This is a genomic window from Spongiivirga sp. MCCC 1A20706, from assembly GCF_046524175.1.
Lineage (GTDB): Bacteria > Bacteroidota > Bacteroidia > Flavobacteriales > Flavobacteriaceae > Spongiivirga.
On the sequence record NZ_JBEFZF010000004.1, the window covers coordinates 288,357 to 346,027 of the forward strand.

General features: G+C 36.2%; 61 protein-coding genes and 1 tRNA gene (2 of these 62 cut by a window edge). 36 read left to right on the forward strand and 26 right to left on the reverse strand.

The features are described from left to right. Nucleotides 1–41, forward strand: the 3' end of a protein-coding gene (locus ABN763_RS11585; protein ID WP_410485631.1) for a prolyl oligopeptidase family serine peptidase. 2,413 nt of this gene lie to the left of the window's left edge; the window shows 41 of its 2,454 coding nt (coding positions 2,414–2,454); the start codon falls outside the window, past its left edge; the stop codon is at nt 39–41. Nucleotides 42–195: 154 nt separating this feature from the next. Here the strand turns inward: ABN763_RS11585 and ABN763_RS11590 are convergent, their stop codons facing one another. Continuing rightward, nucleotides 196–1,533: an ABC1 kinase family protein gene (locus ABN763_RS11590; RefSeq protein WP_410485632.1), complete on the reverse strand. Its 1,338-nt coding sequence runs from the start codon at nt 1,531–1,533 to the stop codon at nt 196–198. 9 nt (nt 1,534–1,542) lie between these two features. Beyond that, nucleotides 1,543–2,202, reverse strand: a complete 660-nt coding sequence (locus ABN763_RS11595; RefSeq protein ID WP_410485633.1) for a TetR family transcriptional regulator C-terminal domain-containing protein — start codon at nt 2,200–2,202, stop codon at nt 1,543–1,545. 237 nt (nt 2,203–2,439) lie between these two features. On the opposite strand from ABN763_RS11595, the gene htpG reads away from it, so the two are divergent. The 3 genes from htpG (at nt 2,440) to ABN763_RS11610 (ending at nt 6,505) form a co-directional block, all read left to right on the forward strand. After that, nucleotides 2,440–4,326, forward strand: coding sequence for a molecular chaperone HtpG (gene htpG, locus ABN763_RS11600; protein WP_410485634.1), 1,887 nt, complete (start codon nt 2,440–2,442; stop codon nt 4,324–4,326). A 122-nt stretch (nt 4,327–4,448) separates the two neighbouring features. After that, nucleotides 4,449–5,837 (forward strand): hypothetical protein, encoded by a 1,389-nt coding sequence (locus ABN763_RS11605; protein WP_410485635.1) that lies wholly within the window; start codon nt 4,449–4,451, stop codon nt 5,835–5,837. Between the two features lie 38 nt (nt 5,838–5,875). Continuing rightward, nucleotides 5,876–6,505, forward strand: a complete 630-nt coding sequence (locus ABN763_RS11610) for an MOSC domain-containing protein (protein ID WP_410485636.1) — start codon at nt 5,876–5,878, stop codon at nt 6,503–6,505. Nucleotides 6,506–6,558: 53 nt separating this feature from the next. Here the strand turns inward: ABN763_RS11610 and ABN763_RS11615 are convergent, their stop codons facing one another. Then, nucleotides 6,559–8,178, reverse strand: a complete 1,620-nt coding sequence (locus ABN763_RS11615; protein WP_410485637.1) for an aminopeptidase P N-terminal domain-containing protein — start codon at nt 8,176–8,178, stop codon at nt 6,559–6,561. Between the two features lie 161 nt (nt 8,179–8,339). Between ABN763_RS11615 and gcvT the strand changes: the two genes are divergently transcribed. The 5 genes from gcvT to ABN763_RS11640 all read left to right on the forward strand — a co-directional run bounded on the left by gcvT (nt 8,340) and on the right by ABN763_RS11640 (nt 12,380). Next, nucleotides 8,340–9,422 carry a glycine cleavage system aminomethyltransferase GcvT gene (gene gcvT / locus ABN763_RS11620; RefSeq protein ID WP_410485638.1) on the forward strand — a complete coding sequence of 361 codons (1,083 nt, stop codon included), beginning with the start codon at nt 8,340–8,342 and terminating at the stop codon, nt 9,420–9,422. A 3-nt stretch (nt 9,423–9,425) separates the two neighbouring features. Further along, nucleotides 9,426–10,271 (forward strand): sugar nucleotide-binding protein, encoded by an 846-nt coding sequence (locus ABN763_RS11625; RefSeq protein ID WP_410485639.1) that lies wholly within the window; start codon nt 9,426–9,428, stop codon nt 10,269–10,271. A 75-nt stretch (nt 10,272–10,346) separates the two neighbouring features. Continuing rightward, a complete protein-coding gene (locus ABN763_RS11630) occupies nt 10,347–10,637 on the forward strand; it encodes a 4a-hydroxytetrahydrobiopterin dehydratase (RefSeq protein ID WP_410485640.1) in 291 nt (96 codons plus the stop codon). A gap of 335 nt (nt 10,638–10,972) precedes the next feature. Then, nucleotides 10,973–11,983 (forward strand): 3-oxoacyl-ACP synthase III family protein, encoded by a 1,011-nt coding sequence (locus ABN763_RS11635; protein ID WP_410485641.1) that lies wholly within the window; start codon nt 10,973–10,975, stop codon nt 11,981–11,983. Between the two features lie 37 nt (nt 11,984–12,020). After that, nucleotides 12,021–12,380, forward strand: coding sequence for a CoA-binding protein (locus ABN763_RS11640; RefSeq protein ID WP_410485642.1), 360 nt, complete (start codon nt 12,021–12,023; stop codon nt 12,378–12,380). Here ABN763_RS11640 and ABN763_RS11645 read toward each other — a convergent pair. Then, complete coding sequence (locus ABN763_RS11645; protein WP_410485643.1) at nt 12,357–13,814, reverse strand: sodium:solute symporter; 1,458 nt, start codon at nt 13,812–13,814, stop codon at nt 12,357–12,359. The two genes, ABN763_RS11640 and ABN763_RS11645, sit on opposite strands and share 24 nt — an antisense overlap. A 128-nt stretch (nt 13,815–13,942) precedes the next feature. Here ABN763_RS11645 and recR point away from each other — a divergent pair, with 128 nt between their 5' ends. From recR to ABN763_RS11660, 3 genes are all read left to right on the forward strand, one after another. After that, the gene (gene recR / locus ABN763_RS11650; protein ID WP_410485644.1) at nt 13,943–14,563 is read left to right on the forward strand and encodes a recombination mediator RecR; all 621 of its coding nucleotides are present in this window, start codon (nt 13,943–13,945) and stop codon (nt 14,561–14,563) included. A 149-nt stretch (nt 14,564–14,712) separates the two neighbouring features. Further along, nucleotides 14,713–16,044 carry a dihydrolipoamide acetyltransferase family protein gene (locus tag ABN763_RS11655; protein WP_410485645.1) on the forward strand — a complete coding sequence of 444 codons (1,332 nt, stop codon included), beginning with the start codon at nt 14,713–14,715 and terminating at the stop codon, nt 16,042–16,044. 117 nt (nt 16,045–16,161) lie between these two features. Beyond that, nucleotides 16,162–16,941 (forward strand): alpha/beta hydrolase-fold protein, encoded by a 780-nt coding sequence (locus tag ABN763_RS11660; protein WP_410485646.1) that lies wholly within the window; start codon nt 16,162–16,164, stop codon nt 16,939–16,941. A 58-nt stretch (nt 16,942–16,999) separates the two neighbouring features. Here the strand turns inward: ABN763_RS11660 and ABN763_RS11665 are convergent, their stop codons facing one another. Further along, nucleotides 17,000–17,623 (reverse strand): hypothetical protein, encoded by a 624-nt coding sequence (locus ABN763_RS11665; RefSeq protein ID WP_410485647.1) that lies wholly within the window; start codon nt 17,621–17,623, stop codon nt 17,000–17,002. Next, a complete protein-coding gene (locus tag ABN763_RS11670; protein ID WP_410485648.1) occupies nt 17,607–18,707 on the reverse strand; it encodes an effector binding domain-containing protein in 1,101 nt (366 codons plus the stop codon). The genes ABN763_RS11665 and ABN763_RS11670 overlap by 17 nt, the downstream gene beginning before the upstream one ends. Before the next feature lie 278 nt (nt 18,708–18,985). Between ABN763_RS11670 and ABN763_RS11675 the strand changes: the two genes are divergently transcribed. The 8 genes from ABN763_RS11675 (at nt 18,986) to ftsY (ending at nt 23,934) form a co-directional block, all read left to right on the forward strand. Then, nucleotides 18,986–19,762, forward strand: a complete 777-nt coding sequence (locus ABN763_RS11675) for an exonuclease domain-containing protein (RefSeq protein ID WP_410485828.1) — start codon at nt 18,986–18,988, stop codon at nt 19,760–19,762. Between the two features lie 84 nt (nt 19,763–19,846). Continuing rightward, on the forward strand, nt 19,847–20,458 hold the full coding sequence (locus ABN763_RS11680) for a fumarylacetoacetate hydrolase family protein (protein ID WP_410485649.1): 612 nt from the start codon (nt 19,847–19,849) through the stop codon (nt 20,456–20,458). A gap of 2 nt (nt 20,459–20,460) precedes the next feature. Beyond that, on the forward strand, nt 20,461–20,805 hold the full coding sequence (locus ABN763_RS11685; protein WP_410485650.1) for an Hpt domain-containing protein: 345 nt from the start codon (nt 20,461–20,463) through the stop codon (nt 20,803–20,805). Between the two features lie 6 nt (nt 20,806–20,811). Further along, nucleotides 20,812–22,059 (forward strand): competence/damage-inducible protein A, encoded by a 1,248-nt coding sequence (locus ABN763_RS11690; RefSeq protein WP_410485651.1) that lies wholly within the window; start codon nt 20,812–20,814, stop codon nt 22,057–22,059. A 79-nt stretch (nt 22,060–22,138) separates the two neighbouring features. Further along, nucleotides 22,139–22,375: a 50S ribosomal protein L28 gene (rpmB, locus tag ABN763_RS11695; protein WP_410485652.1), complete on the forward strand. Its 237-nt coding sequence runs from the start codon at nt 22,139–22,141 to the stop codon at nt 22,373–22,375. A 15-nt stretch (nt 22,376–22,390) separates the two neighbouring features. Continuing rightward, the gene (gene rpmG, locus ABN763_RS11700; RefSeq protein ID WP_410485653.1) at nt 22,391–22,573 is read left to right on the forward strand and encodes a 50S ribosomal protein L33; all 183 of its coding nucleotides are present in this window, start codon (nt 22,391–22,393) and stop codon (nt 22,571–22,573) included. A 40-nt stretch (nt 22,574–22,613) separates the two neighbouring features. Further along, entirely contained in the window at nt 22,614–22,763 is a 150-nt protein-coding gene (locus ABN763_RS11705) for a DUF4295 domain-containing protein (protein ID WP_410485654.1), read from the forward strand. 217 nt (nt 22,764–22,980) lie between these two features. Beyond that, nucleotides 22,981–23,934, forward strand: coding sequence for a signal recognition particle-docking protein FtsY (ftsY, locus tag ABN763_RS11710; RefSeq protein WP_410485655.1), 954 nt, complete (start codon nt 22,981–22,983; stop codon nt 23,932–23,934). Nucleotides 23,935–24,006: 72 nt separating this feature from the next. On the opposite strand, the gene ABN763_RS11715 is transcribed toward ftsY, so the two are convergent. Further along, nucleotides 24,007–24,648, reverse strand: a complete 642-nt coding sequence (locus tag ABN763_RS11715) for a peroxiredoxin (RefSeq protein ID WP_410485656.1) — start codon at nt 24,646–24,648, stop codon at nt 24,007–24,009. A 148-nt stretch (nt 24,649–24,796) separates the two neighbouring features. Between ABN763_RS11715 and ABN763_RS11720 the strand changes: the two genes are divergently transcribed. Continuing rightward, a complete protein-coding gene (locus ABN763_RS11720; protein WP_410485657.1) occupies nt 24,797–25,342 on the forward strand; it encodes a YfiT family bacillithiol transferase in 546 nt (181 codons plus the stop codon). A 45-nt stretch (nt 25,343–25,387) separates the two neighbouring features. Here ABN763_RS11720 and ABN763_RS11725 read toward each other — a convergent pair whose 3' ends face one another. Beyond that, a complete protein-coding gene (locus ABN763_RS11725) occupies nt 25,388–25,879 on the reverse strand; it encodes a metallophosphoesterase family protein (RefSeq protein ID WP_410485658.1) in 492 nt (163 codons plus the stop codon). 104 nt (nt 25,880–25,983) lie between these two features. Here ABN763_RS11725 and truA point away from each other — a divergent pair, with 104 nt between their 5' ends. Then, nucleotides 25,984–26,730, forward strand: coding sequence for a tRNA pseudouridine(38-40) synthase TruA (truA, locus tag ABN763_RS11730; protein WP_410485659.1), 747 nt, complete (start codon nt 25,984–25,986; stop codon nt 26,728–26,730). A 5-nt stretch (nt 26,731–26,735) separates the two neighbouring features. Continuing rightward, entirely contained in the window at nt 26,736–28,502 is a 1,767-nt protein-coding gene (locus tag ABN763_RS11735; RefSeq protein WP_410485660.1) for an ABC transporter ATP-binding protein, read from the forward strand. Between the two features lie 9 nt (nt 28,503–28,511). Here ABN763_RS11735 and ABN763_RS11740 read toward each other — a convergent pair whose 3' ends face one another. From ABN763_RS11740 to folP, 4 genes are all read right to left on the reverse strand, one after another. After that, nucleotides 28,512–29,315 carry a DUF3667 domain-containing protein gene (locus ABN763_RS11740; RefSeq protein ID WP_410485661.1) on the reverse strand — a complete coding sequence of 268 codons (804 nt, stop codon included), beginning with the start codon at nt 29,313–29,315 and terminating at the stop codon, nt 28,512–28,514. Between the two features lie 8 nt (nt 29,316–29,323). Further along, nucleotides 29,324–30,142 (reverse strand): DUF3667 domain-containing protein, encoded by an 819-nt coding sequence (locus ABN763_RS11745; protein ID WP_410485662.1) that lies wholly within the window; start codon nt 30,140–30,142, stop codon nt 29,324–29,326. Further along, complete coding sequence (gene cdaA, locus ABN763_RS11750; protein WP_410485663.1) at nt 30,142–30,930, reverse strand: diadenylate cyclase CdaA; 789 nt, start codon at nt 30,928–30,930, stop codon at nt 30,142–30,144. The genes ABN763_RS11745 and cdaA overlap by 1 nt, the downstream gene beginning before the upstream one ends. A gap of 214 nt (nt 30,931–31,144) precedes the next feature. Continuing rightward, nucleotides 31,145–31,972 (reverse strand): dihydropteroate synthase, encoded by an 828-nt coding sequence (gene folP / locus ABN763_RS11755; protein WP_410485664.1) that lies wholly within the window; start codon nt 31,970–31,972, stop codon nt 31,145–31,147. Nucleotides 31,973–32,040: 68 nt separating this feature from the next. Here folP and ABN763_RS11760 point away from each other — a divergent pair, with 68 nt between their 5' ends. The 7 genes from ABN763_RS11760 to ABN763_RS11790 all read left to right on the forward strand — a co-directional run bounded on the left by ABN763_RS11760 (nt 32,041) and on the right by ABN763_RS11790 (nt 38,024). Further along, complete coding sequence (locus ABN763_RS11760; RefSeq protein ID WP_410485665.1) at nt 32,041–32,580, forward strand: DUF1599 domain-containing protein; 540 nt, start codon at nt 32,041–32,043, stop codon at nt 32,578–32,580. A gap of 10 nt (nt 32,581–32,590) precedes the next feature. After that, nucleotides 32,591–34,327 (forward strand): BT_3928 family protein, encoded by a 1,737-nt coding sequence (locus ABN763_RS11765; protein ID WP_410485666.1) that lies wholly within the window; start codon nt 32,591–32,593, stop codon nt 34,325–34,327. Nucleotides 34,328–34,338: 11 nt separating this feature from the next. Then, a complete protein-coding gene (locus ABN763_RS11770; RefSeq protein WP_410485667.1) occupies nt 34,339–35,412 on the forward strand; it encodes an ABC transporter permease in 1,074 nt (357 codons plus the stop codon). Nucleotides 35,413–35,438: 26 nt separating this feature from the next. After that, the gene (gene tpiA / locus ABN763_RS11775; protein ID WP_410485668.1) at nt 35,439–36,200 is read left to right on the forward strand and encodes a triose-phosphate isomerase; all 762 of its coding nucleotides are present in this window, start codon (nt 35,439–35,441) and stop codon (nt 36,198–36,200) included. Nucleotides 36,201–36,300: 100 nt separating this feature from the next. Then, complete coding sequence (gene prmA / locus ABN763_RS11780; protein ID WP_410485669.1) at nt 36,301–37,137, forward strand: 50S ribosomal protein L11 methyltransferase; 837 nt, start codon at nt 36,301–36,303, stop codon at nt 37,135–37,137. Between the two features lie 49 nt (nt 37,138–37,186). After that, nucleotides 37,187–37,462: an ATP-dependent Clp protease adaptor ClpS gene (locus ABN763_RS11785; RefSeq protein WP_410485829.1), complete on the forward strand. Its 276-nt coding sequence runs from the start codon at nt 37,187–37,189 to the stop codon at nt 37,460–37,462. Nucleotides 37,463–37,505: 43 nt separating this feature from the next. After that, nucleotides 37,506–38,024, forward strand: a complete 519-nt coding sequence (locus ABN763_RS11790) for a hypothetical protein (RefSeq protein ID WP_410485670.1) — start codon at nt 37,506–37,508, stop codon at nt 38,022–38,024. 25 nt (nt 38,025–38,049) lie between these two features. Here ABN763_RS11790 and ABN763_RS11795 read toward each other — a convergent pair whose 3' ends face one another. From ABN763_RS11795 to ABN763_RS11815, 5 genes are all read right to left on the reverse strand, one after another. Further along, a complete protein-coding gene (locus ABN763_RS11795) occupies nt 38,050–39,456 on the reverse strand; it encodes an MBL fold metallo-hydrolase (RefSeq protein WP_410485671.1) in 1,407 nt (468 codons plus the stop codon). A 66-nt stretch (nt 39,457–39,522) separates the two neighbouring features. Further along, complete coding sequence (locus ABN763_RS11800; protein ID WP_410485672.1) at nt 39,523–40,311, reverse strand: sulfite exporter TauE/SafE family protein; 789 nt, start codon at nt 40,309–40,311, stop codon at nt 39,523–39,525. After that, a complete protein-coding gene (locus tag ABN763_RS11805) occupies nt 40,311–40,724 on the reverse strand; it encodes a DUF6691 family protein (protein WP_410485673.1) in 414 nt (137 codons plus the stop codon). Before ABN763_RS11805 ends, ABN763_RS11800 begins: the two co-directional genes overlap by 1 nt. A gap of 11 nt (nt 40,725–40,735) precedes the next feature. Beyond that, a complete protein-coding gene (locus tag ABN763_RS11810) occupies nt 40,736–41,293 on the reverse strand; it encodes a YeeE/YedE family protein (RefSeq protein ID WP_410485674.1) in 558 nt (185 codons plus the stop codon). 57 nt (nt 41,294–41,350) lie between these two features. After that, on the reverse strand, nt 41,351–41,986 hold the full coding sequence (locus tag ABN763_RS11815; protein WP_410485675.1) for a Crp/Fnr family transcriptional regulator: 636 nt from the start codon (nt 41,984–41,986) through the stop codon (nt 41,351–41,353). A 184-nt stretch (nt 41,987–42,170) separates the two neighbouring features. Here ABN763_RS11815 and ABN763_RS11820 point away from each other — a divergent pair. From ABN763_RS11820 to ABN763_RS11840, 5 genes are all read left to right on the forward strand, one after another. Continuing rightward, nucleotides 42,171–42,244: transfer RNA gene (locus tag ABN763_RS11820), tRNA-Arg, on the forward strand. Nucleotides 42,245–42,839: 595 nt separating this feature from the next. Then, nucleotides 42,840–43,772 carry an alpha/beta hydrolase gene (locus ABN763_RS11825; RefSeq protein WP_410485676.1) on the forward strand — a complete coding sequence of 311 codons (933 nt, stop codon included), beginning with the start codon at nt 42,840–42,842 and terminating at the stop codon, nt 43,770–43,772. Between the two features lie 51 nt (nt 43,773–43,823). Next, nucleotides 43,824–44,489, forward strand: a complete 666-nt coding sequence (locus ABN763_RS11830) for an NAD-dependent epimerase/dehydratase family protein (RefSeq protein ID WP_410485677.1) — start codon at nt 43,824–43,826, stop codon at nt 44,487–44,489. A 102-nt stretch (nt 44,490–44,591) separates the two neighbouring features. Continuing rightward, nucleotides 44,592–45,626, forward strand: a complete 1,035-nt coding sequence (locus ABN763_RS11835) for a bestrophin family protein (protein ID WP_410485678.1) — start codon at nt 44,592–44,594, stop codon at nt 45,624–45,626. Nucleotides 45,627–45,637: 11 nt separating this feature from the next. Then, the gene (locus ABN763_RS11840) at nt 45,638–46,564 is read left to right on the forward strand and encodes a helix-turn-helix domain-containing protein (RefSeq protein WP_410485679.1); all 927 of its coding nucleotides are present in this window, start codon (nt 45,638–45,640) and stop codon (nt 46,562–46,564) included. A gap of 83 nt (nt 46,565–46,647) precedes the next feature. Here the strand turns inward: ABN763_RS11840 and ABN763_RS11845 are convergent, their stop codons facing one another. From ABN763_RS11845 to ABN763_RS11880, 8 genes are all read right to left on the reverse strand, one after another. Next, on the reverse strand, nt 46,648–48,345 hold the full coding sequence (locus tag ABN763_RS11845; RefSeq protein ID WP_410485680.1) for a hypothetical protein: 1,698 nt from the start codon (nt 48,343–48,345) through the stop codon (nt 46,648–46,650). Nucleotides 48,346–48,372: 27 nt separating this feature from the next. Next, nucleotides 48,373–49,404, reverse strand: coding sequence for a S41 family peptidase (locus tag ABN763_RS11850; RefSeq protein ID WP_410485681.1), 1,032 nt, complete (start codon nt 49,402–49,404; stop codon nt 48,373–48,375). A 2-nt stretch (nt 49,405–49,406) separates the two neighbouring features. Further along, on the reverse strand, nt 49,407–50,168 hold the full coding sequence (locus tag ABN763_RS11855; RefSeq protein ID WP_410485682.1) for a hypothetical protein: 762 nt from the start codon (nt 50,166–50,168) through the stop codon (nt 49,407–49,409). A 134-nt stretch (nt 50,169–50,302) separates the two neighbouring features. After that, entirely contained in the window at nt 50,303–51,139 is an 837-nt protein-coding gene (locus ABN763_RS11860) for a hypothetical protein (RefSeq protein WP_410485683.1), read from the reverse strand. Nucleotides 51,140–51,246: 107 nt separating this feature from the next. Beyond that, a complete protein-coding gene (locus tag ABN763_RS11865) occupies nt 51,247–51,900 on the reverse strand; it encodes a helix-turn-helix domain-containing protein (RefSeq protein ID WP_410485684.1) in 654 nt (217 codons plus the stop codon). A 327-nt stretch (nt 51,901–52,227) separates the two neighbouring features. Further along, entirely contained in the window at nt 52,228–53,088 is an 861-nt protein-coding gene (locus ABN763_RS11870; protein WP_410485685.1) for an AraC family transcriptional regulator, read from the reverse strand. Continuing rightward, on the reverse strand, nt 53,085–54,251 hold the full coding sequence (locus tag ABN763_RS11875; RefSeq protein ID WP_410485686.1) for a glycosidase: 1,167 nt from the start codon (nt 54,249–54,251) through the stop codon (nt 53,085–53,087). Before ABN763_RS11875 ends, ABN763_RS11870 begins: the two co-directional genes overlap by 4 nt. Then, complete coding sequence (locus ABN763_RS11880; RefSeq protein ID WP_410485687.1) at nt 54,248–55,648, reverse strand: MFS transporter; 1,401 nt, start codon at nt 55,646–55,648, stop codon at nt 54,248–54,250. The genes ABN763_RS11875 and ABN763_RS11880 overlap by 4 nt, the downstream gene beginning before the upstream one ends. A 169-nt stretch (nt 55,649–55,817) precedes the next feature. Here ABN763_RS11880 and ABN763_RS11885 point away from each other — a divergent pair, with 169 nt between their 5' ends. Further along, nucleotides 55,818–56,579: a phytanoyl-CoA dioxygenase family protein gene (locus ABN763_RS11885; protein ID WP_410485688.1), complete on the forward strand. Its 762-nt coding sequence runs from the start codon at nt 55,818–55,820 to the stop codon at nt 56,577–56,579. Nucleotides 56,580–56,614: 35 nt separating this feature from the next. Here the strand turns inward: ABN763_RS11885 and ABN763_RS11890 are convergent, their stop codons facing one another. Next, a protein-coding gene (locus ABN763_RS11890; protein WP_410485689.1) for a sodium:solute symporter crosses the window boundary here: on the reverse strand, nt 56,615–57,671 show its 3' portion. 611 nt of this gene lie beyond the right edge of the window; 1,057 of the gene's 1,668 nt are visible here — the last part of the coding sequence; its start codon lies beyond the right edge, outside the window; the stop codon is at nt 56,615–56,617.

Below are 57,671 nucleotides of genomic sequence, written 5' to 3' on the forward strand. Positions count from 1 at the left end.
CCAAGAAGGAACTTGAGATGAAACCGACTAAAGAAAAGTAGGTTGTAAAGGATATAATTATAAGGAGCCATTTTCTGAATAAGAAGATGGCTTTTTTATGTCTTAATATTTTTAGAAAGAAAGAGAGCGCACCAACCACGATGCGCTCTCACAACCTAACCAATAAATAAACAAACCAATTAAGGTACTCTTCACTTATGCCACTTTACTTGGCATAGCATTATGCTTTATATATTTTTTAAAATCGTTAACTCGGACCACAGCCTTTAAGTCGTGTAATAAATTATACAAGCCAAAAAATGTCCTGTTCATATATAGAAAGTGCCTTGAACCACGTCCTGCATCCATTTTTCTAACCTCAGGGTCGTTTTGAAACTTATCACTTAAATCGGCTATTTGTTTCCAGAAAACCGGATCACCAAAATCAAATGTATCATGAGCAAATGGTGATGTGAATAGACCTATCATTTCATTGAAAATCTCCGAAAAGAAAGCTAATTCTGCGGGAGTGTCTTCTTTCCGGAGGATCTCCAACTTGAACATGTTTTTTTCAAACAGTTTTTTGTTATTGAGATTTTCAGGTCTAGACAATTCAAAATAAGGACCATAAAAATCGTCAGGTATATGTTTGATACAACCAAAGTCTATTGCTATAAGCTCGTTGTTAGTGTTTACTAAAAAGTTGCCAGGGTGCGGATCGGCATTTACGGCTTTCAGAATGTGCATTTGAAACATATAATAATCCCAAAGCGTTTGCCCAAGCTTGTTCGCAACTTCAGTATTGGTATTAGCTTTGGCGAATTCCGACAGGTGGGCACCATCCATCCAGTCCATGGTTAAAATGCGATGATTGCTTAAATCAGGATAATATGAGGGAAACTTAAGATTCGGTATATGTGAACAATCTAAAGCTATTTGTTGACTTTGTTTTAATTCTAAAACGTAATCGGTTTCTTCTAGTAATTTTTGCTCGACCTCCGTAAAGTACTTTTCTGATTCTTTTCCTTTAATGTTAAACATTTTTTTTGCTACAGGTTTTACCATTGCAAGATCAGAACTGATACTTTGTGCCACCCCAGGATATTGAATTTTCACAGCAAGTTTTTTCCCATCCTTAAATGCTTGATGCACCTGACCGATGCTAGCCGCATTAATGGATTGGGTGGCAAAAGTATCGTATAGGTTTTCCGGATAGTCACCAAAATACGTTTTAAAGGTCTTTCGTACCAAGGGAGCAGACAGCGGGGGAACAGAAAACTGTGAAAGTGAAAAACGCTCTACATAGGCTTCGGGAAGCATGTTTTTTTCCATGCTCAACATCTGCGCTACTTTAAGAGCACTTCCTTTAAGACTTTTAAGTCCATTATAAATGTCTTCAGCATTGTCTTGATTAAGCCGCTCTTTGTCTAAAGAAGGGTTAACTACTTTATTACCGTAGTACTTTAAATAATTACCGCCCACTTTTATGCCGGTCTTCACTAGCTCAGTAGTGCGCCCAATTTTTGTGGTAGGTATTTTATCTATCGTTTTCATGCAGTGATATTAAATCATTCTCTCTTTCCATAAAAATTTTCCCAAGTCTATGGCAGATTCAATGGTACTACTGTCAAAAAAATCGAAGACTGTTTTTACTGATTTTTCGATGGCAGCATCTGTTTTTTCAAATCCAGGAGAATCATCATTTCTCCAGAATTGTATTAAACACAGCAATTGTATCCATGCACCTTCAGAAAACAAACCAACAGGTTGCTTAGTAATACGAAGTTGCTTTTGATCATTTGATGTTTCAATTAAATCAGCAGCGAAATCTTTAACTTTTCTTCGCAGGCCAGAAAGCTGATTAGAATTTTTAAGAACTCCATTTGCAGGCTGCAATTCATATATCACATAGCTACGATTTGCAGTCAGCATTTCAAAAAATGTATAATAAAATGTGAGCATTTTATTCTTGTTGCTCATCGTTTCAAAATTCGGATCTTTTTGAGCAACTTCCATAGTCACTTCATAGAAACGCTGCCATAATATTTTTTGAAGCGATTCAAAAGAACCAAAGAACTTGTAAAAATCCGCTTCTTTGATTTTATGTTCCTTACAAAATTTATAGACTGATTTGGGAGCATGTTCATTTGCAAGAACGTACTCCATATACATCGAGATAATGCCATCTTGTGTAATTGCTTTTTTTGCTTTCGCTGTCGCCATAGTATCACGTTTCTATCAAAGTTAGCTAATTGTTTAAGTTTTTTTAATTTTGTTTAAACAAAAAATATGTTAAAGTTTAAATCACGATTGTCGTGGCTTGAAAACCCTTTGTTGGCAGTGTTTGACACGCTTTTACTAAAATTGAACAAAAGGTGACAAAGTGACATCTTAAACAGAATGGTACTTTTTTTGTCTAACAAGAGGCATAAAACATGTTAAAACAAGAAAATTATATCCATGGCAACAGGAAATATTAATGTGGCGGTTGAAAATATTTTTCCGCTTATTAAGAAGTTTTTATACAGTGATCACGAGATATTTTTGCGTGAATTAATATCAAATGCTACCGATGCAACTTTAAAATTGAAGCACCTTACCAACATGGGTGAGGCAAAGGTTGAATATGGTCATCCACAAATCGAAATTAAGGTTGATAAGGATGGTAAAAAGCTTCATATTATCGATCAGGGAATCGGTATGACTGGAGATGAAGTACAAAAATACATTAACGAAGTCGCTTTTTCTGGAGCTGAGGAGTTTTTAGACAAGTACAAAGATAAAGTTGAAGATGCTGGTATTATTGGGCATTTTGGGCTAGGATTCTATTCAGCTTTTATGGTAGCCGAAAAGGTTGAGATTATAACCAAATCATATAAAGATGAACCAGCCGCTCACTGGACATGTGACGGTTCGCCTCAATACACACTGGAAACGGCTGATAAAACGGATAGAGGTACCGAAATCATTTTGCATATTGCAGAGGATTCTACTGAGTTTTTAGAAGATGCTCGTATTACTACCTTGTTGAATAAGTACAACAAATTTATGCCAATTCCGATTAAGTTTGGCACAAAGACTGAAACCTTACCGAAACCTGAGGATGCTAAAGAAGAAGATCCTGCCCCTACACAAGAGGTAGATAACATTATCAATAACCCTAATCCGGCCTGGACAAAACAACCAACGGACTTAAAGGATGAGGATTACAAATCATTCTACCGAGAGTTGTATCCCATGCAATTTGAGGAGCCATTGTTTAACATTCACTTAAATGTTGATTATCCATTTAATCTAACGGGTATCCTATATTTTCCGAAGTTGGGTAACGATATGAATATTCAAAAAGATCGTATTCAATTATATCAAAATCAGGTTTTTGTAACGGATAATGTGGAGGGCATTGTTCCTGAGTTTCTAACAATGTTACGCGGTGTGATTGACTCACCTGATATTCCGTTAAACGTTTCAAGATCATATTTACAAGCTGATGGGGCAGTAAAGAAGATTTCTAGTTATATTACACGTAAAGTAGCTGATAAGCTGAACTCTTTATTTAAAAATAGCCGTGAAGATTTCGAGAAAAAGTGGAATGATATCAAAGTGGTTATCGAATACGGAATGTTGTCAGAAGAGAAGTTCTTCGAAAAAGCTGACAAGTTTGCATTATATCCTACAGTAGATGACAAGTACTTCACTTTTGAAGAATTACAAGACAACATTAAAGATGCTCAAACTGATAAGGATGATAAATTAGTCATCTTATATGCATCTAATAAAGATGAGCAGCATTCTTATATCGAAGCTGCGAAAGCGAAAGGATATGAAGTACTATTGCTGGATTCTCCCATAGTAAGTCATTTGCTTCAAAAATTGGAAACGAGTAAGGAAAAAATCTCTTTTGCTCGCGTAGATGCTGACCATATTGATAATTTAATTAAGAAAGACGACAATACGATTTCCAAGCTTTCTGATGAAGAAAAAGAAAAAGTAAAAGGTCTTGTTGAGGAAGTGGTAGCCAAAGAAACCTATACCGTTCAGGTAGAGGCGATGGATAGTGAAGCAGCACCATTTATTATTACTCAACCCGAGTTTATGCGTCGTATGAAAGAGATGCAACAAACCGGCGGCGGTGGCATGTTTGGTATGGGTAATATGCCTGAAATGTACAACTTGGTTGTCAATAGTAATCACGAATTAGTAGGCGAAATACTCAATACCAAAACCAAGAAAAAGCAAGAACGTTTAGTAAAGCAATCACTTGATCTTGCCAGATTATCTCAGGGCTTGTTAAAGGGTGAAGAGCTAACGCAATTTATCAAACGAAGTTATGATATGATTAAATAGGCTTTTGCTCATTGTCTTCATTAAGAAGAAAATGAAAGCCACTTCAAAGTATTTTTGAAGTGGCTTTTTTGTAACAACATTATAAACAGCAATACTTATATTGCAACTCTTTAAGACTAACTATGACATCGCCAAAAGAATCCTCTAGCAATTCGTTTAAAAAATGGCTTGATCTTTTACAACAAGAAAGCTGGCAATTAGAATTAATTATCTCGGGTTTCTCGATTTTTGGACTTTTTCAACTTATAGATCCAGTTCTGGAAAAAGTTGCGTTGGCGCAAAGTGAGGATAAAATATTTCTTTCGGTCTTACTCGGAGGGGTTTTATTATCTGTTTTCTTATGTATTATTAACCTGTGCATTCATGTTATTTTAAGAGGTCTTTGGGTAGGCGCTTTAGGTTTACGATATGTATCGGGTGAAATAGATTTTGAAGAATTACGATATCACAGATGGTTTGATAATTTTTTGAGAAAGCGCATCAAGTCATTTGATCATTTTATTGGTAGATTAGAAAATTACTGTAGCATTATGTTTGCAGTAGCCTTTTTATCCATATTCTTTATCCTTTCGTTGTTTTTTGTGATGGGGTTAATGGCATTAGTTGTTACTTCAATTAATAGCAACGATTTGCCCAGTTGGGCTGAGAATTTGGGAGGTGTAATTGTCCTGATCATTGGGTTTTCAATGCTTTTTACCTTTCTTGACTTCCTTACTTTAGGGTTCTTTAAAAGAAAGAAATGGATCGCAGTATGGTATTACCCAATCTACAGATTTTACAGCGTTATTTCATTTTCATTTCTGTATAGACCATTGGTATATAACTTTTTAGATAGTAAATTTAGTAGAAGAATATTTGTGCTGTTGTTTCCTATTTATGTTCTTCTAATGTTTGTTACCTCTATCGATTATCAAGGTTCAAGCTACTTTAGTACGGTTAGTGATGCTATTAATAGAAGCTATCGATCTGAGTATTTTGCTTCCAACAGTAATTATGATGATCAGCTTACCGAAGATTCCCAGCTAGTTCTTAACGTATCGATTCCTTCTAAAAAGATAGACGAAAACGCGATGCCATTATTTTTGTTGTTCAAAGAAGCTGTTGAAGAAGATCTTATCAAAGTATATCCGGAATTAAAAGTTAAAAATGATATTCGTGGTATTGCTGTGCAAGGTATGATTTCGTTTGGTCAGACCATAGATAGTACGACCCGAAATAAAATTCCATTATATCTTGATAAGCTAAGTGAGTTTTATCAGGTGGAGATTGATACCATTAATCACACTCCGGAATTCATTATTTCCAAGAATAGAAAAGGACAGCTAGGTTTTGAAACGGTTTTAGATTTGAAAGATTTATCAAGAGGAAAACACGTGGTCCATATTTCAAGAAAATCAGTTCAGGTTATTCCAATTCCTAAGAGTCAACGGAAAGATCCGGATATCAAAAGCCGAGATAGTATTGTGGATAAAAAGATAGTCTCCATCCCATTCTGGTACTACCCTAATTAATTAAGAGTTAAGAGTTGGGTATTTCGTATTTTTAGAATATGAAAGTTATTTCAACCAATATTGCGAAACCTACTCTGATTTCTTGGAGGGGGAAACAGGAAAAAACAGGGATTTATAAAAAGTCTGCACCTTCCATTTATCTTGAAAAAGAAGGGGTGAAAGGGGATGAGGTGAGTAATCTAAAAGTACACGGTGGTGTCTTTAAAGCCTGCTATTTATTTTCATCTGATCACTACGACTATTGGCAAAAACGCTATCCCGATTTGCAATGGGAATGGGGTATGTTTGGTGAAAACCTGACTGTAGAAGATCTAAATGAAAATGAAATTCAAATTGGGGCGATTTATAAAATTGGTGGCGCGCTTGTTCAAATAACACAACCGAGGGAGCCCTGTTATAAATTCGGAATTAAGTTTGGTGATCAAAAAGTGCTTCAAGAGTTTGTAGAGCACGGACATCCCGGCACCTATGTGCGAGTATTAGAAGAGGGAAATGTGTCACCAGGGGATGAGATGCTACTAACAACACCTTCAGAACACCCTATTACTACAAAGCAGTTTTTCGGTTTACTTTTTAAGCCATCAAAAGACAAAGATTTGATCAAAATTGCCATTGAAAATGAGTCGCTACCGAAGTATAAACGAGAACGTTTGCATAAATTTTTATAGTACCTTATCGAAACGCTAAAGTCTTATTTGTCTGCGCGAATCTAGATGTAAGTTTAATCTAGTTTTGGTAATTCTAGTTTACTTAAAACACTTTTCTGCTTCATTAGTTTCTCTATTTCATCTGACTTTCTAGGCGCCATTGCCGATAAGTTAACAGGTCCGTTATCCGTAATTAAAATATCATCCTCAATTCTTACGGCGATTCCCCACCATTTTTTATCACAGGGGCTACCGTCAGGAATATAAATTCCCGGTTCAACAGTAATAACCGTATTGGCCTTAAATGGTTGATACGTACCCGGATCGTGTACATCGAGACCTAAATAATGTGAGGTGCCATGCGGGAAATAATTATGTCTTGCGGTGGCCGATTCAATAATACCAAGTTTCGCTAGTCCCTCATTAATGACGTCTCTCGCGATTTGTCCAGGGGCCCTAAACGAACCACCTACAACACTTGCCTTAATTCCAGCTTCTTGAGCTTCGTACACCAAGTCATAAATGGCCTTTTGTTCTTTAGTAAATTTTCCGTTTGCTGGGATTGTCCTAGTAACATCAGCAGTATAACCATGATATTCTGCACCTAGATCCATTAACACAAGGTCTTGTCCTACTTCGGTTTTGTTGTTTTCTATATAATGTAAAATGCAACCATTATTTCCGCCCCCAACAATAGAGGGATATCCTTCATATTCTGCACCGTACTTTTTGTAAATAAATTCGTGTACACCTTGTATTTCGGTTTCACTCATATCAGGATGCATCGCTTTCATAATTTCTATTTGCCCTACTGCTGAAATTTCGATTGCTTTTTTCAACAACACCATTTCTTCCGGAGTTTTTACCTCGCGAAGTTGGCCGGTAATGCTACTAAAAGTATCGGTATCAAACTTATCAGAAGCCAATTGCAATTTCATTTTCTGTTTTAGTTCCTTTCTTGCAGCGTCATCTTTTGCGTTAGTAAAATCAACTAATAACTGGTCCGATTTCAGTTCATCCATTTGCTCAAGGGCCTGCTTTAATCTAGGGACCAAGTTAGAACTGTTTTCAATTGGTGTAGCATCAATAGCGCTATAAATGCGTTTCGTCATCGAACTCATTTGATTAGCGGTCGAATAGCCTGATTGGTCCTTAAACTGAGCAACTAAATCATATAGGTCAGCACTTCCTCGAGCATCGCGAATATCATTTTGCAGTGTGGGCATTAAAATTTTATTGAACTTAGTAAGATCAATAGCTAGATTTTTAAATGCACTTCCGGTTGCAACATTTTCAAAACCTAACTGATTCTTAACACCATCAACCCCCAATCTTCGACCGTCCCATAACTCTCTTTGAGCGTTTCGTTCTTGAGCAAAGATCATCTCATTTACAGTTCCGTTTTCAGTTTGCTGCTCTTCAGAAAAAATTAATAGTACCGAATTGGGTTCTTTATAGCCAGTTAAGTAGTAAAAATTAGGATCTTGATGATACACATAATCGACATCGTTTGACCTATTTCTAACTGGGTTTGCAAACACCACAGCAACACTGTTTTTTGGCATTAATTGTCTAAATGCTTCACGGCGTTCTTTATGAAAATCAGCTTTTAAATAATCGGTTGGAAGTTTGTCTTGGGCGAAGCCAACTTTAGCGGCAAAAATGAAACTTACTATCGTTAGAAGGATACGCATAAACATTGATTTATTTGGTTTGTTTGTAATCAAAAATACTATTTTAACAGTAGTTAGTTAAAGGCTTAACATTTAATTGTAAAAATCTAGCTGCAAGTGAAAACAAGACGCCTGAAATTTCAATATTTTTGCGCTTATTCTTAAACACACAATCAAACAAGATGAAAAACATTGCATTAAACGATACACATATTGCTCTAGGAGCCAAAATGGTTCCTTTTGCAGGATATAATATGCCGGTTTCTTATGAAGGAGTAAATATTGAACATGAAACGGTTCGCAATGACGTAGGTGTTTTCGATGTTTCTCATATGGGCGAGTTTTTAATTGAAGGACCACAAGCATTGAACTTAATTCAAAAAGTGACTACAAATGACGCTTCTAAGCTTACTGTAGGAAAAGCACAATATAGTTGCTTGCCGAATGATACTGGGGGAATCGTTGATGATTTGATTGTTTATCGGGTAAAAGATGAAACGTATTTATTGGTTGTTAATGCATCTAACATTGAAAAGGATTGGAATTGGATTTCGAAACATAACACCATGGGAGCCGAAATGAAAGATCTATCTGAGGCTTATTCATTGTTAGCAATACAGGGTCCTAAGGCGGTTGAAGCAATGCAGTCGTTGACCTCTGTTGACCTTTCGACCATTAAATTCTACTCATTTGAAGTTGCCGATTTTGCAGGAATAGATCATGTGATTATTTCAGCCACCGGATATACGGGCAGTGGTGGTTTCGAAATTTATTGTAAAAATAACGAGGTACAACAAGTATGGGATAAAGTACTGGAGGCCGGAGCTGATTTTGGAATTAAACCTATAGGTCTTGCGGCACGAGATACCTTGCGACTAGAAATGGGTTATTGTTTATATGGGAATGATATTGATGATACCACTTCACCTATAGAAGCTGGTTTAGGATGGATTACCAAATCGACCAAATCATTTATTAATGACGAAGCCATATTAAAACAAAAAGAAAGAGGAACGGATAGAAAGCTAATTGCTTTTGAGTTAAATGACCGAGGTATACCACGTCAAGGATACGATATTGTTGATAGTCAGGGCAAGAAAATTGGTAATGTCACCTCTGGTACGATGAGCCCTTCTATGGGGGTAGGTATTGGTTTGGGTTATGTTCCTGCCGTTTTTAGTGATGTAGGATCCCAAATTCATATTCAAATAAGAAAGAACGCAGTTCCTGCATCGGTTGTTAAACTTCCATTTTATAAAAAATAGTGTTTGGCAACAAAAAGAAAGCAATCCATACAAAAAAAGAAAATCCTTATTCTTGGAGGAAGTGGTTTTTTAGGTAATGCTATCTATAAGGAGCTTTGCAACTATTTTGACACCTATGCTACTTATTTTTCAACTAAAAAAAGCTTTGAAAACAATAAGCAGTTTTTTCATTACGATTTAGCTGAAGATGATGTTATTGAAATTGCTGCTCAAGTAAAACCAGATGTTATCATTTCTTGTTTGAGAGGTGGTTTTGCAGCCCAAGTGACCGCACATATGCATTTGGTAGATTATGTCATGCAGCATCGCTGTAAACTCATTTTTTTGTCATCGGCTAATGTTTTTGATGCATATAGTCAGTACCCTTCTTATGAGTATGACAAAACACTTTCAGAAAGTATTTATGGCCGTTTAAAGATCAAAATCGAAAATATGCTGTTGAGAATGCCCAAAAATAAAATGGCAATTCTTAGAGTGCCAATGGTTTTTGGAAGTCAATCACCAAGGATTAAAACCATTAAGAGGCAGCTTCACGCTAAAGAGCCTATTGAGGTTTTTCCTAACTTGGTTTTGAACACTACCACGGATGACAAGTTAACACAGCAAGTTCATTACATTATTAACAGAAATAAATCAGGAATTTTTCACCTTGGTAGTACCGATTTGATGCATCATGATGAACTTATAGCTGAAATTATTAAGAAGCTTGGGAATCATCATCCTATATATAAAAGGGTATATACTACAAATAATGAACGGTATCTTGCAGTACTGCCTAAGGATAACTTATTGCCAAAAAATTTACAAATTGACAATCAGCAAGTAATTGATGCTATTTTAGTTAAGTAGCTGAAAATGTTGATTTTAAGGATATCACACTACATCTTTATTTTTTGTACTTTTAAGTAACTAAAATCACTGACCATGAAAAAGCTTAGCTATGATGCTATTGAAAAACAACTACTAGGATACCCTGATTGGGAATATAGGGACGATTGCTTAACCACCCTATTTGAATTTGAGAATTTTAAAGATGCTTTTGGCGCAATGACCCGAATTGCCTTTGAATGTGAAGCACATAACCATCATCCAGATTGGTCAAATTCATACAATAAACTTTCCATTACATTAACTACCCATGATGCCGGTGGTGTTACCCAAAAAGACATTGATCTAATGGTAGCCATCGAACAGATCGTTGAGGAAGAAGATTAGTCCTCAGTCCTCAGTCCTCAGTCTTCAGTCGGCAGTAGCAGTATGCGGTATTACTCTATGGTAATGTAAAATTCCCATTCTGAAATGCAGCGAAAAGTAATTGGAATTTGGGACTTATTTTCTTAGAATTTTACTAAAAAGCTGAATTTACCATGGCTAGAAGTGCTAGGTGAGGGACAAAAAGATTTAAGGTAATATAGATGCCAAAGACTGCGAACTGACAACTGCGAACTGCCAACTAAATTACTATGCATGCATATAATATAAGTGGCATTTATTTTATCGGAAAAGCCAGAATACCTAAATTGCTCGTCACACAAAAACTGATCTAGTATATGTACAATTCGAAAATTGCAGGTCTGGGATATTATGTACCTGAAAATGTGGTAACAAACGATGATCTTTCTAAAATAATGGATACCAGTGACGAATGGATCCAGGAAAGAACAGGTATTCAAGAAAGAAGGCATGTCGCCAAAGATGGAACTGATACCACATCAAGTATGGGTGTAAAAGCGGCAAAAATTGCAATAGAACGTGCGGGTATTGATAAAGATGAAGTCGACTTTCTAATTTTCGCAACGTTAAGTCCGGATTATTACTTCCCTGGCCCCGGTGTTTTAGTACAGCGTGATCTTGGATTACCGACTATTGGTGCGTTAGATATCAGAAATCAATGTTCTGGTTTTGTATATGCTATTTCTATTGCAGATCAGTACGTGAAAACCGGTATGTATAAAAATGTACTGGTCATAGGTTCAGAAGTTCATTCCCGAGGATTGGATATGACAACGCGTGGTCGTGGTGTGTCTGTAATATTTGGCGATGGTGCGGGGGCCGCAATTATTAGTAGAGAAGAAGATACTTCAAAAGGAATTTTATCAACGCATATGCATAGTGAGGGGCAGCATGCTGAAGAACTTTCAGTAATTGCTCCAGGTATGGGTAAGCGTTGGGTAACCGATATATTAGAAGATGATAATGCTGAAGACACTTCATATTTTCCATATATGAATGGTCAATTTGTTTTCAAAAATGCAGTAGTGCGATTTAGTGAAGTGATCATGGAGGGATTAAAAACCAACAATCTTTCTCCCGATGATATCGATATGCTAATTCCGCATCAGGCGAATCTTCGTATCTCACAATTTGTTCAGAAAAAATTTGGTCTAAGTAACGATCAAGTGTATAATAACATCATGAAATACGGGAATACTACTGCAGCATCAATTCCTATAGCCCTAACCGAAGCTTGGGAAAATGGGAAAATAAAAGAAGGTGATACTGTTGTACTGGCGGCTTTTGGTAGCGGCTTTACCTGGGGAAGTGCTATTATCAAATGGTAAAGTCGTAAGATTTTCTAATAAAGACGACTACGCCCCTATGAAAAAAACCTTGGTATTCGGGGCTTCTTTAAAACCCGAAAGATACTCAAACATTGCGATCAATAGGCTAGTGGATGCCAAATACTCTGTAGTTGCTTATGGTTTACGGAAGGGAACTGTGGTTGGTGTTGAAATTGATACAGAATTACAGAAGTATAAGGATTTAGATACCGTTACGTTGTATCTGAATCCCAAAAGGCAAAAGGAATATTATGATTACTTTATTTCGCTAAATCCCCATCGCATTATCTTCAATCCCGGAACTGAGAATCCGGAATTATATCAACTTCTTAACGAAAATAATATTGATTTTGAAGTTGCGTGTACCCTTGTACTACTTTCTACGAATCAGTATTAAACCTATAAAGGTAAACAGTCCATTTACTAGCAGCAGTTCGTAACCAAATACATAACCTCCCAATGTTGAGCTAGGTAATCCGCCAATTATAAAGGTTAAAGCTACAGATATTAAAGCAACCAAGGCTACCCACTTATCTCTTACTTGGTACTTGGTAAATATTCCAAAAGCAAACAAGCCCAATAATGGGCCATAGGTATACCCAGCAGCTTTTAAAAGGCCATCGATTACGTTGGTGTCTAAAAGATATTTAAATGCAATAATAACTATCACTAAAAAGGCGCTCATCGCTATATGAACTTTTTTTCGAATTGATTTTTGCTTCGCAGGTTCACGCTTTTCAATATTTAAAAAATCAACAGAAAATGAAGTGGTTAATGAGGTTAAGGCGCTATCAGCACTGGAATATGCCGCAGCGATAAGACCTAACATAAAGAAAATTGCAATTGGAAGTCCGAGACCAGTATTGAGAGCAATTTCCGGAAACAACAAATCCGTTCTCGCCTTTCCATCCATTGTTGGAGTAGCAATACCGAATCGATCAGCATAAATGAACAATAACGCCCCCAACAACAAGAAAATAAAGTTAATTACTATCAGCACCAGGCTAAAAGACACCATATTCTTTTGGGCTTCTTTGGTGTTTTTACAGGTAAGGTTTTTTTGCATCATATCCTGATCGAGCCCTGTCATACAGATGGTGACAAACATTCCGCCAATAAATGACTTTACAAAATGAGTTTTGTCTAGAATACTGTCAGTAAATATCATTTTATTATACTCGGCTAATTCAGCGGAAGCAAGAAATTCACTAAAACTCCATCCTAGCTTATCATTAATGTAATAAATTGCCATTCCAACGGCTATCAACATAAAGAGCGTTTGCAGGGTATCGGTCCAAACAATTGTTTTTATCCCGCCTCTAAACGTATATATCCATATTAGTAGTATAGAGAGCGTAACCGTAACAGCAAAGGGAACATTCCAAGCATCGAAAACAAATTTTTGCAGTACGATGGCAACCAAAAACAATCGGAAAGAAGCGCCTAAGACTCGAGATATAAAGAAGAAAAAGGCCCCTGTTTTATAACTTACTATGCCAAAACGATCTTCTAAGTATTGATAGATAGAAGTGACATTCATTCTGTAATATATAGGCATTAAAACGTAAGCAATAACTAGGTATCCCGCTAGATAACCGAATACCACTTGCATATAACTAAACTGCGAGGCATCCACCCAACCAGGCACTGAGATAAAAGTAACGCCACTTAAGGAAGCCCCAATCATCCCGAAGGCTACGACAAACCAAGGGGATTGTTTTCCTGCTTTAAAAAAGTCTGTATTACTATCGTTTTTACCCGTTAAATATGAAATGAATAATAAAATGCCAAAGTAAATGGCTATGAGTGCGATAATATAGCTAGGCTGCATATGGTAAAAGAGGTTGGGGTTGTTTCCGACCTAGTCAAATATAACAAAAAGCCATTTTAAGAATAAAAGCGATATATCTTCTCGTTAAAAAGGAATAGATCGAGCTCGTTAATTTGTAATTTTACAGCATGGAGTTTTCATCAAAGCTATTAGAGAATGCAGTAAATGAGGTGTCAATGCTACCTGGAATAGGAAAACGCACTGCGCTAAGGTTAGTGCTGCATTTGTTAAGGCAGCCTGAATCGCAAACAGCGCAGTTAACGGATGCTTTGACGAAGTTTAGAAATGAAATAAAACTATGTCAAAGCTGCCATAATATATCTGACATTTCAGTATGCGAAATTTGCTCGAACCCTAATCGTGATAAAGCGACCATTTGTGTTGTTGAAGATGTAAGAGATGTGATGGCTATCGAGAATACTGCACAATTTAGAGGTCTTTATCATGTATTGGGTGGTAAGATATCACCAATGGACGGTATCGGCCCTCATGACCTTACCATTGAAAGTCTTGTAAGAAAAGTTAAGGAAGGAGAAGTTAGCGAATTAATTTTTGCGCTAAGTTCTACAATTGAAGGCGATACAACCAATTTTTATATTTACAAACAATTAGAAGGTACCGCAGTAAAGACTTCCACCATTGCAAGAGGAATTGCCGTTGGTGATGAATTGGAATATGCAGATGAGGTCACTTTGGGAAGAAGTATTATTAACCGGGTTCCCTTTGAAAACTCACTGAAGACTTCTTAATTGTTGTAATATTCTTACTAATAATCACTTTTTGATATTGAATTCTTAATTATTGGTCAAAATTTCATTTTCAAATATGATTATATCAATAAAAAGGCATTTTATTTATTATTTTTGCAATACCAAAATCATAAAATACAATCAACGAAATGGGTAAATTCGAACTGAAACTTCCAAAAATGGGCGAAAGTGTTGCAGAAGCGACAATCACCGCATGGTTAAAGGATGTTGGAGATACCATTGAAATGGATGAAGCCATTGTTGAAATTGCTACTGATAAAGTAGATTCTGAAGTGCCTAGTGAAGTTGATGGTGTTTTAGTAGAGAAATTTTTTGAGGTTGACGATGTGGTTCAAGTGGGGCAGGTATTAGCGGTCATTGAAGTGGAGGGAGAAGGAAGTGATACCGTTGCACCAGCTGTCGAAGCTGTAGGCGCATCACAAGAAGCAGTGGCAGCTGTTGAAGCAAGTGTAACTAAAGCTGTGGAGACTGTTCAGACACCTGTGGTACAAGGAGACTTTTCCGGATCTGACCGTTTTTATTCACCACTGGTTAAAAATATTGCAAAGGAAGAAGGAATATCAGTAGCAGAGCTTGATGCACTTTCTGGTACAGGTAAAGATGGTCGGGTAACGAAAAATGACATCTTAGCTTATGTTGAGAATAGAGGTGCTAATGGTAAAGCAGTTGCTGCAAAACCGGAGCCAACTACTGCTCCAAAACAAGAAAAGGTTACAGTACCTAAACAATCTACCCCTCTAATTGCTAGTGGAGAGGACGAGATTATCGAAATGACTAGAATGGGGAAATTGATATCTCATCATATGATTGAAAGCGTGCAGACTTCTGCGCACGTACAAAGTTTTTGCGAAGCCGACGTTACCAATATTTGGAACTGGAGGAAAAAGAATAAGTCAGCTTTCGAACAGAGAGAAGGTGAGAAACTTACATTCACCCCTATTTTCATGGAGGCCGTTGCCAAGGCTTTAAAAGAATATCCTTTAATCAATATTTCCGTTAATGGTGATACGATAATCAAAAAGAAAAACATAAATCTTGGTATGGCTGCGGCGTTACCAGATGGTAATCTAATTGTTCCTGTTATCAAAAATGCAGATCAATTAAACTTAGTGGGAATGGCCAAGCAAGTAAATGATCTTGCGGGGCGCGCTAGAGAAAATAAATTGAAACCAGACGAAATTCAAGGGGGAACTTATACTGTTACCAATGTTGGTACTTTTGGCAGTATAATGGGAACTCCAATTATCAATCAGCCGCAAGTGGGTATTTTGGCATTGGGTGCAATTAGAAAAGTGCCTGCTGTTATCGAGACTCCTGAAGGTGATTTCATTGGTATTCGATATAAAATGTTCTTATCACATAGTTATGATCATCGCGTGGTAAATGGAGCACTAGGTGGTATGTTCGTAAAATATGTAGCAGACTATTTAGAGAACTGGGACATAAATCGTGAGGTGTAAAACCACTTCTCAGTATTAAAACTTTACCTTTCTTTTATTATAAACCCAATTCTAAGAGGAAACAATTAAATTTCATTTAGCCGTATATTTGGTAATCACCAAAAACAGGAATTATAGATGAAATACGTAATTGCTTTTTTAATGTTTACACTATTTGCTACTACTACTTTTAGTCAAGATTTTGGTATGTACCAGCGTAATGAATTTAAGACTGATAGGGGGGTACTACCATACAGGGTGTTCTTTCCTGATAATTTTGATAGTAGCAAACAATATCCCATTTTATTCTTTTTACATGGATCTGGCGAGCGAGGCAATGATAATGAATCGCAACTGGTTCACGGTGCATCCACATTTATTAAAAAAGAAATACATGCTAAATATCCTGCAATTGTAGTGATGCCTCAATGTCCGGCAACAGATTATTGGTCGAATGTAAATGTGGAAACTGCTGCCGATGGTACCCGTGATTTTCAGTTTAAAAAAGACGGGCCTCCCACGGGTGCTATGTATATGGCTACTGAGTTGGTTAAACATATGTTATCAAACTATCCTATTAAAAAAGATCAGGTGTATATTGGCGGATTGTCGATGGGTGGAATGGGCACTTTTGAAATAGTGAGAAGGATACCAAATACTTTTGCCGCAGCGATAGCGATCTGCGGAGGCGCAAATCCTGAAACTGCAGTACAGCTTAAGGACACGAGCTGGTGGATATTTCATGGAGAAAAAGATAATGTAGTCCCTATAAGACTTTCTAGAATCATGAATGAAGCCCTAAAAAAAGAAGGAGCCGATGTGAAGTTGACAATTTACCCTGAAGATGGTCATGATAGCTGGACAAGTGCCTTCGCTGAGCCGGATTTAATGGATTGGCTTTTTTCTAAGCGCTTATAAATACCAAAGTCATGTTGTAAAGGATTATTCGATCTTTTACTTTAGGGAATCGTTTTAATTATTGTAATAACCTTTTAAGTGCTTCAACTGTTTTTATTTCTAAATGAATATCTCTTTTAAAACTTACAACAGGTAATTCAACACTATCCCGATTGACATTTTTGGCGATAAAATGATTGTTTAATAGTTCCCTATGAACGCTGGCAGTATCAAAATCTACTTCTTCGAAGCTGATTTTTGCATCTTTTAGCGCATTGATGAACTCTTGCGATTTAGCGTGTTGCTTTCTCGTAAATACTAATAGCTTGTCAGGAAGCTTAAGCTTAATAGGTTCATGATCTTTACGTATCCCAATATTGGTCGTTTTGTCCTGAACAATTAGACGGTAGTCGTATTTGCTTTCAACATTTGCTAGCGGAATCAATGTAATTAAATGAACCTTGGTTTTTGCTGGAATAGTTTTAATCATGGGTCGCGAGGCGCTGCGTCTAAATCCGGTTGCGTTCACCATGAAGAAGACGTCATGATTACTTTCGGTAATGTTTTCGGCAAACAGGTTAACCCGTTTCTTCGTTTTTTCTTCAATAATCTTCACCTTAGTCGTGTCTTGAGCGTTTACCCGAGAAAACACCATAAGGAAAGTAAACAGCAAAGTATATGTTACCTTATTTAATCGATACATAGGTTTTGACAGTCGCATTTTTATCATTGAATGCATCTGGTCCGTAAACATCAAAATCTGCGCCATAACTGCGATTGGTCTGATTGCCCCAAATGTATTCCCATGTATTTAATACAGATTTTGGCAACGCTCCTTTAGAAGTGAATACTTCATAAGTGTCTTTTTTTATGGTAATTCCAGTCATGCCCTCCGGTATTTCATCCAATGATGAAACTTTACATCCGAGAATACAATCATACATGCCTAAATGATCACTTTCATAATTGGTGTATAAATTGTACATGGTATTATCACTTTTGTTAGGTATTTTTTGAAGAATACTATCTGCAAAAAAACGATCCCAAAGTGCCTTAATATCCTTTCCTGATTGCCCATCTTTGTTTATGGTTTTTACCTTAAGTCCAATTATTTGAAAGCTTTCAAGAACGCTAGTTGTTGTTTCCATGGTATTGTTCGATTTTCTGCTATTAGGATATAATTCATTAATTAACTGATCGTAAGTTTCTATCCAGTTATATAATTTACCTCCTAGGTTGACAACCGGTGTATTTGTAGAATCTAATGCAGTTGGCGAGCCGAAAGATTTAGCCAATTGCTCTTTTAATTCAAGTTTTTCTGAAAGATCTACCTGACGATAGATGTAATTGTTGCTTTCTAATGAATCAATTATTTGGTTGCAACCGCTACAGTTTTCCGTTTTATAAACAACAATATATTTACCTGGTTTTATCTTTTTTGGGGGTACTTTAATAATGGTTGCAGGTTTTTTTAAAGCTCTTTTCGACAAACTATCTCTAACTTGTAAATTATGAGTGTATTTAGGTGTTTTTCCCCTCAATACAATAATATTATGAAGTTGTACTTTAGAGGTTGCCGGAACACGAATCCATCGTGCCCTTGCCTTACTTTGCCTAAAATCAGTGCCACTAACCTTAAACAATACATCAAAATCCTGCCTATTTTTGTTGATAGCATAAAATGATATTCTATTAGCAGTTTTTTCTTCTTTAATTTCAATGGGTTCTTCCTGTGCTTGTACTTGTATTGAACAAAAAAGAAATAAAAAGGTTATTGATCGAAACATCTAAACATTTTGTTTGCACGCAAGGTATTAAATGTTAATTAATTATCTGATGACATGTATTCAAGAATAAGTAAGAAACTTAAAATACCCTTTATTTAAACGATTTTTCTAAAAGTTGAGTATCCATTGGCCAAGTTCACAACTGTTTATCAGTTTCTTTTTAATTATGTAGAAGAACATACCGTGAATTAGCGCTTCAATAGTTATCTTTAGCGTACCTAACAATAATTTAAATTGTTTGCGTTAACTAACCATTAATGCAAATAAGTGCCAACCTAATGGAATTAAAGCTTAACAAACCCATTTGTTTTTTTGATCTTGAGACTACAGGAATTGACATTACTAAAGACCGCATTGTTGAAATTGCAATTCTAAAAGTACACCCTAACGGAAATAAAGAAAGTAAAACCTGGCTTGTAAATCCGGGAATGCCGATTCCTAAATCTTCAACCGCTATTCACGGCATAACAGATGAAAAAGTAGCGAACGAACCTACTTTTAAAGCGCTTTCAAAAGAAGTATATAACATGATCAAAGATTCCGATTTAGCGGGTTTTAATTCGGATAGGTTTGATATTCCGTTGTTAGCAGAAGAATTACTTCGTGCGGACATTGATTTTGATATGAAAAACCGTGTTTCGGTCGATGTCCAAACTATTTTCCATAAAATGGAAAAACGAACACTTGAAGCGGCGTATAAATTTTACTGTGATAAGGACTTAAAAGATGCACATAGTGCAGCTGCTGATACCAATGCAACTTACGAAGTACTGAAGTCGCAGTTAGACCGATATGATGATCTTGAAAATGACATAAAAAAACTAAGCGAGTTTACTACACGTAAACATAGTGCAGATTTTGCTGGATTTATCACTTATAATGACAATGGAGAAGAGTGTTTTTCTTTTGGGAAACATAAAGGGAAGTTAGTTACTGAAGTAATGGACAAAGAACCTGGATATTTTGGTTGGTTGTTAAACGCAGATTTTCCGTTATACACAAAAAAGGTGTTAACGGCCATCAAGCTTAGACGTCTAAACAATAAGCTTTTGTAGGAAAAGCTTTAAATAATTGATTTTTGAAAATCAATTATTTAATTATCTTGTAATCAATTAATTAAAAAAAATAGTACCGGTCAAGTGAAAATAATTTGTATTGGAAGAAACTATACGGAACACATAAAGGAGTTGGAAAATGAGAAACCTACAGATCCTGTAGTCTTTTTAAAACCGGATACGGCCATATTACTAAAAAAGCAGCCTTTTTTTATTCCTGATTTTTCTAATGACGTACATTATGAGGTTGAGATTTTAGTAAGGATAAATAAAATAGGAAAATACATTGATAAGAAATTTGCCCACAAATATTATGATGAAATAGGATTAGGAATTGACTTTACGGCACGCGATTTGCAATCGCAATTAAAGTCAAAAGGCTTGCCCTGGGAAAAGGCGAAGGCATTTGACGGATCAGCCGTGGTTGGAGATTGGTTGCAAAAATCAAATTTTGCTGATGTGAATAATATTAGCTTTACGCTCGAACAAAATGAAAAAACTGTTCAAGCAGGCAACACAAGCCATATGCTATGGAAAATAGATGAGTTAATTGAATATGTGTCGAAATATTTTACATTAAAGATAGGAGACATTATATTTACAGGTACACCGGCCGGGGTTGGTAAGGTGTCAATAAATGATCAATTAGTTGGTGCAATAGAGGGGCAGCAACTGTTCTCAATCAAAGTAAAGTAAGAATGGAAGTAAACTACAAACTAGACAACATTCACGAGATCGCTGGTGGTGACGAAGGTTTTGTTAAAGCGGTAGCGCAAAGTTTCGTTGAAGAAATGCCGGCTGATCTTGATGTGTTAAAACAGGCAGTTGCTGATAAAAACTACACACAAACACATCAGACGGCGCATAAAATGAAATCGACTATAGATATGTTTAAAGTCGGGATTTTGGAAGATCTTATTGTTGTGCAGGACTGGGGAAAGTACGGAGGCAAAGATCCTGATAATATAGAGCCTATCTTCGAGAAGGTGGTAGCAGTTATTGAAAGTGCTATTGCCGAATTAAAATCAGATTTCGACCTTTAAAACACAATGCAAGCTGAAATCATTACGATTGGTGATGAAATACTCATCGGTCAAATTGTTGATACAAATTCTGCCTTCATAAGCAAGGAATTCAACAAAATTGGTGTTGAGGTAGTCCAAATCAGTTCAGTGTCCGATACACGAGAACATATTCTGGAAGCCTTAAAAGAAGCTGAGGGCAGAGCTGATATTCTTCTTCTCACCGGTGGGTTAGGGCCAACCAAAGACGATATTACAAAACACACATTGGCAGAATACTTTGATGACACTTTGGTGCAAGACGAAGGTGTCTTAAAACATGTGGAGGCACTGTTTAAAAAATATATTGCTACGCCAATTTCTGATCTTAATAGGCAACAAGCATTGGTATTATCTAAAGCGCTGGTATTACATAATGAATATGGTACTGCACCGGGAATGTGGATACAGCAAAATGGTAAATTAGTTATTTCAATGCCCGGAGTTCCTTTTGAGATGAAGCAGCTTATGAAACTTCAGGTACTTCCACGTATTCAAAAACAGTTTAAACTCCCATTTATCATTCACAAAACGGTAATGACCTATGGTTTAGGTGAAAGTGCTATTTCCGAAAAAATAGAACAATGGGAAGATAGCTTACCAGCACATATCAAATTGGCATATTTGCCTAATTTAGGTCGGGTACGACTTCGGCTTTCTACTAAGGGGTGGGATAAAGATGCGCTGCAACAGCAAATTGATGATTTTATTCAAAAGCTCTATCCTTTAATAGGCAACATCATCGTTGGCCTTGAAGAAGAAGATGAAATCGCGGTGGTCGTTGGAAAAAAAATGAGCGAATTGAAACTAACTTTAGCATTGGCAGAAAGCTGTACAGGCGGAAAATTAGCGGAGCATTTAACATCGGTCCCAGGAGCATCTTCATATTTTAAGGGTGGAGTAGTCTCTTATGCAACCCAGTCGAAAGTGACCATGTTGGGAGTTCATCAGAAGTTAATTGATGAACATTCTGTAGTTAGTGCTCAAGTTGCTGAAGCAATGGCAGTAGGAGCAAGAAAAATATTGAATGCGGACTATGCCTTATCTACTACCGGCAACGCGGGTCCTACCAAAGGTGATGCCGATGCTGAAATAGGTACTGTATATATAGGTATTGCTACCCCAAATGGCGTGTATTCTGAAAAATTTAATCTAGGAAATCATCGCGTTCGAGTGGTGCAAAAAGCGGTTAATAAAGCTATGGAAATACTGCTAGGAGAAATTTCAAAAAACTAGATTTTTTTATTTGTCAGAACCATTAATTATTCGTTATTTTGCACCCTGTTTTAAGATAACTATATAAAAGTTAAGAATAATGTCTAGAGTTTGTGAACTTACAGGAAAAAAAGCGATGGTTGGTAACAACGTTTCGCACGCAATGAACAAGACGAAAAGAAAGTTCAACGCGAACTTGATGAAAAAGCGTTTTTATATTCCTGAAGAAGATAAATGGATCACGTTGAAAGTTTCTGCTTCAGCATTGAAAAATATCAACAGAAAAGGAATTTCAGCAGTATTAAAAGAAGCTAAAGCCAAAGGCTTTATCAAATAATAAAGTAGCAGTACAATGGCAAAGAAAGGAAATAGAATTCAAGTGATTTTAGAGTGTACCGAGCACAAAGCTTCTGGTAAGCCAGGAACATCTCGTTACATTACTACAAAGAATAAAAAGAATACTCCTGATAGAATTGAGATCAAAAAATTCAATCCTATCTTGAAGAAAATGACTGTTCACAAAGAGATTAAGTAATCAAGAATTTTCGCTTAGAGAATTCTAAAAGTATATAGCCATGGCAAAGAAATCAGTAGCAACCTTACAAACGGGTTCAAAAAGGCTTACAAAAGCGATCAAAATGGTAAAATCTCCTAAAACAGGAGCTTACACATTTGTTGAGGCGGTAATGTCTCCCGATCAAGTAAACGACTTTTTGAAAAAATAAGACATTATTTTTTATCATATACAAAGCTATCTGTACGCTACAGGTAGCTTTTTCTTTTTGTATATTTGGCATCTTAAATTTGGGTGCTTCCCTACTTCGCCACTCCTAAGGTCGCGGCTTCGTAGGGTCGGGCTTTCGGCTAAATCCATGACAGTATCGTCATGGGATATCGCCTCTATCCCTAGCACAACGGCTAACTAAACAACAGCCCTACAACATGAGTTTTTTCAAAAAAATATTCTCCTCAGAAAAAAAGGAGACCTTAGATAAAGGTTTAGAAAAATCGAAAACAAGTTTCTTTAATAAGCTAAGTAAAGCAGTTGCTGGAAAGTCAAAGGTAGATGATGATGTACTTGACAATCTAGAAGAAATTCTAGTGACTTCTGACGTCGGAGTGAATACTACTTTAAAGATTATAGAGCGAATCGAGGAGCGTGTTTCTAAAGACAAATACCTAGGTACGGACGAACTTAATGAAATATTAAGAGAAGAAATAGCTGGGCTTTTATCGGAAACCAATGTAGGAGAGGAGACCGAATTTTCTATTCCGAAGGACAAAAAACCATATGTGTTAATGGTTGTTGGGGTCAATGGTGTTGGCAAAACCACTACCATAGGTAAATTGGCACATCAATTTAATGCGCAAGGGTTAAAAGTAGTGCTTGGCGCAGCAGATACTTTTAGAGCGGCAGCGATTGATCAGCTTCAGGTATGGGCAGATCGGGTAGGGGTACCTATCGTAAAACAAGACATGGGTAGCGATCCGGCTTCAGTGGCGTTTGATACGTTGCAGTCAGCTGTTTCACAAAATGCAGACGTAGTGATTATTGATACTGCAGGACGATTGCATAATAAGGTGAACTTAATGAACGAACTTACCAAAGTAAAACGTGTCATGCAAAAAGTGGTTGGTGACGCTCCACATGATGTGTTGTTGGTACTGGATGGTTCTACAGGTCAAAACGCATTTGAACAGGCAAAACAATTTACCGCAGCCACAGAAGTTACTAGTTTGGCGGTTACCAAATTAGATGGTACTGCAAAGGGAGGAGTGGTAATTGGAATATCGGACCAATTTCAAATTCCTGTAAAGTATATAGGGGTAGGAGAAGGTATTGAAGATCTGCAAGTCTTTAACAAATACGAGTTTGTCGATTCTTTTTTTAAATAAAATGATCAGGTCGAGCGTAGTTGAGACCTATCGACTTCGTTCGACCTGATATTTAAATAACAGCATCTGCTGCTAATTCAAGTTCGGCTGTTCGGTCAACCTTAAATAAGGTTTAACCTCCTTGAATCCTTTAGGGAAAAGGACCGTTGCTTCTTCATTACTTACTGATGGACTTATTACAACTTCCTGACCATGTTCCCAGTTTGCCGGGGTTGCAACTTTATGGTATGCGGTTAGCTGCAATGAATCAATAACACGAAGTAATTCATCAAAATTACGACCCGTTGATGCTGGGTAGGTAATAATTAGTTTGATGGTTTTATTGGGTGCAATAACAAAAACAGATCGTACGGTCAAATTACTATCCGCTTTTGGGTGAATCATATCATATAAGTTGGAAACTTTCTTATCCTCATCAGCAATTATGGGAAAGTTAACTGTTGTTTGCTGTGTTTCATTAATATCGTTAATCCACCCTTTATGAGATGCTAATCCATCAACACTTAGTGCTATCACTTTCGTGTTTCTTTTGGTAAATTCGTCTTTGTATTTTGCAGCGGTACCTAATTCGGTAGTGCAAACAGGTGTATAGTCTGCCGGATGTGAAAACAACACTCCCCAGCTATCTCCCAGGTACTCGTGAAAGTTAATAGTTCCTTCTGAGCTTTGTGCTATAAAATCGGGGGCTATATCGCCTAGTCTTAATGTTGCCATGATGTTTATTTTTAAGTTATTTCTTCAAAATTAACCATTAATCTACTTATTTAGTAGATTAATATGTTAGGGTTTTGTTATACTTTTAATTGTTAGTAAATCACCGCAAGATTTACTGTATTTTTAACTTTTATAAATGACTATTTTCATGACTGATCAACTAGATCTACTTCGTTATCCAATTGGCCAATTTGAAGCACCGGAGGTATATACCGATGAACAACTTGAAGAGTGGATCAAGGTACTTGAAGAATTCCCTGCAAAACTTGAAAAATTAGTGAGTGCTTTGGATAATGATCAACTTAACACACCATACCGTCCAGGAGGTTGGACAGTTCGCCAAACTATCCATCATTTGGCGGATAGTCATCATCATAGTTATACCCGTTTTAAATGGACATTGACGGAAAATAAACCCAGAATTAAGGCATATTTTGAACAAGAATGGGCTGAGCTAGAAGACGCAAAGTTCTTGCCTATTCAGATTTCATTGGACTATTTAAAGGCCATTCATGCGAAACTGGTTGCTACCATAAAAAGCTTGACCGATGAACAGTTAAGCAGAAGCTACATACATCCGGAAGGAGATGTTGAAATTAATCTTAAGAAGCAAACTGGAATCTATGCTTGGCATAGCCAACATCATTTTGCCCATATCGCAAATTTACTTGGGCGGGAAGGTTGGGTTAGTTAGTTCAAAATGTTGAGTTCGCCTATTCTATTTTGTTGTAGACTCCCTCTAACGCTTCATTTCTACAACTTCTAGGTCTTTGATATCTGATCCCTCAATAGTAAAGCGAAGCATAGTACGAACGGTATGAAAACCATGTTTGCCAATGGCTCCCGGATTCATATGTAACACCCCCAATTTTTTATCAGGTATTACTTTTAAAATATGACTGTGCCCACATATGAACAGCTTGGGAGGGTTCAGTTTTATCTCATCTTTTACCCTTATATTATACTTTGGAGGGTAGCCACCAATATGTGTTATCCAAACATCCACTTCCTCACATAAGAATCGTTGGTGCTCCGGAAATTCTTGTCTAATCTTGGCATCATCTATATTACCGTGAACGGCTACTAAAGGCTTTCTTTTTTTAATTTGATCTGTTACTTTTAAATGACCGATATCACCGGCATGCCATACTTCATCTGCTTGATCAACATATTTCAAAATTTGTGAATCTATATAACTATGAGTATCAGAAAGTAATAGGATTTTCTTCAATTATTTAGCATTTTGGATTGTACTTATCACAATCAAAAGTTAATACAATAAACCAGATAGTAAGATTAAAAGTATATTTGTTTTTTCAAATTCACGACATTTCCTTGAGGTATTTTATTGAACTGGCTTATAACGGAAAAAACTATCACGGTTGGCAAGCGCAGCCTAACGCTATTACCGTGCAAGAAGTCGTTGAAAAAGCTCTTTCTACACTAATTAGAGAAACCGTCAAAGTAGTCGGGTGTGGCAGAACCGATACTGGAGTTCACGCGAAGCAATATTATTTACATTTTGAAACCGAAAGAGAATTTGATAGTTTCGAATTATGTAGAAAGCTTAATTCGTTTTTACCAAATGATGTGGCGATTTATCATATCTTTCCGGTAACTGCGGAAGCCCACGCTAGATTTGATGCTATAGCACGCACCTATGAATATCTGATTACACTAAAAAAAGATCCTTTTTTGACTGACACCGCCTATCAACACAATAGGTCATTAGATATTGACCGTCTTAATAAAGCATCAGCTTTATTATTGAATTATACTGATTTTAAATGTTTTTCACGTTCTAATACCGATGTAAAAACATATAATTGTAAAATAACCAAGGCTGTTTGGCGAAAACAAGATAATATGCTGATCTTTACCATTACGGCAGATCGTTTTTTGCGCAATATGGTTCGTGCAATTGTGGGCACGTTGTTACCTATAGGTCTCGGAGACATGGATGTGAAAAACATGATCGATGTGATCGAAAGTAAAGATCGTAAGCAAGCTGGAGCTTCTGCTCCGGGTCATGCACTATACCTATCAAAAATTGAATATCCAAGCAGTATAAAATTGTTGTAACATAAATGGCAAATAAAAAAGAAAATAACTTCGACTTTAAATTATTTAGACGACTTTTTGGTTTTGCAAGACCATATCGTTTGATTTTTACGGTGGTGTTGTTTTCCGCTATCTTCCTATCTGCTTCTAGTGCGTTAAGGCCAGGCGTACTTAAATATGCTATTGATGAAAATGTTGCAGTTAAAGATGAGAATGGTTTTTTGTACTATATCATGATCATGATACTATTACTGTTTGCCGAAGTATTGTTTCAGTTATTATTCATTTTTTATGCAAGCTGGCTTGGTCAATCAGTAGTGCGTGATGTGCGTATTACCCTGTTTTCAAGAATGCTTGGTTTTAAAAAGAAATATTACGACAATAGTCCAGTAGGGATGTTGGTAACCAGAGCAGTGACTGATATGGAACGTATAGCCGATATTTTTGGGCAAGGTCTGTTCACGATTTTTAGCGATTTATTGAAAATGAGTGTAGTCGCTGGTTTTATGATTTATATGAACTGGAAACTGGCACTAACGGTCTTCACAGTACTACCTTTCATAATATATGCAACTCGTATTTTTCAGCGAAATATGAAAAAGGCCTTTGAAGAGGTACGTACGGAGATCACCAACTTAAACACCTTTGTTCAAGAACGGGTAACTGGAATGAAAATTTTACAGTTATTTACCCGGGAAGACAGAGAGTTTGAAAAGTTTAAAGCCATTAACGAACGACACAAACAGGGCTGGTTAAAAACTATTTGGTATAATTCTATCTTTTTCCCAATAGCAGAACTTTCATCGTCTATTGCCATAGGACTTGTAGCCTGGTATGGCGGATTGATGGTAGTGCTAGAAACACAATCAACTTCCGGAGAGTTGTTTGCTTTTATTATGTATATCCCCATGCTATTTAGACCACTTCGTCAGTTAGCTGATAAGTTTAACACGCTGCAAATGGGAATGGTATCTGCCAAGCGTGTTTTTAAAATACTCGATACTGATTCTCAAATTGAAGATACAGGTACCATTAAGGAACTAGAATTAAAAGGAAACATCGTTTTTGATACAGTACACTTCTCCTATATTCCGGAAGAAGAGGTGTTGCATGGCATTTCCTTAGATGTCAAAGCAGGGCAGACCATTGCGATTGTTGGTTCTACAGGAGCAGGTAAGTCGACCATTATCAATTTGTTGAGTCGCTTTTATGAAATTGATAGCGGACATATTTTGGTAGACAATATTGATATTAAAGATATTAAGCTGGAAGTGTTGCGAGATCAGATTGCTGTAGTGTTACAAGATGTATTCTTATTTGCAGATACTATATTGAATAACATCACACTGAAAGATGAGACAATTACTGAAGAAGAAGTGACCGCAGCGGCAAAGCAGATAGGGATTCACGATTTCATCGCATCACTACCAGGTGGGTATCACTATAATGTAAAAGAACGCGGTGTGATGTTATCTTCGGGTCAGAGGCAATTGCTTTCTTTTTTAAGAGCCTATGTAAGCAATCCTAGTATTTTAGTATTAGATGAAGCAACGTCCTCAATTGATTCCAATTCAGAACAGCTTATTCAGGATGCAACTGATAAGATTACTGAAGGCCGAACTTCTATCGTAATAGCCCATCGTCTGGCAACCATTAAGAAGGCCGATAAGATCATTGTAATGGATAAGGGTAAAATCGTGGAAGAAGGTACCCATGAAGAATTACTCACTATAGAAAATGGCTACTACCGTAATCTGTATGAAGTGCAGTTTATGAACGAGGAGGTGGCTTGATGAGTAATGCTACTTAGGCGGGGCAAAACTCTGCATGTCGTAGGTTCCCATAAATAATCCAATAATAAAGGATGCTATTCCAATGATTATGTAGGTAACACCAAAAAGAAATAAAAACAAAAATGTCCTTAGAATTAACTGTCCAAAATTCAATTCAAAAATTCGTTTTAGGGCATAGCAGTGATATAATAGCAATACTGGATAAGTTAAGAATATAAAGGATATATAATTAGTAGGAGATATCAATAGTATAATTTGACCTAAAATTACCGTCAAAATTGATAAGCCAGACATCGTATATAAATACAAGACTATATGCTCTGTAAAATTATATTTTTTATCCAAAAAGATAATCCAAGATAACAATGCAAATACCGGGATTATTATAGAAAACATAAGCGAACTATATTCCATCGTATCACCAGCGGACATGTTTTCGAGCATCTTTTTCGATCCTTCATTATTAAATACTTCAAACTGGAGGAACCATTTACCCATGTCGAAATATTCAAGATAAAAACGCTTTATTAAAAAGATTGACAAACCAGAAATGGTAATTGATAATCCAAAAAAGCTAATTGGGTTTACGTATCGTTTTCTAATTCCTTTAACGTAACCTCCGACAACTTGTTCTGGCTTTTTTGCCAGTGTTAAAAAGGTTCTTAGTAGTTTATTGTCATAATTAAAAAAGGTTTCAGAAATATGCTCAAATAAATTTCTTAATGTCAATCTATTTTTAATAACCCTCGCGCCGCAGTTATGGCAATAAGTGGCATCTTCTTGTAATCTTATTTCACAGTTTTTACAGTTCATAGAATCAATCATTTAAACAGCCAGAAATAAAGTAAAGCACCTATTCCTCCCATTAATATTGTTAAGAAAACTACAATAGTAGTTTGTAAAATGTAGAACAGAATAGTTTTATAAAAACTCTCAAAAATTGATATGTTATATAGACGTTTGAATAAGTAACCTTGATAGAAAATTGTAAGTGGAGTGATTACTAGAGGGGGGATTGGAGAATTACCAAAAAGAGGCAATAGTAGAATTAAAGCAAGAGACGAGGCTATGGAAGCTTGGGCAGCCATATAATAGTTGATTACAACATGTTCGGCATAATTATGTTTTCTTTTTGTAATAAAAATAAGATAGCTAGCAATCGCATTAATAGGGGTTGTAACAATAGTAATTAATCCAAGAAAATCTATGAATTTTCCCATCACATCCGAGAACATTTTACTACTCTCTATAAACTTTTCTTTTTGTTCAGGTGTTAGGTCTTCAAGTTTTCTGTTGCCCAGCATACTAGTGTTGAATTCGTTAATAAGTGTATCGTCTGTATAAAAATTCTTTAATAAAAAAACATAAATTCCCAAAACCGTGAGTGATACGGCAACATAAGCAATGACATTCAAATATCGTTTTCGAATCCCTTCAATGTAGCCTTGAATTACTAATTCAGGTTTTATGAGCAAGTGCCAAAAAGTTAGAAATAACTTATTATCTGAAACAAGATATTCTTCTCTTGCCTCGTTAAAAATACTTTTTACTGTAAATCGGTTCTTAACGATTTTGGCACCGCAACTACCACAAAAATCATTCTGATATGGTAAATAGGTAGCGCAGTTTTTGCAATACATTAAGCCAAATCTTTTTTAAGGGTTAAAGCCAATTCTTCCATATCACTAAACAACATAAATTCGCCATCTCTTACATAACTCACTTGACCCGTTTCCTCAGAAACGACTAATACCAAGGCATCGGTTTTTTCTGATATGCCTACCGCTGCACGGTGACGTAAACCAAATCGCGAAGGAATCGTTCTAGAACTGGAAACCGGCAAAATAACACGTGTTGCTACTACATAATTGCCTGATATAAGGGCGGCACCATCGTGAAGTGGACTGTTTTTAAAGAAAATACTTTCTAAAATAGGTTGGTTAATTTCGGCGTTCATTAAGTCACCCGTATTTCGTAAAAAGTCTAGCTTGTTATTTCGTTCAATAACTAGTAATACACCAGTGCGGGTTTTTGCCATTTTTGCACAGGCATTTACTATAGCATCAACATCGGTTTCGGTGACTAGTTGATTTTCTTTTAAAAATCGGAGACGTTTAGCAATACCACCACCTCGGGTAGCGAAATTGGTAGAACCGATCATCAGCAAGAATTTCCGAATTTCTTGTTGAAAAACGACAATCAAAGCAATAACACCGACACTAATGAAAGCTCCTAGAATATTACTTAGCAAAAGCATATCAAGCGCCTTGGTTAATTGCCATATCAGCGTTACGATTACAATACCTATAAAAATATTGATCGCTACGGTACCCTTTACTAATTTGTAAACATAGTAGAGCAGTAGTGCCACCAATATAATATCGATGATATCGATTATACCAAAATCAAGAAATTTGAAATTGCCCAATGGTTAGTGTTTGCTCGATAATCGAGATTTAAATACTTTGGGTTAGCCCCCCAATCAAAATTGTTTTCCCACTAATACTTCTCTGGTACTCCCAGCGGTAGTGTACCGTAAAAATAGGAAAATAAGTTGGATAGAAATTCTATGTATTTAGTCAGTAGTAACTGGTAACAGCAGACTGTTTTTATAATACGATATATGAATCTTAAATAAGAAATCAATTAATAATCAATCGTTCAACCAAGTTTATGCATTCTACTGCTTCCTTGACATCATGTACTCTTAAAATATTTGCTCCTTTTAATAGAGCGATGCTATGTAATGCAGTAGTCCCGTTTAGTGCATCTTTCGGAGCGATGTTTAACATCTTATAAATCATCGATTTTCTTGAAAGCCCTACTAGTATAGGTTTTTTTAGGGTTTTAAAAAGTTCAAGATTATTTAAAATCTCATAATTGTGATTTAAAGTTTTACCAAAACCAAAACCGGGATCGATAATAATGTCGTTGATCCGATGATCACGAGCACTAGCCGATTTTTCGGAGAAATAATAGATCATCTCTTTTATCAGATTATCATACTCAGGATCATTTTGCATATTTTGGGGTGTACCTTTCATATGCATCATGATGTAAGGTACTTGATATTCAAAAATAGTTCCGAACATATTTGCATCTAAGTTTCCGGCTGAAATATCATTAATGATAGCAGCACCAACTTCAATACTTTTTTTAGCTACTTCACTTCTAAAGGTGTCTACCGAAATGATAATTTCTGGAAACTTTTTAATTAATAAGGTGACAATAGGTATTACGCGATTTAGTTCTTCATCCTCAGAAACATGTTCGGCACCTGGTCTTGAACTGTATCCACCAATATCGATGAATGTTGCGCCCTCATTTAACATTGTTTCGGTTTTGAATAAGATATCACTTTCATTTTTATACCGACCCCCATCGTAAAATGAATCTGGGGTAATATTTAAAATACCCATTACTTTAGGAGATGAAAGATCAATCAATGTTCCTTTACAATTTATGGTCATAGTTGGTTAAATGTCTTTTCTCTATTTAAAATATTTAAGCGAAATTTACACAAATTTACAACGATCACATGCAGCAAACCGCAGAACAGTACGACGCGATTATTAAAAAATGCAGAGACCTTTTTATTAATAAGATGAAGGATTACGGGAGTGCATGGAGAATACTGCGTTTACCGTCGTTAACGGATCAAATTTTTATCAAGGCACAACGTATTAGAAGTTTGCAAGAAAATGAAACACAAAAGGTAGCAGAAGGGGAGGTTTCTGAATTTATTGGGATAATTAACTACTCAGTAATGGCATTGGTACAAATTGAATTAGGTATAGCCGAACAACCTGATCTTAATCTTGAAAAAGCGACCGATTTATACGATAGGCATATTGGTATTACCAAGCAATTAATGCTAGACAAAAACCATGATTACGGAGAGGCTTGGCGTGATATGCGCGTAGCTTCATTAACCGATCTTATTTTGCAGAAATTACTACGCGTAAAGCAAATAGAGGATAACAAAGGTAAAACTCTAGTGTCTGAAGGTATCGATGCCAACTATCAAGATATGATCAATTATGCGGTGTTCGCAATGATTCATTTAAAGCAGTTTTAAAAAATAGTTTATGCAAATCATCTTCCAGTTATGCCGAATGATTGTCGGCGTTTTGTTTATTATCTCCGGTTTTGTTAAGCTAACAGATCCACTTGGTTTTTCATATAAATTGGAAGAATACTTTGCTCCTGAGGTATTAGGCCTTGATTTTTTAACTCCGCATGCGCTGACCATTGCGATGAGTATTGTCATTTTCGAATGCATTTTAGGAGTAATGCTCATTCTGGGTGATGCACCAAAATTTACGTCGTGGAGCTTATTAATTTTGATCATTTTTTTTACTGGATTAACAGGATATTCTGCCATTACTGGTAAAGTGACTGATTGCGGTTGTTTCGGTGATGCCATGAAATTAACTCCGCTACAATCGTTTATAAAAGATCTGGTGCTATTGGTCCTAATTTTGGTTATCTTTTTTAATCGGCACAAGTTAAAACCGCTTTTTACGAAACGTATAGCCATTATTGGTTCAGTGTTGGCACTTATTGTTAGCACCGTGTACACAATGTATATGTTTAATCACTTGCCTGCAATTGATTTTAGACCCTATAAAATAGGAGCAAACATTCCAGATAATATGATTGTTCCTGAAGATGCGCCTAAGGCTGTTTTTGATTATTACTGGAAGTTTGATGTTAACGGAACGGAAGAGGTCATTAAGACTGCGGGCGACTATCCTAGTTCTGATGGAACCTTTATTTCAGTAGAGACCGAAATGGTTGAGCCCGGTTATGAACCACCTATACATGATTACATCATGGAACGAGATGGAGTGGATTATACAGAGCAGTTAATGCAAGAGGAACATCTTATCATTCTTCATGCTTATAGTATCGATAAATCAGCAAAAGAAGGCTTTGAAGCAATGAAGCCCAAATTAGAGGAAGCTGGGAAAATGGGCTATAAGCTAATAGGAATGACAGCTTCGTCTCCCAATGAAATTAAAACTATAAAAGAGGAATATGGATTTAATTTTGATTTTTACTTCTGTGATGAAACTACTTTGAAGACGATGATCCGTTCGAATCCAGGAGTTTTAAAACTATCTAAGGGTACTATCCTTCAAAAACTACATTATAACGATATTGACAAGCTTGAATTAGAGAAAGTTGGAGCACCCTTATCAAATATTAATGTTGCTTTAAAAAAACAACTAGAGGTTATTTCGAATACAGATCAAGGTATACGGTTTACATTAATGCAAGCCACCAAGGAAGGAAAGGATTCTGTGGCAAGACGATATGGCATTCCTGTCCAAAAAGAAACGAAAGACTATTTTGATCTGTATCGAGAAATAGATTCCGTAAATCTAATTAAAGCTGAAAATATTTTGGCGAAACATGGATATCCCGGAAAATCAACTGTCGGTGAACCTGAAAACAATGCCATATGGTATGTTATTCAACACAATATGGATAAGATTGGGACTTATATCGATCTTATTAAAAAAGCAGGAGAGAACGGTGAAATAGACAAAATCTTAGTTGCTACAATGGAGGACAGATATTTAATGCATCAAGAAAAGCCCCAGATTTATGGCACACAAGGAAGGTCTTACGAACCGGGTAAGGAATTTATTTGGCCGATACAAGAACCGAAAAAAGTCAATGCATTACGGAAGGAAATGGGTTTTGATACTACCGTAGAAGAGTATGCTCTTGCTTTGTATGGCGATGCCTTTGTATATATGGAATTAACTATAGAAGATGCCATGCGATTAAAGAAGGAAGCAGCAAAGAATAAATAAATCGCTAATCATTGATCAGTAAGCTTATAAATAAATTAATGTATGCGGGCATCACTTTATTCGGTGTGGTAACCGTTATTTTCTTGCTATTGAATAAACTTCCAGGCGATGCAGCACAGATGATATTGGGTCAAGCGGAGAGCGAAGAGCAAATTGTCGCAGTGAAGAAAAAGTACGGACTGGACAAGCCCTTGTTAGCACAATACGGCTATTTTTTAAACGATATTTCGCTTATTTCGGGGCATTCTACTAACCCAGAAGACTTCACATATTTAAGAAAAGGAAAATACAATGCTATTAAATTGTTCACTCTTGGTAAAAGTGCGATTGTTTTAAAATGGCCTTATTTAAGAGAATCCTATCAAAAAACAGATAAGAAGGTAACCGCAATTATTGCCGAGACGCTTCCAAATACATTTGTTTTAGCGGTAGCAGCCATTACCATTGCTATTATTCTTGGTATTTTATTCGGAATAGTTTCCGCATTATTTAAAGATCGATGGGTAGACAAAGCGATTCAGGTCTTTAGCACTTTTGGTATGAGTGTTCCTTCTTTTTTTAGTGCTATTTTGTTTGCCTGGTTATTTGGTTTCGTACTGTATAAATACACGCATCTTAATATGACGGGAAGTTTGTATGAAGTTGACGACTTTGGTGAAGGAATCTTTATTCGTTGGAAAAACTTGATTTTGCCTGCCATTGTTTTGGGTATACGTCCTCTTGCAGTGGTGATACAACTTATGCGCAATTCACTTTTAGAAGTTTTACAACAAGAATACATTCGCACGGCGAGGGCGAAGGGACTTTCAAGTTTTCAGGTAATCTGGAGGCATGCTTTAAAAAATGCATTAAATCCGGTTGTAACGGCTATTTCAGGTTGGTTTGCTAGCATGCTAGCGGGAGCCGTTTTTGTTGAATATATTTTTGGGTGGAACGGCTTGGGAAAACAGCTGGTAGAAGCCTTAAATTTTAAAGACTTACCGGTCGTTACAGGTTCTGTACTTGTGATAGCAACAATGTTCGTTTTAATCAATATTTTTGTGGACTTAATCTATGGATGGTTAGATCCGAAAGTAAATATGTAACCAGACCAAATAACAACTAAGTAAAAATGAGAAAGAAAATTGTAGCGGGAAATTGGAAGATGAACCTTACCAGTGTACAATCAGAAGATTTAGTAGCTGGAATTAGTGAAAAATTGAAAAATTTTGATAGTAATGGAAAGCGAATTATAGTAGCTCCAACCTTCGTAAATCTAGTTCCCGTTATTAATTGCGAAGACAGAGATACAGCAATTGAGGTAGCCGCACAAAATATGCATCAGGCGTCTAGTGGAGCATATACAGGTGAAATTGCTGCCAATATGTTGCAAACCATCGGGGTGCCAAATGTGATTTTGGGTCATTCTGAACGACGCGCTTATTTTGGTGAGACAGATACACTTTTAGCAGAAAAGGTGGAGGTTGCTTTAGAGCATAATATGCAAATCATATTTTGCTTTGGTGAAGAATTAGAAGACAGAAAGGCAGGAAAACATTTTGATGTGGTAGAAAGTCAACTTAAAAATGCACTTTTTCAACTACCTGACAGTGCTTGGAAAGATATTGTTCTAGCATATGAACCGGTTTGGGCCATTGGTACGGGCGAAACCGCATCTCCTGAACAAGCACAAGAAATGCATGAGTTCATCAGAAAAACGATCGCATTGGCATATGGAAATGCAATAGCTGACGAAGTATCTATTTTATATGGTGGAAGTGTGAAGCCAGCGAATGCTAAAGAAATTTTTTCAAAACCAGATGTCGACGGTGGGTTAATTGGTGGTGCATCACTTAAAGCCGATGACTTTTTTGCGATTATTGATGCAATGTAGACAAAAGACTAATGTCAGGTTGAGCGCAGTCGAAACCTCTTCTTAGAAGAATACAAAGAGCATCCAAATACGTTTAACAATAGTATAGCTCAAAAAGAACATGTCCACTTACCTTGCATACCATTTTACGATTAAACCCTTAAAACCGGCTACCGAAATTCTTATTGCAGAATTAGGGTATGCCGGTTTTGAGAGTTTTGTGGAAACTGAGACTGGGTTTACCGCTTACATCCAAGAAGTGGATTTTACACCGTCTATTTTCGAAGATATTTTCATTTTACAATCGGATGAATTTAAAATAAGTTACACCTCAGAAAAAATAGCGCAAGTAAATTGGAATGCCGAATGGGAGCGTAGTTTTGATCCTATTGTTGTTGCTGAGAAATGTACGGTAAGGGCACCTTTTCATAAAAAGCCAACAACCCTATATGATATTATTATCGAACCTAAAATGTCATTTGGTACGGGTCATCATGAAACAACACACATGATGTTACAATTGATGATGGAACAGGAATTTGATGATAAAGATGTGTTAGATATGGGTTGTGGTACAGGTGTTCTTGCTATTATGGCTTCCAAAATGGATGCAGCTAACATTGATGCAATTGATATTGATACATGGTGCTATGAGAATACAATTGAGAATATCGATAGAAATAAATGTGAGAACATTAAAGCCTATTTAGGAGATGCGAGTATGTTGAATAATCAAACTTATGATCGTGTGATTGCAAATATTAACAGAAACATACTGTTAGCAGATCTTCCTAAGTACACTTCAGTATTAAAAAAGGATGGATTACTTTTTTTAAGTGGGTTCTATAAAGATGATATTCCGGAGATTAAGCAAAAATGCGAATTACTCGGATTGGAGTTCCTTAAAAATGTGGAGAAAAATGAATGGGTGGGTTGTTTATTTGTTAACAAAACTTAATGCTAATTATTTTTTGAATTGATTGACATTCATTAATTTGGCTGCTAAGATGAGCGTTAAAGAAGAAATATTAGAGGAAGTTCTTCTGGATGAAGAAGTAGTTAAGCAAAACGAAATTGTTTTGTATAATGATGATGTAAACACTTTCGACCATGTCATCGATACGCTTATTTATGCTTGTGAACACACTCCAGAACAAGCAGAGCAATGCTCCATCATTGTACATTACAAAGGTAAGTGTACAGTTAAAACCGGACCCTACGAAGATTTAAAACCGCGTTGCTCAAAATTGTTGCAAGCCGGATTAAGCGCAGAAATAGTCTAAATCTGTATTGCCAATACACTGTTTTAGAGATAAAAATTGTTTTATGAATTCAAATTTCATCATCATTACCATGTTGGTTGTTTTTTCATTATTTAGTTGTAAGGAAACGTCTGTGCCAACCGATGCCAATGAAACTATTTCGGATGCTAAAGGTCGTTATACTAAAGAGAAAGCAGCGATTCTATCAGTATTAAATGAAGAAACTAAGGCTGCCTTTACGCGAGATTACGAAACTTGGAAAGATCAGTGGGTTCATGAAGCCTATGTGACCAAAACATATATGCAATTTACAGATAGTACGATGACTGAAACAGTTGGATGGAATGAAATAAACCAATTTGTACTCACCTATTTCAAGGACCATCCTGAGCCAGATCCGTTGCCACAGCTGTTGCAGGATATTGATGTGCGTCTTTATGAGAATGGGGCATGGGTTAGCTATAACCAAGAGGATCCGGAGCGAGGTTTGAAAAGAGAAACCCGCCTAATGGAAAAAATAGGGAACCAATGGAAAATTGCTGGTATGCATACTACCATTTACGGCGATGAAAATCGAGAGTAGCTCCGTCAAGACATCAATCATTTATTTATTTGGTGGAAGAACAAGCCGTTTCTGTAATGGACAAATCAGTTTTTCTTATTGCACCAAATCCTCCTGCAATATCAATCAACTTATTAAAACCTCTTGCTTTTAAAATAGAAGCTGCAATTACCGATCGGTAACCTCCGGCACAATGTATATAATACTCTTTATCTCGATCAACTTCATTCATTTGATCATTAATGTAATCTAAAGCGAAATGTTGAACGTTGTCTAGATGCGCTGCGTTGTATTCACCATCTTTTCTTACATCTAATACATGAATGTTACCCGATGTATATGCATTTGCAAATGCCTCAGCACTTATTGATTTTAAAGTATCAATTTCCTTTCCGGCGTGCTTCCAAGCTTGAATTCCACCCTCAAGATAACCAAGGGTATTATCATAGCCGACACGAGATAATCTCGTAACTGCTTCTGCAGACTTTCCTTCTGGCGTCAACAATAAAATGGGCTGATGCAAATCAGTAATTAATGCCCCCACCCAAGGAGCAAAACTTCCGTTCAAACCGATGAATATCGAGTTTGGAATGTGAGATGTAACATAATCTTCTTGTGTTCGCACATCTAATACAAGTGCCCCTTCATGGTTGGCTAACGCCTCAAAGGTATCTGGATCAAGAGGAGAATCTCCTTTTTTCAACACTTCTTCGAACTCGGCATAACCCATCTTGTTCATCATCGCATTTTTTGAAAAATATTGCGGTGGCGGTGGAATACCTTCTAACACTTCCTTTACAAACTCTTCTTTGGTCATATCAGCCCGAAGTGCATAATTTGTTTTCTTTTGATCGCCAAGTAGACCAACAGTCTCCTTGCTCAAATTCTTACCACATGCAGATCCGGCACCGTGTGCGGGATAAACAATAACATCATCCGGTAGGGTCATGATTTTAGAACGTAACGAATCGTATAGCATGGCCGCTAAATCTTCTTTGGTTACATCACTTTTAATGGCAAGGTCAGGTCTACCAACATCACCTAAAAAAAGCGTATCACCTGAGAAAATAGCATGTTCCTTTCCATTTTTATCAATCACCAAATACGTAGATGATTCAGGTGTATGGCCAGGAGTATGCAAAACTTTAATCTGTATATCTCCTAAGTTGAAGATCTCATTATCCTTAGCAGCATGTATATCATAGTCTGTATTAGCGGTAGGGCCGTAAACAATGGTAGCCCCTGTCTTTTTAGCTAGGTCTACATGCCCCGAAACAAAATCGGCATGAAAATGAGTCTCGAAAACATATTTTATTGTTGCATTTTCTGATGTTGCTTTGTCAATATATTGTTGTGTTTCGCGAAGCGGATCGATAATAGCCGCTTCACCATTTGATTCTATATAATAGGCCCCTTGTGCTAGGCATCCGGTATAAATTTGTTCTATCTTCATCTTCGTTAATTTTTTTCAAAGGTATTAAGAATTGACTCTTTTGAATGTGACAATCATCACATTTTCTTATAGCAACTCCTTGTAAATAATATAAAAGCTCATAATCAGTATAAAGTAACCAAAGCTTCTTTTTAGTTTTTTGTTAGGTACATATTTAGAGAGCTTCCCTCCGATAAGTACGCCGATTAGTGTTAATAGTGAGAATATTAGTAAAAACACCCATTCAATATCGAGATTTTGCACGTCACCACTGAACCCAATGAGGGAATTTACGGCGATAATAACCAAGGATGTGCCTACAGCTTTTTTCATGGGCAACCCAGACCAAAGTACCAAGGCAGGAACATATAAAAATCCGCCCCCAGCACCAATCATTCCAGTAATAAAACCAATTGCGATACCCTGTATGAAAATTTGATAATATGGAATTTTTGTTGCGCTTTCTTCACTGTTTTTAGATCGAATCATTGCAAAAGCCGAGTATAACATAACAAACGCAAAAAATAGCATTAAGCCCATACTTTGGGTGAATTCAAAATCACCTATTTTGAAGAATGTTTCTGGTAAGGCGGGCACTAAATATCTTCTAGATAGATAAACAGCAATAAATGATGGAAATACAAAAGAGAACCCTGTTTTAAGGTCAACAAGTCCCATGCGAAGTTTTTGTGCAACCCCTGCAATGGATGAAGTTCCTACAACAAATAGGGAATAGGCCGTAGCGACCACGGGATTATAACCCATTATATAAACTAGTAGTGGTACAGTCAATATCGATCCTCCGCCTCCTAACAAGCCCAAAATGATGCCTATTAAAAGTGCTGCGATATACCCTATTATTTCAACAGTTTCCATTAATGCGGTAGTTTATCTTTTAAGGCACCATATACATAAGTACCAAATATAGCTGCTGCAATCACTATTAACATTGAAAATACGCCCGTTCCTACTAAAATGTACATAGGACCGGGACAAGCGCCTGCTAGCGCCCAACCTAGTCCGAAAATAGTACCGCCAAAAATATAGCGAAATAAAGCAGCGTCCTTTTTAGGAACTGAAATCAAGTGGCCTTCGGTATTTTTTAGCCCTAAGCGTTTTCCTATTTGTAAGAATAAAATACCACTCAAAACAGCAGTGCCTATAATTCCATACATATGGAAAGATTCAAATCGAAACATTTCGAAAATACGATACCAAGAAACCGCCTCAGACTTTACCAATACAATTCCGAAGAAAATACCAACCAATAAAAATTTTAAATACTTCATTTATTCAGTGGTTAAAAAATTAATGGTAAAATAAAATGTGTCATAATTAAACCTCCAATGAAGAAACCAATAACAGCAATTAATGATGGTTTTTGAAGACTACTTAAACCCGTAATAGCATGACCGGATGTACAACCACCAGCATATCGGGTGCCAAAACCTACTAAGAAACCTCCTATGACTAAAATTGCCAATCCTTTTAAGCTAAAAACAGCATCTTCACCATATATTTCATGAGGTAATAGGGTGTTGCCAACATTGTTGAATCCCATTTCATTTAGTGCAGTAATTGTTGTTTCATTCAAAGCGATATTTATTGGGTCAGAAAGTAAAAAATGAGCAATAAAGCCACCAATTACAGCACCTAATACCACCACCAAATTCCATTGATGTGCTTTCCAATCAAACTTAAAAAAGGAAACTCTTTTTCCTGCACCGCCTATAGCGCAAAGAGTTCGCAAATTAGATGACATTCCGAAAGTTTTACTAAAATAGATAAGTAATGCCATAACAGCGGCAATTAATGGGCCTGATATGTACCATGGCCAGGGAGATAGGAGTATTTCCATGTAATTTTTATTGCAAAATTAATGTGAGTTAAGCTAGATGAGTGTGATAAAAGTCACCTAACTTTTTAAAAAGATGATCTTGTTTCTTCCAAGTTTTATTTTCCCCTCAATTTCCAATTTTTTAAGGAGCCTTGAAATTACCGTTCGAGAAGTGTTAAGGTCCTCTGCAATTTCATAATGTTTTATAATGATCTCATTACTATTTGCAATCTGGGTTTTATCAAATAAATACCGATGCACGCGTTCATCCATATTCATAAATGCTAGGGTATCGATCGTCTCTAACATTTCTTCAAAACGATTTTGATAGTTTTTCAAAATATAAAACCGCCAGCTATCGTATTTGGACATGAATTCTTCCATTTTATTCGAAGGAATCATGATTAATTTGACATCAGTCTCTGCCGTCGCTCTTATTTTGCTTTTGGCATCACCAATACAACATGTGAGTGACATGGCACAGCTATCACCTTTTTCAAGAAAATAAAGTAACAGTTCTTTTCCGTCGTCATCTTCCCGAACGATTTTGATGCTGCCATCTAATACGATGGGTATGTGAGACATGGGTTGACCAATGTCTATAATGATATCATTTTTTTCATAGGATTGTTCGATGGCACTTTGTTGGATTTGTCGAATTAAATCCGGTTCAAACATCGCTTCGAAGGTACTAACGGTGGCCTCTTTAATCATACATCAAAATTAAGGCATATAATTGTTTAAAAATTGTTTGGATGGTGTTTTATTAAAACAGTATATTTGCACCCGCAAAAGCAGAAATGTTTTTGTGTTAAATAGGCCTCGTGGCGCTCCCGATAGTTATCGGGATGAATAGCGCATCTGATTACGACTCAGATAGGTAATAAGTCGAAAATAAGGCCTCGTGGCGCAACTGAATAGCGCATCTGATTACGGCTCAGAAGGTTGCAGGTTTGAATCCTGCCGAGGTCACTGAAGAATGAAAAGCTCACTCATTGGTGAGCTTTTTTGTTTGTATGAGATTTGAATTTGTTCAAGAATCCGAATACAAACAAAAAAGTACAAATCTATGATTTGTTGCTTGTTATTTAGACTACTGAGCTCAAGGCGCAGGTAATCCTGCTCAGCTTTGGTATAAATACGATAGGGCTACCAAGCTTGCTTGAGCGTTTTATTTTTGACTATTTTCAAAGCGGTGCTTTAAGAGGATGTCCAATGGGGCGAGACAATCTTACCGAGGTCGCTACACGTAGAAAATTCATTACTCTAGGTAATGGATTTTCTATCTGTAAAGCAAGCAATCCAGTTCGGCAGCATGCTAGTGCACCATCTAACTCTTTCAGGATCACAGAAGATAATTCTTTAAGTTCCAAATTGTAGACAGATTCCGTTTTTCAAAACTGCTATTTTGCACACTCTACATACGGGGTGTACTTTCTTCAGCAACCAATTTATCCAGTTTACCAAAATGTATACATCTTCAACGAAAATGTTTAAGAGTTAAGGCTCACTTGCGAAGTAGTTTTGTCATTAAATAATAAATACAAAACTTTTAAACACATAAATTATGAAATTACAAGCAGGAAAAAACAACGTAACATTTACATCATTTGGAGTACAATTAGCAGGAGATTTATACCTTCCAGAAGGATTTGATTCTAATAAAAAGTACAAAGCTCTTGTTGGAGCGAGTCCGTTTCCCCAAGTTAAGGGGCAAATTCCAGCCATATATGGTCCAGAAATGGCTAAAAGAGGATTCATATATCTTGGATTCGATTATCTTGGAATGGGAGATTCACCAGCATTACCAGGAGAATACAAAAAATCAAGATATATGTTTCGTTTAATTGAAAATACTTGGGATGCCGTTTCTTATTTAGGAACATTACCGTTCGTTGATGAAATCTACGGACTTGGTGTATGTCAAGGAGGTTCCATCATTGCCTCAGCCGCTGTAACCGACCACAGAATTAAGAAAATTGCTACCGTTTCAGGAATGATGGCAGCAGATGCTTTTCAATGGGGTAACAGAGATATCGCTAATATGGTGATTGCCGGAGCAAACGCTTCAAAGCAAAAAATGTATGAAACAGGAGAAGCAGATTACACTTGGCCAATTGTTCTTAACGACAGTATGACCAGAGAAGAATTTGTTGCCACAGGAACTCCTATGGCAGATGATACCTATAATTTTTATGGTAAAGATGGCGTAGCGGGACCAGGAAAAGTTGAACATTTTACTTGCGAACATATTGGTGACCAACCTATGCAATCGCTTATTTCTATTGCAGAAGCATACGCTGATAAAATCGTACAACCAACCCTTGTTGTATATGGCACCAAAGCAGCAACGGCTATTTGTTCAACTCAATTTATCGACAAATTAACTAATAACCCAGAGGTATTAGCAGTTGATGAATTCAGTCATGTAGATTTTTACTGGAAACCAGAAGCAGTAAAATTATCAACAGATGCTGTGGCAGAATTCTTCAATAAATAAAATTGTAAGGTAGAGAACGAGAATGTTCTCTACCTTTTAAAGAAATAAATTATGAAAGTAATTATTACGGGAGCTACGGGCATGGTTGGTAAAGGTGTTTTATTAGAATGCTTAGATAGCAAAGAAATTACGGAAGTATTGTCTATTTCAAGAAGAAGCGTAGGTGTTGACCATTCAAAACTAAAGGAGCTTCTTCAACAAGATTTTTCTGAATTTATTTCTGTAATGGAGCAACTGGTAGATTATGATGCCTGTTACGCCTGTATGGGTGTGAGTTCGGCTGGAATGAAAGAGGAAGAGTACACCAAGCTCACTTATGATTATACTATGGCATTAGCAAAAGTACTGGTTGGACTAAATCCTAACATGACTTTTATATACGTTTCGGGACAAGGTACCAAGTCTAACGAAAAAGGAAACATGTGGGCACGCGTAAAAGGTAAAACGGAGAATGACATATTAAAACTCGGATTTAAGCAAGCATTTATGTTCCGCCCAGGTATGATTATTCCAGTAAGAGGAGTATCTCCAAGTAGCAAACTCTATAGAGTTTTAATTAACAATATGACTTGGCTGCTGAAACTGATGAAGCGTCTGGCTTCAAATTCAGTAGTCGATACCGCTCAAATTGGACTAGCGATGATTAAAGCTACTAAAAACGGATATGGTAAAAGGGTAATAGCCCCTATTGATATCCTTCAACTTGCGAAAAAATAGTCAAGCAAAATTTATATCAGACTCACAATTACAGTAGCCAAAATTAGGAATTAGCAAGGTTTTAAAAATTATTTTCGGATCTTACCTTTCTAACTAAAAAATATGATTGTAAATAAAAGTATTTCCATAAGCAAAATTTTCAAATGGTCATGGCATCACATAACGTGGCTTTTGCTTTTAATGGGAGCAATTGCAGCGCTGTATCGTTTTAATATCATTGAATTGAATATTCCATGGTTACCCGTTTCAGTTGTGGGTACTGCCGTTGCATTTTACGTGGGCTTTAAAAACAATCAGTCCTATGATAGAATGTGGGAAGCTCGAAAAATTTGGGGTGGCATCGTCAACGATAGCCGAACTTGGGGTATGTATGTTGATGGTTATATTTCTAATTTATTTATAGATAAAGCAATAAATGAAAAAGAAATCCATAAAATAAAAAAACGATTAATTTATCGTCATATCGCATGGTTATACGCACACAGGAGTCAGTTGCTAGTACCAACACCTTGGGAACATATCAATCAAGGTGGTGGGACAGGTAGATTAGCAAAAAGATATAGAGAAAAATTTGGGATTGGTTTGATTGATGATGATGTTACCCGTTCGGAACTTAAAAACTTCTTACCACCTAGCGAGCATGATAGATTAATAAACAACGTCAACACAGCTACACAAATTATCAATGAACAATCGCGAGATATAAAGGCATTGCGCCAAGAAGGTCTAATCGATGATTTCCGTCATATGGAAATGGGTATTGTTTTGAAAAGTTTTTACACTCTCCAGGGTAAAAACGAACGCATTAAAAAATTTCCATTGCCGCGTCAGTATGCCAATATGAGTAGGGTTTTTATTGGGATTTTTATCATGCTACTGCCTTTTAGTATGATACCAGAATTACAGAAAGTAGGTGAATGGGGGTTTTGGCTGTCAATTCCTATCACGGCATTAATTGGCTGGGTATATGTAATGATGGAAATTGTGGGTGACTATTCTGAAAATCCATTTCAAGGGATGGCAAATGATATACCCATGTTGTCGTTATGTAGAGTGATTGAAATCGATTTACGCGAAATGCTAGGAGAGACTGATTTGCCTCCTTCTATACAAGCCAAAAATGGTATCTTAATGTAATCAGTAAAAATATGCCAACTTTAGATTTTAAAAATATTGCTGAATTTCATGAATATTTTGATTTACCAGAACCTGAAAACCCTTTATTTAGTGTCGTACATACACGACTAAAAAAAGGTGAAGAAAAAAGCTGCGATACTTATGCTTTTAATGAACCTGTAGAACTGAATTGTCAGTTTTATGGTATTAGCTTCAAGAATATTATTTCCGGTGAACTTACTTATGGTCGTACCAAATACGATTGCAGTAATGGCATGCTTTTATTTACAGCACCTAATCAAAAATTAAGCTTTAAAGACATTGTGTTCAGCTCTGAAAGTTATCATATCGCTTTCCATAAGGACTACATCCGTAATCTGGAGATTTATCAAAAAATAAAAAAGTACAATTTCTTTAATTACAATGTAAATGAGGCGTTGCATTTATCTCCAAAAGAGGAACAGACTGTAAAGGATATTTTCAAAAACATGAAGATCGAATATGAAAACAATCAGGATGAGTTCAGTAAGGAAATTATCATTTCACATTTGGAAACATTGCTCAAATATGCCGACCGATTTTATAAAAGACAGTTTCTTGACAGAACCGATGACAATAAGGTACTATTCACGAAGTTCAATGATATATTGAACACCTATTTTGAACAAAATCTATCTGCCGAAGATGGCATCCCAACTGTAGAATGGATGGCATCACAACTCAATATAAGTCATCGCTACATGAGTGACACCATAAAGGCAGAAACAGGTAAAACGGCCGTTGATCAAATCAACCTATTTGTTATTGATGAAGCCAAGAATATGCTGCTGAATCCAACTAATTCTATTTCCGAGACTGCTTACAAATTGGGATTTGAATATCCGCAATACTTTTCTCGACTGTTCAAAAAGAAAACAGGGATGAGCCCTAAGGCATATATAGAGGCCCATTTGAATTAACAAGGATTAGTTTTGGTCAAGTAATTCAATCTCTTGTATGAAAACCAAAATGATTTACAAAACCTAATTACATAAAATTTACTTTAGTGTTGGGTTGATTTTTTTTGGATGATATAATCTTCAGTATTCTTTACTTTTTCAATTTGCCAACCCGAGTTTAATTGTATTTCATAATTATCACCTCTTATGACATTTTCTTTAATATAAGTAGGTTGAGGGAACCACCATTCATCCAATTGTTTTTTATAGAGAATTCCACCTGTACCTAACCGATCTTTCCCTGTTACAGTGGTAAAATTTCCAAAATCAATAGCTCGATGCCCTTGTCCTGAAATTTGACTATACACTATATCGTCATCAAGCATCATAGTACCATTCATGTCATAACTAGCGGCATATCCTTTTTCTAATTTTACTTTGACCACGGGTGATTTATAAAAAAGCTCGGAATAGAAGGTAATTAGTTGATCTTGTTTTCTTTTTTTCTCAAGCTCTTCGGATTCTATGGTGTTGAAATTATTTCGCCGTTTCGCCTCAATTTCATATGCTTTTGTAATATTAGGTTGGTTGGTGAAAATAGTGTTCATTGCAATCTGTTTGAAATCGTAAAGGTGATCTAGGTTTGAACGCCATGAAATCACTAAATAGTCAAAAAGAAAACCATAAGCTGGACCGGTCGCATACGGAAAATTCCGTGTATAAGTGTCGCTAGATTCCCAAAAAGTAAGCTCGTCGATGGCGAGCTGAAATTTGTCTTTTCTTGGACCCAGTTGATATCCGGTATATTGCGCTAAACCCTCAAGCGTTTCAATTTCTAATTCCTTTTTAAGTTCATTATTTAATGATTGTCGTTTGCTTCTAAAATAGATGGCATCTCTTAGAAACTGAAAAGCTACTTTCCTACTATTCTTTTTTGCTGCTGCCAAGGCATTTCTTAAGGCTTGGTATTCGGTTCTAAGTAATAATCTCCCTTCATATGTATCTAGATAGGGGATAGGGTCTCCATTAAGATCAATTTGTTTTAGGTGATAAATATGAAACAACTCGTGGATTATGGTTTCGCCTTCATCTTCGAGATAATCGTACAAAACAGTAGCATACCGTTTTCCTTGAAATAATTGCCGAGTATTGGTGAAGGACAATGTATTTGGCTGAAATTTTGCCTTATGCAAAATATTGTTAGTTGTTTGACTGTTTTTTAAAGTATCAAAACTATAAGCAGAATAATCTTCATCCAGAATCAAAAGAGCATCACTCCAGATGTTCGCGCCCCACAAGTTTCCGTTATCTTTTTCTAAAATGTTTTTTGCCTGCAGTATGGCTTCTTCAATATATGCACGCCTGCGCATAGGTTTGGTTTTTTCGTTTTCGGCAATTTGTACCAATAGGTTTTTCCAATTCTCCGAGCCATGTAGGTGTTTTAAATCGGTATCACTAGATATATGATCATAATTATCATAAAAAGCTTCGGTAGCTAAATGATTTAAAATTTTGAAGGCCTTTTCATTTTCATTATTTAAGGCATAAATACAAGCACCGTTATATAAGGTGTTTGATAATAGGTCATACCCTCTAGATTCAATAAGTTTATCAAAATGATTGGCTGCTAACACATAATTACTTTCTTCTAATGCGGCAATGGCATCTTTGTATATGTCAATCGCTTTTTTTTCCTGTCCCTTAACTGGTTTTGATACACTAAACAATGCTATAAAGAATATGCCTATTATTTTTAAGCTGTTGTACTTTGATAAAAACTTATATATGGTTAGTTGTTTCATTGTTGATGAATAAATTTTAATACCTCATTACTCGTTTAAATATGCGATAGCCCGTTCCAGTACCTTATCATGACCATTCTCTAGATCTTCAATTGTATTTCTGACATAGATATCGGGAATATGCCCAATACCGTCTAAAGAACTTCCATTTGGTAACAGTACTTTAAAAATGGAGTATTGATATTGCCATCCATTGGGTAAAAAACGTCGTGTACTGACATCTGAAAAATCACCGGCTGTGACATCGCCAATCTGAGTGACATTATCAAGTGTTTTCATTCGTATTAAGAAGATCTCGGCAGCACTTACCGTTTCTTGATCTGTGAGAATAACAATGGGTTTCGTATAATTTTGAGTGCCTAAAGTCTCCGTGTAGAATAGTTTTTTGTTTGCAAAGTCATTATGGTTAGGGCCATTTTTTTCTTGTACAGAATATGCTAGCTTCCGCTCAGTTGTATATCTTCCCGCTACTTCTGCGGCAACCCGATCGCTACCTCCTTCATTGTTCCGTATATCGATAATGAGCCCTCTAGTTGATGCCAAATCATGTACAACGATATCCATTCGTGATGCATCAAAATCCATTCCTTGTAGAAAAAGGTAACCGATATTTTCAGTAAGGGTCACACCATAAAAAAACTGTTCATTTTCTGGTGTGTTAGGAATAGGTTTAGGGTTTTGAATGTAACTGTTTCGAACGAGTTCTGGACTGGTCTCTGCTTCAATTTGTGCTTCATTTTCTGAGCCAGATGCAACCAAATTTTCAGTTGCTGGATCAAAAATAAAGACATGCGAATCATCAAGATAGGAGGTCATTTGAACAAAAACATCCCATAGCTCATTTTGAGAGGTACTTTCTGTTATTCGAGGACGATACACGCTGTATATACTATCCCAATTAAAACCTCTAACGTTAAACAGGCTGTAATGCTCATCAAAATCATGCCATAGCAATTCAAAATTGTTTTCAGAAGTATTCCCTTCATCATTACCTAAAAAGGTAGCTTCGCATGAAACCGCAAACAACATTAATAAGATTAATTTGAATATATTTTTCATAGCTAAAATGTAAAAGCGAGTCCTAATGAAAGTTGATTGGTTACTATTCGCGATTCTCGAAGCGAATTTGTTTTGTAATATCGCAGCGTATTTTGTAGCTGTATTGCTAGTGGATTTGAAATACGATATTCATAGTTCGTTTTCCAATTCAAGCCAAAAAAATTGGTTAAGGATGTAAAATCTCCCCGAAGTAGGATACGAAGTGGATTGTCCTCATTTTCTAGTATAAAAACATCCCAATTGGTGTAAGCAGGACGTGCCAACAACCCAAATACTGGAATATCAATAGCGCTTGAAAAATTACTTTTAGTAGTTAACTTAAAGGCAGCTTCAAAAGCGAGATCGAGTGTTTGTACCGCAAAAAAGCTAATGGATTCTGTACCATCATAAAATAATAAATTAGTAAAGGAATGCAGCTTAACACCTGTAAACGCCTTAAAAATATCTGTACCCCTCATTCTTCTTAAAAAACCTAGTTCAATATTTACAGTGTAAAAATCGGTCTCAAAAAAGTCAGAAAATTGCGTTTGTAAGGTGGGATTAGAAAAATCAAGTTCTAAAATAAATTTGCTTCTTTTGAATTTACGAGTGTATTGTAACGCATATGCTACTGTAGCAGCTCTATAATGTAATGGTGAAAACGTTAAGTCTTTGACTAGGGCCGTTCCAATTCCTGAAAATAGCTTCAGTTCATTTCGCTTCTCAAGCGCATTGTTTTGAGCCTGTGTACCGATGCTGAATACAAAGCACAATGCTATGTGCATACAATTTACTCGATGTAGCTTGATTAATAACATGGGTGCAATCTGCTAATTATTAAGTATATACATATAGTATTTTAGGATGAATCAGTTCCTCTAGAAGTATCGGGACATTTTAATGGGTTTTTTTGATTCATTCAGTAGCTTTCAATCATCTTAAAACGTAATGCATTCGGTTTTTCAGATAACGCTTTTTTAAGAGGTGATTTGTGTTTTATACCGGTAAGTACCAGTATCCGAGTTGCCTTAGTGCTGTGAATATGTTTTATAATATTTTGAACCATTGCATTATTCCGTTTATGGTATTCAAAATCACTCCAATTTTTAAAGTAATCTTTAATTGTTATAGTATCATTATTAGCTCCTATTAAAGTTGATTCTGTGAATATTGGATAGGACTCGATGATATTGTTTGTTTTGATATATTGGTAATAGGATACAGAGTCTATAATGACTTCTGACTTAACAGCATTTAAGTCGACCAAAGTACCACCTAATAAAAGTTCATACTCACGCCAATATGTGTTGAAACGATTCCAGGAAATCGAATCATTCTGTGAAAATTTCCCTGCTGAATGCATTTGATTTAGTAGCTCAAAGGCAAAACCGGCTTCTGCATACAATCCATTCTGTATTCGTTGTTCATCTCTGTTATTCAAATCATAAGGTCGTATTAATGTGCTGGGATGTTCTATTAGATATTGCTTTACCGCTCCATATTCATTTTCTTCATAATACCTTTTGATGTTCATTTGGTTATCAAAATTAGATGAGTCACTCTCTATCAGTATTAGAGATGGTTTAATTTGACGAATGATTCTTAAAATCGAATCGGAATTTACGTTTATGGTAGGGTGGTGTACCGTACCCAGAATATATATTTCTTTTTGCTTACTATTAGTGTATCTATAGCCTGTTAAGCAGGATATTACTAGTATAATAACAATGTAAGTAAGTCGATTTTTTTGCTTCATATAATTATCTTTTAATTAGTACTGGTAACCTCCCAAAAAAGGAATTAAATACTGAACGAATCTTAATTTTAAAGAAACAGCTATATGAAGTAACCGATTTGAAATACTTATCCCTTTGGATGTAAAGGGACATTTTCTCTAAGATGATGAATGTAGTTTGAAGGTGATGTGTTGAATTTTTTCTTGAATACTCTGTAAAAAACTGATTTTGATTTAAATCCACTTTCCTGTGCGAGTCCTACTATAGAATAGTTTTCGTTTTGATAATTCTCTAGCATTTCAATAAAGTGGTTTAAGCGATAATCATTGATAAAATCATAAAATGTACTACCCAAATTATTGTTTAAAAACAGGGATATTTTTTTATCATTTTCCCCTATCATTTCTGACAATTCTTTTAAATTCAGGTCTTGATTTAGATATACTTTATCCTGCTTCATCAAACTAAGCAGTTTTTGTTCTAAATTTTCAGCTTCCTTAGATTTTATCTTTACTGTAGATTGTTTTTTCTTCTTTTTAAGGAACTTAGACCAAATAATTAGAGCGATAAGAATTGTTAAAAGACTGAAAATTATTAATTCTTTAGTATACGCTTGTTTCTCACTTTTTAAGTTAATAGTTACCTGACCAATACTGTCATCAATAATCAAATACCCGTTTTCAACTGCTATAGAATCTATTGGTTGAACCAGTGTAATTGAATCACCAGATACAGAATAGTTTGATTCCTTTTGAGTATTGGAAGTATTATTTTGAATCATTTTTTTTACACTTAGCAAGTGTTGAAATAGTACAGGATATTGCCCTGCAAAAAGTTAATTATTAAGTGTTAGAGTTTAAGATAAATAAATATGGATAGTTAAACAACCCCTAAAAAAAAATTGTAAAAATGAATTTTAAGTTGGATTTGTATATATGAATAAGATCTCTGCAAGTTGTGAGAGGTTATGATACAGTGCTGATCATAAAGGGATATGAATTCAAATTTTGCACCGTACCCATGATACTGTCTTCTAAAAAAATAATCTGACAAATTCTAGAATTTATCAGATTATTTTTCTTTCCGAATATTTTCATATTAAACTATTTTAAAACAATTGTTTTCTGAATTTGAGCGGAGTAGTGTTATAATATTTGCTAAAACTACGATTGAAATGTGACACGTTTTGAAAGCCACTTTCTACAGAAACATCACCCACTGGTAATTCAGAATGTTGTAATAATTGTGCTGCTTTACCAAGGCGCATTTCCATCAAATAGCTGGCAAAACTTTTAAGCGTATGTTTTTTAAAGTAGTGGCTAAAGGCAGAGGGAGACATATGAATTTGATCGGCAACTTCTGCCACCAAAAGTTTTCTGGAATAGTTTTTTTGGATGTATTGTAAAACAGTTTCTAACCTTCTTGCTCCATTTTTATTTGTTGCTGGTACGTATCCATGACTACATAATCTTTTAACTAGCTCAATTTTCCCAAAAAGCTTTAATACTTTCAAGATAAAAATGTAGGTGTCAAAGGTGTTTTCAAACTCTAACGCAGCCATCCATTGTAGTACTTTCCTTTTATCTGATCCTTTTAACTCAAGGCCATAGGCAGCATTTTCTAATGCCTTTTTTACATTAATCATGGCTTTAGATAGTAACAGTTGTTGTGAAACAATTGTATCAAGAAATTGTATGACAACAATCTTGCTATTTGTTTTATCCTGAATTCCATGATCTTGCCAACAATGGGGTGTTCCAGGAGCGATTAAGACTACATCTTCACCTGAAAATTGGGACGTATGGTCACCTACCATACGAGTACCTGTAAGGCCCAAAGTAATAGTTAGTTCATAGGCTTTTTCATGTTGATGAAAAGGGTAACTCAAATCAATTTCATCACCTTCAAAAATACTGACTACAAAGAGCTCATCTTCCGATAGCGTGACATGTTCTCTAATAATTTTCATATCAGTTTATTATTTTTTCGAATCAATTGAAGTCTCTGTTGAACGGAAGCGTAAGAACGTAATGCGTCTTCAGGTGTATTTTGTACATAATCAATCAATTGTTCAACGCTGCTTTCGGCTACATGAATCCTAGTATCTGAACTGGCATAATAGATATAAACTTTTTTGTCTTTTACCACCCAACCATTGCAAAATAATACATTAGATACATCACCTACTCGTTCATCTTTAACTGAAGCCATAAAATACCCACTTGGTTTGTATTTTATAAGCCAAGGTTCTTTTAAATCAGTCATAAAAAGGTATAGCACATACCGAAGTCCAGCAGCTGTATTGCGAACACCATGGGCCAAATGCAACCACCCCTCATCCGTCTTTATGGGTGCCGGGCCTTGACCGTTTTTAACTTCATTAATGGTATGATATACTCTATTATCCATTATTTTTTCGCTAAGCACCTTGGCATTTTCCATACTATCGGTAAGTCCCCATGCTATTCCACCGCCGTCGCCTACTTTAATGAAACCATCTTGAGGGCGAGTATAGAGCGCATATTTTCCATCAACAAATTCAGGGTGTAACACCACGTTTCTTTGCTGTCCTGAATTGCTTAACAAATCAGGTAAACGCTCCCATTTTTTTAAATCTTTAGTACGAGCTATACCGCAGGAGGCAATTGCTGAAACGGTATCATTTTTCAAGGCGTTGGGGTCTTTTCTTTCCGTACAAAAAGTTCCGTAAATCCAACCATCCTCATGTTGAACCACTCGCATATCGTATACATTCGTGTCAGGAGAATCAGTTTCATTTAAAACTATCGGTTCATCCCAAAACTGGAACTTGTCAACACCTGATTGACTTTCAGCAACAGCAAAGAACGATTTTCGATCATATCCTTCAACACGTGCTACTAAAAGTACTTTGCCATTTATTAAAATAGCCCCTGGATTGAATACGGCGTTAACACCCAAGCGTTCCTGTAAGAAAGGATTTGTTTTTTTATCCAGGTCAAAACGCCACTCAAGTGGTATATGCTCTGCCTCTAAAACCGGATTCGAATAACGTTTGTAAATGCCATTATGTTCACCTACGGGCACATTTTCTTTTTGAATAAGCTCTTTATGTTGTTGTCTTAAAAGAGACAGTCTTTCTTCAAATGTCATTTTCTCATGGAATTTAAGTCACATTGAATTTTTTTCATGCTCGGTTCATCAAGTTTGTATAGCATAACAAAAGTTGCAGCAATGATTCCTGCTACACCGGCAAATACACTAATCATCAAACGAATACCCATTACGGTAGATTCAGTTTGTTCAGCATTGGCCTCAAAACCGAGATAAGAAAGAATCCATCCAGTAAGTGCACCGCCAATTGTCCATCCAAATTTCTGAGACATAGAAGAAGATGAAAATATTAGTCCCGTGGACCGCTTGCCATTTTTCCATTCAGAATAATCGGCAATATCAGCATACATGGCCCAGAGAAGTGGCATGACAATACCTGCGGAAATACCGATGAGAATATTTAACCCGAAAATAGCGATAAGCTGATGCGGCTCTAAAAAATAGAATGCAATACTTAGTATTGATGAAACCAATATGGAATAAAAAAATGCTTTTTTCTTACCTATTCTGAAAGCCAGCGGTTTAGCCAATATAACACCTATAATATTGGTTCCGACCCATACAGAAAGATAGGCAGAGGCTAGCACGTCATGAGAAAAATTATAAGTTGTGCCAAAAAGTGCTAGTGTTTGATCCTCAATAAAATATTTAAAGTAATATAATGTAGTGCCGTCTCTAAGGGTATTGAAAATATTATTGAAAACAGCGGCACCCAAAAGAATAAGCCAAGGGCCATTTTTTATTAGATTCACGATATCTACCGTTAATGAACTTTTTTCCTCTTTTGGAGGTTCAAGTCGTTCTTTGGTCCCCAAAAAAGTCACAATAAATAGCAGCGCTGCAAGTACTCCAAAAATAATGATCGCATATTGATACCCTTTTCCATAATCAATGCTATTTGTGCTGTTGCTGCCAAAAAAGTCTACTAAATAATTAGCAGTCAAGGTCACAAAAAGCCCCCCAGAAAAAGCTCCTATTAGGCGCCATGAGGCTAACGAGGTTCGCTCTCCAATATTACTAGTCATCACGGCCATAAGTGAGGCATATGGAACATTGACACCGGTGTATACCATCATCATTAACGAATAAGTGATATAGGCATATACTACCTTACCGGTTTCTGACAAGTCAGGATTGCTAAATGTAAGCACTCCGATTATTGCAAAAGGAATAGCGAGGTATAAAAGATAGGGTCTAAACTTACCCCAACGTGTTTTGGTCCTGTCACATATGATGCCCATTATGGGGTCATTAGCAGCATCCCAGATTCGGGTAACTAGGAACATGGTACCAACGGTAGCGGCCGAAATGCCAAAAACATCTGTATAAAAAAAAAGAAGAAACATTGAAAAAAGTTTCCAAAACATGGAGGATGCAAAATCACCAGCACCGTAGGCGATTTTTTCATTTAATCCAATCGTTACATTACTCTCCATTGCGTGTTTTTTATACTATTATGAATTTTAAAATGGTAAATATGGATATAATAAATCATAAAAAAGCAATTTATTCAAAATACTATAAAAAATTGATGGTATAGATCAAATTTGCATGAAGATTAATTATGAATTTTGTTTTATGCGAAATTCAATATAAAGTAACATAATGACAACTATAGGAACCGACAATAGATTAAATAGAGAACAGATTGAATTTTATAGAAAAAATGGGTACTTGTTACCCAATGAATTGCTTTTCTCTCCACAGAAGCAACAGCAATTAACAGCAATTTTTGAGGAGCACTTAAAACATAAGGGCAAAAAGCTATCTGATGAGTTGGATACTCCGCACTTTCGTGATCAACGTCTTTTAAAATTTCTGCTGGCTCCCGAAGTTTTAGATGTAGTTGAAAGTCTAATCGGGTCGAATATAGGTCTTTTTAGTAGTCATTTTATATCTAAAGAACCGGGCAAGGGGAGACGTACCCCCTGGCATGAGGATAGTGCTTACTGGGAAGGTAAATTTGACGAACTAAACAAAATAGTTACTATCTGGTTGGCTATAGACAATTCCAATATTTCAAATGGATGCATGGGTGTGGTTCCCGGTACCCATAACAACGGATTTTCAGAATATGAGGAGGTAGCGGATGTCGAAAACAGCACATTTAGTACCGAGATTAAAAAGGGAACTTTTAATTTGAATGATGTTGTGTGGTTTGAGTTGCAAAAAGGGCAGTATTCTGTTCACGATGCTCGAATTATTCATGGCGCCAATGCAAATACTTCTGAGAATAGAAGATGCGGTTACACTATGCGTTATTTTGCACTCGATATGAAGTTTGATGCTTCACATAATCCCAATCATAAATTATATCATGCAAGAGGTGAGAATATTGTGAACAACCCCTTGATTTATTCGAGCTAAGAATCGCTAATTAGTGTGAGTGAAAAAGTCTCGAACTATCCTGTAAAGTACGTTAGTATTCCGATCACAATGACCACCAACAAGACTGAGAGAATGACATCTATAGTATCATAACTTTTCTTAGCAATTGCTTTATCCTCGACACTCAAAGTACCAAATGACAACCCTTTGATAGCTTGGTAATTTGGTGGATTTGTAGCTAGGGATACACTTATGCACAGTCCAACTGAAAATATGAACATAAAAATAGCCATATGGGCAAAGTTGATGGTAGCAAAGATATAGGCAAAACCAAAAGCGATTTGCTCACCCGTTTGCTTGAAATGTTCAATTTCTGGTTGATACGCAATCTCGCTAGTTAACCTAGCAATTAATAGCACCAAACCTGCTAAAAGGGTTGTGATTGCAGCTTTGGAATTTACACGTTTCCATATAATTCCTAAAAGAAATACTGTGGTTACCGGAGGTGCAATGTATGATTGTACATTCTGAAGGTATTGATACATGACACCGCCTCCAATTTTTTCCATCACTGGAATCCAAAAAATCCCTAAAACCACGATAAATGCAGTTGCTATTTTGCCGGTTTTTAATAGTTGCTTTTCATCCTTATGAGGCTTTAATTTTTTATAAATATCAATAGTGAAAATGGTCGAACATGAATTAAATACCGAGGCTAGTGAACTCATTAATGCCGCTATTAATCCTCCAGCCACTAGTCCTTTTAACCCCACTGGCAATAACGTTTTAACCAACATTGGGAATGCACGATCAGCTTTTTCAACACTAAATAGTTCTGGGTTTTTTATGGTTAACGCAAAAGCAATAATTCCTGGAATCAGAAAAATGAATATTGGAAGCAATTTTAAGTAAGCCCCGAAGATCGCACCACGACGTCCTATTTTAATATTATTGGCAGCCAGTGTGCGTTGCACAATGTATTGATCAGTACACCAGTACCATATTCCAACAATAGTACCGCCAATGAGTAGCCCAGTCCATGGAAAATCAGGGTCGGTCATTGGGCGCCACATATTAAAGTGTTGCGGACTCACTTCTTTTACCGTATCAGCCATTACGGTCCATCCGCCA

Bases quoted from the DNA above. Each gene is read 5' to 3' on its own strand.
- ABN763_RS11765 (WP_410485666.1), top strand. From the start codon at position 32,591: ATGCAAATCATCTTCCAGTTATGCCGAATGATTGTCGGCGTTTTGTTT.
- ABN763_RS11645 (WP_410485643.1), bottom strand. From the start codon at position 13,814: ATGCAGCCTAGCTATATTATCGCACTCATAGCCATTTACTTTGGCATT.
- ABN763_RS11610 (WP_410485636.1), top strand. From the start codon at position 5,876: ATGAAAGTTATTTCAACCAATATTGCGAAACCTACTCTGATTTCTTGG.
- ABN763_RS11735 (WP_410485660.1), top strand. From the start codon at position 26,736: ATGGCAAATAAAAAAGAAAATAACTTCGACTTTAAATTATTTAGACGA.
- ABN763_RS11875 (WP_410485686.1), bottom strand. From the start codon at position 54,251: ATGACATTTGAAGAAAGACTGTCTCTTTTAAGACAACAACATAAAGAG.
- ABN763_RS11850 (WP_410485681.1), bottom strand. From the start codon at position 49,404: ATGAAAAATATATTCAAATTAATCTTATTAATGTTGTTTGCGGTTTCA.
- ABN763_RS11825 (WP_410485676.1), top strand. From the start codon at position 42,840: ATGAAATTACAAGCAGGAAAAAACAACGTAACATTTACATCATTTGGA.
- ABN763_RS11870 (WP_410485685.1), bottom strand. From the start codon at position 53,088: ATGAAAATTATTAGAGAACATGTCACGCTATCGGAAGATGAGCTCTTT.
- ABN763_RS11685 (WP_410485650.1), top strand. From the start codon at position 20,461: ATGGAAGTAAACTACAAACTAGACAACATTCACGAGATCGCTGGTGGT.
- ABN763_RS11665 (WP_410485647.1), bottom strand. From the start codon at position 17,623: ATGTATCGATTAAATAAGGTAACATATACTTTGCTGTTTACTTTCCTT.
- folP (WP_410485664.1), bottom strand. From the start codon at position 31,972: ATGACCATAAATTGTAAAGGAACATTGATTGATCTTTCATCTCCTAAA.
- ABN763_RS11845 (WP_410485680.1), bottom strand. From the start codon at position 48,345: ATGAAACAACTAACCATATATAAGTTTTTATCAAAGTACAACAGCTTA.
- ABN763_RS11790 (WP_410485670.1), top strand. From the start codon at position 37,506: ATGAATTCAAATTTCATCATCATTACCATGTTGGTTGTTTTTTCATTA.
- ABN763_RS11640 (WP_410485642.1), top strand. From the start codon at position 12,021: ATGAAAAAAACCTTGGTATTCGGGGCTTCTTTAAAACCCGAAAGATAC.
- prmA (WP_410485669.1), top strand. From the start codon at position 36,301: ATGTCCACTTACCTTGCATACCATTTTACGATTAAACCCTTAAAACCG.
- ABN763_RS11615 (WP_410485637.1), bottom strand. From the start codon at position 8,178: ATGCGTATCCTTCTAACGATAGTAAGTTTCATTTTTGCCGCTAAAGTT.
- ABN763_RS11805 (WP_410485673.1), bottom strand. From the start codon at position 40,724: ATGAAGTATTTAAAATTTTTATTGGTTGGTATTTTCTTCGGAATTGTA.
- ABN763_RS11800 (WP_410485672.1), bottom strand. From the start codon at position 40,311: ATGGAAACTGTTGAAATAATAGGGTATATCGCAGCACTTTTAATAGGC.
- ABN763_RS11720 (WP_410485657.1), top strand. From the start codon at position 24,797: ATGACTGATCAACTAGATCTACTTCGTTATCCAATTGGCCAATTTGAA.
- tpiA (WP_410485668.1), top strand. From the start codon at position 35,439: ATGAGAAAGAAAATTGTAGCGGGAAATTGGAAGATGAACCTTACCAGT.
- gcvT (WP_410485638.1), top strand. From the start codon at position 8,340: ATGAAAAACATTGCATTAAACGATACACATATTGCTCTAGGAGCCAAA.
- ABN763_RS11690 (WP_410485651.1), top strand. From the start codon at position 20,812: ATGCAAGCTGAAATCATTACGATTGGTGATGAAATACTCATCGGTCAA.
- ABN763_RS11865 (WP_410485684.1), bottom strand. From the start codon at position 51,900: ATGATTCAAAATAATACTTCCAATACTCAAAAGGAATCAAACTATTCT.
- ABN763_RS11855 (WP_410485682.1), bottom strand. From the start codon at position 50,168: ATGCACATAGCATTGTGCTTTGTATTCAGCATCGGTACACAGGCTCAA.
- ABN763_RS11795 (WP_410485671.1), bottom strand. From the start codon at position 39,456: ATGAAGATAGAACAAATTTATACCGGATGCCTAGCACAAGGGGCCTAT.
- ABN763_RS11885 (WP_410485688.1), top strand. From the start codon at position 55,818: ATGACAACTATAGGAACCGACAATAGATTAAATAGAGAACAGATTGAA.
- ABN763_RS11590 (WP_410485632.1), bottom strand. From the start codon at position 1,533: ATGAAAACGATAGATAAAATACCTACCACAAAAATTGGGCGCACTACT.
- ABN763_RS11655 (WP_410485645.1), top strand. From the start codon at position 14,713: ATGGGTAAATTCGAACTGAAACTTCCAAAAATGGGCGAAAGTGTTGCA.
- ABN763_RS11840 (WP_410485679.1), top strand. From the start codon at position 45,638: ATGCCAACTTTAGATTTTAAAAATATTGCTGAATTTCATGAATATTTT.
- rpmB (WP_410485652.1), top strand. From the start codon at position 22,139: ATGTCTAGAGTTTGTGAACTTACAGGAAAAAAAGCGATGGTTGGTAAC.
- ABN763_RS11715 (WP_410485656.1), bottom strand. From the start codon at position 24,648: ATGGCAACATTAAGACTAGGCGATATAGCCCCCGATTTTATAGCACAA.
- ABN763_RS11705 (WP_410485654.1), top strand. From the start codon at position 22,614: ATGGCAAAGAAATCAGTAGCAACCTTACAAACGGGTTCAAAAAGGCTT.
- rpmG (WP_410485653.1), top strand. From the start codon at position 22,391: ATGGCAAAGAAAGGAAATAGAATTCAAGTGATTTTAGAGTGTACCGAG.
- ABN763_RS11760 (WP_410485665.1), top strand. From the start codon at position 32,041: ATGCAGCAAACCGCAGAACAGTACGACGCGATTATTAAAAAATGCAGA.
- ABN763_RS11880 (WP_410485687.1), bottom strand. From the start codon at position 55,648: ATGGAGAGTAATGTAACGATTGGATTAAATGAAAAAATCGCCTACGGT.
- ABN763_RS11675 (WP_410485828.1), top strand. From the start codon at position 18,986: ATGGAATTAAAGCTTAACAAACCCATTTGTTTTTTTGATCTTGAGACT.
- ABN763_RS11605 (WP_410485635.1), top strand. From the start codon at position 4,449: ATGACATCGCCAAAAGAATCCTCTAGCAATTCGTTTAAAAAATGGCTT.
- htpG (WP_410485634.1), top strand. From the start codon at position 2,440: ATGGCAACAGGAAATATTAATGTGGCGGTTGAAAATATTTTTCCGCTT.
- ABN763_RS11630 (WP_410485640.1), top strand. From the start codon at position 10,347: ATGAAAAAGCTTAGCTATGATGCTATTGAAAAACAACTACTAGGATAC.
- ABN763_RS11810 (WP_410485674.1), bottom strand. From the start codon at position 41,293: ATGGAAATACTCCTATCTCCCTGGCCATGGTACATATCAGGCCCATTA.
- ABN763_RS11745 (WP_410485662.1), bottom strand. From the start codon at position 30,142: ATGTATTGCAAAAACTGCGCTACCTATTTACCATATCAGAATGATTTT.
- ftsY (WP_410485655.1), top strand. From the start codon at position 22,981: ATGAGTTTTTTCAAAAAAATATTCTCCTCAGAAAAAAAGGAGACCTTA.
- ABN763_RS11670 (WP_410485648.1), bottom strand. From the start codon at position 18,707: ATGTTTCGATCAATAACCTTTTTATTTCTTTTTTGTTCAATACAAGTA.
- ABN763_RS11835 (WP_410485678.1), top strand. From the start codon at position 44,592: ATGATTGTAAATAAAAGTATTTCCATAAGCAAAATTTTCAAATGGTCA.
- ABN763_RS11635 (WP_410485641.1), top strand. From the start codon at position 10,973: ATGTACAATTCGAAAATTGCAGGTCTGGGATATTATGTACCTGAAAAT.
- ABN763_RS11740 (WP_410485661.1), bottom strand. From the start codon at position 29,315: ATGAACTGTAAAAACTGTGAAATAAGATTACAAGAAGATGCCACTTAT.
- ABN763_RS11785 (WP_410485829.1), top strand. From the start codon at position 37,187: ATGAGCGTTAAAGAAGAAATATTAGAGGAAGTTCTTCTGGATGAAGAA.
- ABN763_RS11660 (WP_410485646.1), top strand. From the start codon at position 16,162: ATGAAATACGTAATTGCTTTTTTAATGTTTACACTATTTGCTACTACT.
- ABN763_RS11815 (WP_410485675.1), bottom strand. From the start codon at position 41,986: ATGATTAAAGAGGCCACCGTTAGTACCTTCGAAGCGATGTTTGAACCG.
- ABN763_RS11595 (WP_410485633.1), bottom strand. From the start codon at position 2,202: ATGGCGACAGCGAAAGCAAAAAAAGCAATTACACAAGATGGCATTATC.
- ABN763_RS11860 (WP_410485683.1), bottom strand. From the start codon at position 51,139: ATGAAGCAAAAAAATCGACTTACTTACATTGTTATTATACTAGTAATA.
- recR (WP_410485644.1), top strand. From the start codon at position 13,943: ATGGAGTTTTCATCAAAGCTATTAGAGAATGCAGTAAATGAGGTGTCA.
- ABN763_RS11830 (WP_410485677.1), top strand. From the start codon at position 43,824: ATGAAAGTAATTATTACGGGAGCTACGGGCATGGTTGGTAAAGGTGTT.